General features: G+C 64.6%; 54 protein-coding genes (1 of these 54 only partly in view). 33 read left to right on the top strand and 21 right to left on the bottom strand.

Features of this window, described 5'->3' with window-relative positions; genetic code table 11:
- Positions 1-335, bottom strand: partial view of a ligase-associated DNA damage response exonuclease gene (locus G8O24_RS30170; RefSeq protein WP_188105749.1) — the 5' end (the start) only. It extends 703 nt beyond the left edge of the window; the window shows 335 of its 1,038 coding nt (coding positions 1-335); the start codon lies at positions 333-335; its stop codon lies beyond the left edge, outside the window.
- Between the two features lie 66 nt (positions 336-401).
- On the opposite strand from G8O24_RS30170, the gene G8O24_RS30165 reads away from it, so the two are divergent.
- The 4 genes from G8O24_RS30165 to pdeM all read left to right on the top strand — a co-directional run bounded on the left by G8O24_RS30165 (position 402) and on the right by pdeM (position 6,155).
- Positions 402-1,328: a class I SAM-dependent DNA methyltransferase gene (locus G8O24_RS30165; RefSeq protein WP_188105747.1), complete on the top strand. Its 927-nt coding sequence runs from the start codon at positions 402-404 to the stop codon at positions 1,326-1,328.
- A 130-nt stretch (positions 1,329-1,458) separates the two neighbouring features.
- Positions 1,459-2,688 carry an ABC transporter substrate-binding protein gene (locus G8O24_RS30160; RefSeq protein ID WP_188105745.1) on the top strand — a complete coding sequence of 410 codons (1,230 nt, stop codon included), beginning with the start codon at positions 1,459-1,461 and terminating at the stop codon, positions 2,686-2,688.
- A gap of 179 nt (positions 2,689-2,867) precedes the next feature.
- Positions 2,868-5,441 carry a ligase-associated DNA damage response DEXH box helicase gene (locus tag G8O24_RS30155; protein ID WP_188105744.1) on the top strand — a complete coding sequence of 858 codons (2,574 nt, stop codon included), beginning with the start codon at positions 2,868-2,870 and terminating at the stop codon, positions 5,439-5,441.
- Between the two features lie 42 nt (positions 5,442-5,483).
- Entirely contained in the window at positions 5,484-6,155 is a 672-nt protein-coding gene (pdeM, locus tag G8O24_RS30150) for a ligase-associated DNA damage response endonuclease PdeM (protein ID WP_188105743.1), read from the top strand.
- 137 nt (positions 6,156-6,292) lie between these two features.
- Here pdeM and G8O24_RS30145 read toward each other — a convergent pair whose 3' ends face one another.
- Positions 6,293-7,153, bottom strand: a complete 861-nt coding sequence (locus G8O24_RS30145; protein WP_188105767.1) for a LysR family transcriptional regulator — start codon at positions 7,151-7,153, stop codon at positions 6,293-6,295.
- 110 nt (positions 7,154-7,263) lie between these two features.
- Between G8O24_RS30145 and G8O24_RS30140 the strand changes: the two genes are divergently transcribed.
- Positions 7,264-8,172 (top strand): DMT family transporter, encoded by a 909-nt coding sequence (locus G8O24_RS30140; RefSeq protein WP_188105741.1) that lies wholly within the window; start codon positions 7,264-7,266, stop codon positions 8,170-8,172.
- Positions 8,173-8,186: 14 nt separating this feature from the next.
- Positions 8,187-8,960 carry an MBL fold metallo-hydrolase gene (locus G8O24_RS30135; protein WP_188105739.1) on the top strand — a complete coding sequence of 258 codons (774 nt, stop codon included), beginning with the start codon at positions 8,187-8,189 and terminating at the stop codon, positions 8,958-8,960.
- 130 nt (positions 8,961-9,090) lie between these two features.
- Here G8O24_RS30135 and G8O24_RS30130 read toward each other — a convergent pair whose 3' ends face one another.
- The gene (locus G8O24_RS30130) at positions 9,091-12,618 is read right to left on the bottom strand and encodes a tetratricopeptide repeat protein (protein ID WP_188105737.1); all 3,528 of its coding nucleotides are present in this window, start codon (positions 12,616-12,618) and stop codon (positions 9,091-9,093) included.
- Between the two features lie 248 nt (positions 12,619-12,866).
- Here G8O24_RS30130 and G8O24_RS30125 point away from each other — a divergent pair, with 248 nt between their 5' ends.
- Positions 12,867-13,043 (top strand): DUF2934 domain-containing protein, encoded by a 177-nt coding sequence (locus G8O24_RS30125; RefSeq protein WP_188105735.1) that lies wholly within the window; start codon positions 12,867-12,869, stop codon positions 13,041-13,043.
- Positions 13,044-13,132: 89 nt separating this feature from the next.
- Here the strand turns inward: G8O24_RS30125 and G8O24_RS30120 are convergent, their stop codons facing one another.
- Together G8O24_RS30120 and G8O24_RS30115 are read right to left on the bottom strand one after the other, a co-directional pair.
- On the bottom strand, positions 13,133-16,069 hold the full coding sequence (locus tag G8O24_RS30120; protein WP_188105733.1) for an autotransporter domain-containing protein: 2,937 nt from the start codon (positions 16,067-16,069) through the stop codon (positions 13,133-13,135).
- Between the two features lie 307 nt (positions 16,070-16,376).
- A complete protein-coding gene (locus G8O24_RS30115; protein WP_188105731.1) occupies positions 16,377-16,982 on the bottom strand; it encodes a PadR family transcriptional regulator in 606 nt (201 codons plus the stop codon).
- A 193-nt stretch (positions 16,983-17,175) separates the two neighbouring features.
- Here G8O24_RS30115 and G8O24_RS30110 point away from each other — a divergent pair, with 193 nt between their 5' ends.
- From G8O24_RS30110 to G8O24_RS30095, 4 genes are read left to right on the top strand one after another with little or no spacing between them, the layout of a single operon-like run.
- A complete protein-coding gene (locus G8O24_RS30110; RefSeq protein WP_188105729.1) occupies positions 17,176-17,559 on the top strand; it encodes a nuclear transport factor 2 family protein in 384 nt (127 codons plus the stop codon).
- Positions 17,560-17,578: 19 nt separating this feature from the next.
- Positions 17,579-19,369: an acyl-CoA dehydrogenase C-terminal domain-containing protein gene (locus tag G8O24_RS30105; RefSeq protein WP_188105727.1), complete on the top strand. Its 1,791-nt coding sequence runs from the start codon at positions 17,579-17,581 to the stop codon at positions 19,367-19,369.
- A 41-nt stretch (positions 19,370-19,410) separates the two neighbouring features.
- Positions 19,411-20,619: an acetyl-CoA C-acetyltransferase gene (locus G8O24_RS30100; RefSeq protein WP_188105725.1), complete on the top strand. Its 1,209-nt coding sequence runs from the start codon at positions 19,411-19,413 to the stop codon at positions 20,617-20,619.
- A gap of 20 nt (positions 20,620-20,639) precedes the next feature.
- Positions 20,640-22,853, top strand: coding sequence for an FAD-dependent oxidoreductase (locus G8O24_RS30095; protein WP_188105723.1), 2,214 nt, complete (start codon positions 20,640-20,642; stop codon positions 22,851-22,853).
- An 85-nt stretch (positions 22,854-22,938) separates the two neighbouring features.
- Here the strand turns inward: G8O24_RS30095 and gstA are convergent, their stop codons facing one another.
- Complete coding sequence (gstA, locus tag G8O24_RS30090) at positions 22,939-23,553, bottom strand: glutathione transferase GstA (RefSeq protein ID WP_188105721.1); 615 nt, start codon at positions 23,551-23,553, stop codon at positions 22,939-22,941.
- A gap of 126 nt (positions 23,554-23,679) precedes the next feature.
- Here gstA and G8O24_RS30085 point away from each other — a divergent pair, with 126 nt between their 5' ends.
- A complete protein-coding gene (locus G8O24_RS30085; protein WP_188105718.1) occupies positions 23,680-24,177 on the top strand; it encodes a MarR family winged helix-turn-helix transcriptional regulator in 498 nt (165 codons plus the stop codon).
- Between the two features lie 102 nt (positions 24,178-24,279).
- Entirely contained in the window at positions 24,280-25,650 is a 1,371-nt protein-coding gene (locus G8O24_RS30080; protein ID WP_188105716.1) for a glutamate--cysteine ligase, read from the top strand.
- A gap of 63 nt (positions 25,651-25,713) precedes the next feature.
- Here G8O24_RS30080 and G8O24_RS45240 read toward each other — a convergent pair whose 3' ends face one another.
- Entirely contained in the window at positions 25,714-25,845 is a 132-nt protein-coding gene (locus G8O24_RS45240; RefSeq protein WP_283815602.1) for a hypothetical protein, read from the bottom strand.
- On the opposite strand from G8O24_RS45240, the gene G8O24_RS30075 reads away from it, so the two are divergent.
- Positions 25,802-26,380: a PAN domain-containing protein gene (locus G8O24_RS30075; protein WP_188105714.1), complete on the top strand. Its 579-nt coding sequence runs from the start codon at positions 25,802-25,804 to the stop codon at positions 26,378-26,380. The genes G8O24_RS45240 and G8O24_RS30075 overlap by 44 nt on opposite strands.
- Positions 26,381-26,438: 58 nt before the next feature.
- Here the strand turns inward: G8O24_RS30075 and G8O24_RS30070 are convergent, their stop codons facing one another.
- Genes G8O24_RS30070 through tldD form a run of 3 tightly spaced genes read right to left on the bottom strand, consistent with a single transcriptional unit; the run spans position 26,439 to position 29,218 of the window.
- Positions 26,439-27,005 (bottom strand): nucleotidyltransferase family protein, encoded by a 567-nt coding sequence (locus G8O24_RS30070; RefSeq protein WP_188105712.1) that lies wholly within the window; start codon positions 27,003-27,005, stop codon positions 26,439-26,441.
- A gap of 12 nt (positions 27,006-27,017) precedes the next feature.
- Complete coding sequence (gene lepB / locus G8O24_RS30065; RefSeq protein WP_188105710.1) at positions 27,018-27,794, bottom strand: signal peptidase I; 777 nt, start codon at positions 27,792-27,794, stop codon at positions 27,018-27,020.
- A complete protein-coding gene (gene tldD / locus G8O24_RS30060) occupies positions 27,791-29,218 on the bottom strand; it encodes a metalloprotease TldD (RefSeq protein ID WP_188105708.1) in 1,428 nt (475 codons plus the stop codon). The genes lepB and tldD overlap by 4 nt, the downstream gene beginning before the upstream one ends.
- Before the next feature lie 89 nt (positions 29,219-29,307).
- Between tldD and G8O24_RS30055 the strand changes: the two genes are divergently transcribed.
- Positions 29,308-29,796 carry a GNAT family N-acetyltransferase gene (locus G8O24_RS30055; RefSeq protein ID WP_188105706.1) on the top strand — a complete coding sequence of 163 codons (489 nt, stop codon included), beginning with the start codon at positions 29,308-29,310 and terminating at the stop codon, positions 29,794-29,796.
- A gap of 26 nt (positions 29,797-29,822) precedes the next feature.
- Here the strand turns inward: G8O24_RS30055 and G8O24_RS30050 are convergent, their stop codons facing one another.
- A complete protein-coding gene (locus G8O24_RS30050; RefSeq protein WP_188105705.1) occupies positions 29,823-30,356 on the bottom strand; it encodes an invasion associated locus B family protein in 534 nt (177 codons plus the stop codon).
- A gap of 447 nt (positions 30,357-30,803) precedes the next feature.
- Here G8O24_RS30050 and coxB point away from each other — a divergent pair, with 447 nt between their 5' ends.
- The 9 genes from coxB to G8O24_RS30005 all read left to right on the top strand — a co-directional run bounded on the left by coxB (position 30,804) and on the right by G8O24_RS30005 (position 37,902).
- Complete coding sequence (gene coxB / locus G8O24_RS30045; protein WP_188105703.1) at positions 30,804-31,658, top strand: cytochrome c oxidase subunit II; 855 nt, start codon at positions 30,804-30,806, stop codon at positions 31,656-31,658.
- An 88-nt stretch (positions 31,659-31,746) separates the two neighbouring features.
- Positions 31,747-33,366, top strand: a complete 1,620-nt coding sequence (gene ctaD, locus G8O24_RS30040; protein ID WP_188105701.1) for a cytochrome c oxidase subunit I — start codon at positions 31,747-31,749, stop codon at positions 33,364-33,366.
- Between the two features lie 65 nt (positions 33,367-33,431).
- On the top strand, positions 33,432-34,376 hold the full coding sequence (locus G8O24_RS30035; protein ID WP_188105699.1) for a heme o synthase: 945 nt from the start codon (positions 33,432-33,434) through the stop codon (positions 34,374-34,376).
- Positions 34,377-34,383: 7 nt separating this feature from the next.
- On the top strand, positions 34,384-34,548 hold the full coding sequence (locus tag G8O24_RS30030; RefSeq protein ID WP_130363571.1) for a cytochrome c oxidase system small membrane protein: 165 nt from the start codon (positions 34,384-34,386) through the stop codon (positions 34,546-34,548).
- A 7-nt stretch (positions 34,549-34,555) separates the two neighbouring features.
- On the top strand, positions 34,556-35,206 hold the full coding sequence (locus tag G8O24_RS30025; RefSeq protein WP_188105697.1) for a cytochrome c oxidase assembly protein: 651 nt from the start codon (positions 34,556-34,558) through the stop codon (positions 35,204-35,206).
- A gap of 65 nt (positions 35,207-35,271) precedes the next feature.
- Positions 35,272-36,168: a cytochrome c oxidase subunit 3 gene (locus G8O24_RS30020; protein ID WP_188105695.1), complete on the top strand. Its 897-nt coding sequence runs from the start codon at positions 35,272-35,274 to the stop codon at positions 36,166-36,168.
- Between the two features lie 95 nt (positions 36,169-36,263).
- Positions 36,264-36,665, top strand: coding sequence for a DUF983 domain-containing protein (locus G8O24_RS30015; protein ID WP_188105693.1), 402 nt, complete (start codon positions 36,264-36,266; stop codon positions 36,663-36,665).
- A complete protein-coding gene (locus G8O24_RS30010; protein ID WP_188105691.1) occupies positions 36,662-37,426 on the top strand; it encodes an SURF1 family protein in 765 nt (254 codons plus the stop codon). The genes G8O24_RS30015 and G8O24_RS30010 overlap by 4 nt, the downstream gene beginning before the upstream one ends.
- A gap of 110 nt (positions 37,427-37,536) precedes the next feature.
- On the top strand, positions 37,537-37,902 hold the full coding sequence (locus G8O24_RS30005; RefSeq protein WP_188105689.1) for a nuclear transport factor 2 family protein: 366 nt from the start codon (positions 37,537-37,539) through the stop codon (positions 37,900-37,902).
- Between the two features lie 40 nt (positions 37,903-37,942).
- Here the strand turns inward: G8O24_RS30005 and G8O24_RS30000 are convergent, their stop codons facing one another.
- Positions 37,943-39,277 carry a histidine kinase gene (locus G8O24_RS30000; RefSeq protein WP_188105687.1) on the bottom strand — a complete coding sequence of 445 codons (1,335 nt, stop codon included), beginning with the start codon at positions 39,275-39,277 and terminating at the stop codon, positions 37,943-37,945.
- Positions 39,278-39,364: 87 nt separating this feature from the next.
- Here G8O24_RS30000 and G8O24_RS29995 point away from each other — a divergent pair, with 87 nt between their 5' ends.
- The 5 genes from G8O24_RS29995 (at position 39,365) to G8O24_RS29975 (ending at position 44,669) form a co-directional block, all read left to right on the top strand.
- Positions 39,365-40,009, top strand: coding sequence for a response regulator transcription factor (locus tag G8O24_RS29995; protein WP_188105685.1), 645 nt, complete (start codon positions 39,365-39,367; stop codon positions 40,007-40,009).
- A gap of 525 nt (positions 40,010-40,534) precedes the next feature.
- On the top strand, positions 40,535-41,953 hold the full coding sequence (gene thrC, locus G8O24_RS29990) for a threonine synthase (protein ID WP_188105683.1): 1,419 nt from the start codon (positions 40,535-40,537) through the stop codon (positions 41,951-41,953).
- Positions 41,950-43,239, top strand: a complete 1,290-nt coding sequence (locus G8O24_RS29985) for a M16 family metallopeptidase (protein ID WP_188105681.1) — start codon at positions 41,950-41,952, stop codon at positions 43,237-43,239. The genes thrC and G8O24_RS29985 overlap by 4 nt, the downstream gene beginning before the upstream one ends.
- Positions 43,240-43,293: 54 nt before the next feature.
- The gene (locus G8O24_RS29980) at positions 43,294-43,881 is read left to right on the top strand and encodes a GNAT family N-acetyltransferase (RefSeq protein ID WP_188105679.1); all 588 of its coding nucleotides are present in this window, start codon (positions 43,294-43,296) and stop codon (positions 43,879-43,881) included.
- A 134-nt stretch (positions 43,882-44,015) separates the two neighbouring features.
- Positions 44,016-44,669 (top strand): hypothetical protein, encoded by a 654-nt coding sequence (locus tag G8O24_RS29975; protein ID WP_188105677.1) that lies wholly within the window; start codon positions 44,016-44,018, stop codon positions 44,667-44,669.
- 68 nt (positions 44,670-44,737) lie between these two features.
- Here the strand turns inward: G8O24_RS29975 and G8O24_RS29970 are convergent, their stop codons facing one another.
- The 5 genes from G8O24_RS29970 to G8O24_RS29950 all read right to left on the bottom strand — a co-directional run bounded on the left by G8O24_RS29970 (position 44,738) and on the right by G8O24_RS29950 (position 47,376).
- Positions 44,738-45,223 carry a F0F1 ATP synthase subunit B family protein gene (locus tag G8O24_RS29970; protein ID WP_188105675.1) on the bottom strand — a complete coding sequence of 162 codons (486 nt, stop codon included), beginning with the start codon at positions 45,221-45,223 and terminating at the stop codon, positions 44,738-44,740.
- Positions 45,224-45,228: 5 nt separating this feature from the next.
- On the bottom strand, positions 45,229-45,795 hold the full coding sequence (locus G8O24_RS29965) for a F0F1 ATP synthase subunit B (RefSeq protein ID WP_188105673.1): 567 nt from the start codon (positions 45,793-45,795) through the stop codon (positions 45,229-45,231).
- A gap of 61 nt (positions 45,796-45,856) precedes the next feature.
- Positions 45,857-46,084 (bottom strand): F0F1 ATP synthase subunit C, encoded by a 228-nt coding sequence (locus tag G8O24_RS29960; RefSeq protein ID WP_018643436.1) that lies wholly within the window; start codon positions 46,082-46,084, stop codon positions 45,857-45,859.
- Between the two features lie 53 nt (positions 46,085-46,137).
- Positions 46,138-46,887 carry a F0F1 ATP synthase subunit A gene (locus G8O24_RS29955; RefSeq protein ID WP_188105671.1) on the bottom strand — a complete coding sequence of 250 codons (750 nt, stop codon included), beginning with the start codon at positions 46,885-46,887 and terminating at the stop codon, positions 46,138-46,140.
- Between the two features lie 114 nt (positions 46,888-47,001).
- Positions 47,002-47,376, bottom strand: coding sequence for an AtpZ/AtpI family protein (locus tag G8O24_RS29950; protein ID WP_188105669.1), 375 nt, complete (start codon positions 47,374-47,376; stop codon positions 47,002-47,004).
- Between the two features lie 371 nt (positions 47,377-47,747).
- Here G8O24_RS29950 and G8O24_RS29945 point away from each other — a divergent pair, with 371 nt between their 5' ends.
- Together G8O24_RS29945 and G8O24_RS29940 are read left to right on the top strand one after the other, a co-directional pair.
- Positions 47,748-48,281 (top strand): hypothetical protein, encoded by a 534-nt coding sequence (locus G8O24_RS29945; protein ID WP_188105667.1) that lies wholly within the window; start codon positions 47,748-47,750, stop codon positions 48,279-48,281.
- Between the two features lie 185 nt (positions 48,282-48,466).
- The gene (locus tag G8O24_RS29940) at positions 48,467-48,940 is read left to right on the top strand and encodes a secondary thiamine-phosphate synthase enzyme YjbQ (protein ID WP_188105665.1); all 474 of its coding nucleotides are present in this window, start codon (positions 48,467-48,469) and stop codon (positions 48,938-48,940) included.
- 66 nt (positions 48,941-49,006) lie between these two features.
- Here the strand turns inward: G8O24_RS29940 and G8O24_RS29935 are convergent, their stop codons facing one another.
- Positions 49,007-50,710, bottom strand: a complete 1,704-nt coding sequence (locus G8O24_RS29935; protein WP_188105663.1) for an MFS transporter — start codon at positions 50,708-50,710, stop codon at positions 49,007-49,009.
- Between the two features lie 305 nt (positions 50,711-51,015).
- Here G8O24_RS29935 and G8O24_RS29930 point away from each other — a divergent pair, with 305 nt between their 5' ends.
- Complete coding sequence (locus G8O24_RS29930; RefSeq protein ID WP_188105662.1) at positions 51,016-51,687, top strand: response regulator; 672 nt, start codon at positions 51,016-51,018, stop codon at positions 51,685-51,687.
- Between the two features lie 150 nt (positions 51,688-51,837).
- Here G8O24_RS29930 and G8O24_RS29925 read toward each other — a convergent pair whose 3' ends face one another.
- Genes G8O24_RS29925 through G8O24_RS29915 form a run of 3 tightly spaced genes read right to left on the bottom strand, consistent with a single transcriptional unit; the run spans position 51,838 to position 54,937 of the window.
- On the bottom strand, positions 51,838-52,656 hold the full coding sequence (locus G8O24_RS29925) for an enoyl-CoA hydratase/isomerase family protein (RefSeq protein WP_188105660.1): 819 nt from the start codon (positions 52,654-52,656) through the stop codon (positions 51,838-51,840).
- A 39-nt stretch (positions 52,657-52,695) separates the two neighbouring features.
- Positions 52,696-53,856 (bottom strand): acyl-CoA dehydrogenase family protein, encoded by a 1,161-nt coding sequence (locus G8O24_RS29920; protein WP_188105658.1) that lies wholly within the window; start codon positions 53,854-53,856, stop codon positions 52,696-52,698.
- Positions 53,857-53,872: 16 nt separating this feature from the next.
- On the bottom strand, positions 53,873-54,937 hold the full coding sequence (locus tag G8O24_RS29915; RefSeq protein WP_188105656.1) for an acyl-CoA dehydrogenase family protein: 1,065 nt from the start codon (positions 54,935-54,937) through the stop codon (positions 53,873-53,875).
- 248 nt (positions 54,938-55,185) lie between these two features.
- Here G8O24_RS29915 and G8O24_RS29910 point away from each other — a divergent pair, with 248 nt between their 5' ends.
- Entirely contained in the window at positions 55,186-55,971 is a 786-nt protein-coding gene (locus G8O24_RS29910) for an SDR family NAD(P)-dependent oxidoreductase (RefSeq protein WP_188105654.1), read from the top strand.
- Positions 55,972-56,037 lie beyond the last annotated feature (66 nt).

The raw sequence follows: 56,037 nt of genomic DNA, 5'->3' as shown, positions 1-56,037 counted from the left end.
GCGACGATGCAGGTGTCCATGCAGGTCACCGCGATCTGCGCCGAGCCCAGCACATGGCCGGCCGGATGAAACTTGACCCTGACGTCGCCGAGCCTGATCTCTTCGCCATAGCTGATCGTTTGCGTCGATCCGGCAAAATTCTCGCCATAGCGCAGCCGCATCATGTCCAGCGTTTCCTGCGTCGCCAGCACCGCGCCGTGGCCGGCGCGGGCGTGGTCGGAATGGCCGTGGGTGATGACGGCCCGCTCGACCGGGCGGACGGGATCGATGTGGAAGCCGCCGGGCTTGCAGCACAGGCCGGCAGCAGTTGGCAGCAGGATATCTTGCGGGCGCATGCCCTGTTATATAGGTCGCTTCACCGCAGCTTCGAGTCAGCATCCCGCTCCGCTTCCTGGTTCCCAATGCCTCTCCGCCTGTTCCTGACCTCCGGCGATCTCATGGCCGACCGCCGCTTCGAGTTCGCGCGCGACCTCCAGCTCAAGGGCGATCTGCCCGCCGCCGCCGATCTCCTGGAGCAGGCGATCGAGCTTGCGCCAAACTTCACCTCGGCCTGGTTCACGCTCGGCGAGATCCGCCAGCAGCTCGGCGAGCGCGACAAGGCGATCGCGGCGTTCCGCAAGGCGCGGGCGTCGGATCCTGAGGATCAGCACGGCGCCGGCCTGCACCTGGTGCGGCTGGGCGATGCTGCGATGGCGGAGATGCCGAAGGCCTATGTGCAGGCGCTGTTCGACCAATACGCGCCGCGTTTCGAGCACGCGCTGATCAACGATCTCGGCTATCGCGCCCCCGCGCTGATCTTCAAGGCGGTGCTGGCCGCGCGCGTCGCCGCGAAGAAGCCGGCCTTCTTCAAGCGCACCATCGATCTCGGCTGCGGCACGGGGCTGGCCGCCGCAGCCTTCGCCAGGCAGGTCGATCATTTCATCGGCATCGATCTTTCGCCCGGCATGATCAAGGAGGCGCGCGCCACCGGCCTCTATGCCGAGCTCGAAGTCGCCGACATGATCGAGGGCCTGCGCACCAGGGCTGATGGATGCGCCAACCTGGTCGTCGCCGCGGATGCGTTCGTCTATCTCTCCGATCTCGCGCCTGTTCTCAGTGAGGCGAGGCGCGTGCTGGTCCCGGGCGGCGTGCTCGCCTTTACGGTGGAGACGCATGCGGGCGATGGCATCGTGCTCGGCGAAGGCCTGCGCTATGCCCATTCGGCGGAATATGTTCGCGGCGCGATTGCACAGGCCGGACTGAAGCTGCTCACGCTGGAGCCGTGCTCGCCGCGTAACGAGAACAACGAGCCGGTGCGCGGTCTCGTCGTGGTCGCCGAGAAAAGTTGAGAGAAAACTTGAGTCTAGGCGCTAGATCTCCCGCAATTTGAGCGTCATTGCGTCGCAAGGCGACGACTTCCTGCTTGCGAGCGAAGCTGCGTTGCCAGCACAATGCGCCGCATTAGGGAGAGAGACAACAATGACAAAGAATCCATCGCGGCGCGATGTCAGCGCCGCCGCGCTTGCCGCCATTGCCGCATCAATGTTGCCCGCGCCTTACGTCCGGGCGGCCGAGAAGAAATACGATGCCGGCGCCAGCGACACCGAGATCAAGATCGGCCAGACCGTGCCGCATTCCGGTCCCGGCTCGCTCTACGGCGTGCTGGGCCGCATCGGCGAAGCCTATTTCCAGATGCTGAACGAGAAGGGCGGCATCAACGGCCGCAAGATCAAGTTTCTCACCATGGACGATGCCTACAGCGCGCCGAAATGCGTCGAGGCGACGCGGCGTCTGGTCGAGCAGGAGGAGGTGCTCGCGCTCTACGGCTCGCTCGGCACCGCGCCGCAGACGTCCGTGCACAAATACCTGAACTCAAAGGGCGTGCCGCAGCTGCTGCTCAACACCGGCGCCTCGAAGTGGAACAACCCGAAAGAGTTCAAATGGACGATGGCGGGGCTGCCGCTCTATCCGACCGAGGCGCGCATCCTGGCGCGCCACGTCGTCAGCGTGAAGCCGAACGCCAGAATCGGCATCCTCTACCAGAACGACGATTTCGGCCGCGACTTCCTCGGTCCGTTCAAGAAGGTGCTGGCGGATGCCGGCGGCACCGCGCAGGTGATCATGGAGCAGACCTACGATCTCACCGATCCCACGGTCGATTCCCAGCTCATCAATCTCTCCAAATCGGGCGCGGATGTTTTCTACAACATCACGACCGGCAAGGCGACGTCGCAGTCGATCCGCAAAGTCGCCGAGCTCGGCTGGAAGCCGCTGCAGCTGCTGTCGGCGGGCTCGACCGGCCGCTCCATCCTCAATGCCGCCGGTCTGGAGAACGCCAAAGGCATCGTCGCCATCCGCTACAACAAGGAGGTCGGCCTGCCGAAATGGGAGAAGGACCCGGACGTGATGGCGTTCGAGCAATTGCGCAAGACGTACATCCCGACCATCGACCCCGACAACACCATCGCCTTTGCCGGCTACGGCCAGGCCGTGACCATGGGCGAGATCCTGCGCCGCTGCGGTGACGACCTCACCCGCGCCAACGTGCTGACGCAGGCCTCCAACCTCAAAGGCTTCCACTCGCCCTATTTCCTCGACGGCGTCAGCTACGACTACACGCCCGACGACTACACGCCGATGAAGACGCTCTACATCTCGATCTTCAGCGGCACCGACTGGGACATCTCCGACAAGCCGATGTCGGAATAGGGGCCGGCACGCCTCAACCGAGATGCCGTAGGGTGGGCAAAGGCGCTCTTGCGCCGTGCCCACCTTCTCTCTCCAATCACAGCTGAATGGTGGGCACGCTTCGCTTTGCCCACCCAACGGGAGCTCGTCGTGGCTCCCACCCCTCGACGAACCCGTCCCCACGGCTTACCTGTGATGCCGTGCCGCCCCGCATCCTCAAGATACCGGCTGAGCCGGCCTCGCTGCTGCCCGACCGCTTCCAGGCGTGGTTTGCGGCCCGCGGCTGGTCGCCGCGGGAACATCAGCTCGCGCTGCTGGAGAAGGCGCGCGCGGACGCCAGCGCGCTGCTGATCGCCCCGACCGGCGCCGGCAAGACGCTGGCGGGCTTCCTGCCGACGCTGGTGGAGCTGAGTGCCGCGCCCGCAGCTTCGACGAAGGCCGTCGTCTCCACCGGCCGTTCCGTTCAGCGCGGCGCCGGCCTCCACACGCTCTACATCTCGCCGCTGAAAGCGCTCGCCGTCGACATCGCGCGCAATCTGGAACGGCCGATCGCGGAGATGGCGCTGCCGATCAAGGTCGAGACCCGCACCGGCGACACGCCGGTGTCGCGACGCCAGCGCCAGCGGCGCTATCCGCCGGACATTTTGCTGACGACGCCCGAGCAGCTCGCGCTGTTGCTCTCCTCGGATGACGCGCCGTTCTTGTTTTCCTCGCTCAAGCGCATCGTGCTCGACGAGCTGCACGCGCTGGTGACCTCCAAGCGCGGCGATCTGCTCTCGCTCGGCCTTGCGCGGCTCTGGCGGCTCGCGCCGCAGATGCGCGCGATTGGCCTCTCGGCGACCGTCGCCGAGCCGGACCAGCTCGCGCGCTTCCTGGTGCCGCAGCCGGAAGGCAGGGAGCTGGCTGCCGACATCGTCGTTGCCGGCGGCGCCGCGCCGCCGCTGGTTCAGATGCTCGACACGCGGGAGCGGCTGCCCTGGGCCGGCCACAGCGCGCGCCACGCGCTCCCCGAGATCTACGAGCTGATCAAGGCCAACAAGACCACGCTGGTCTTCGTCAACACCCGCAGCCAGGCCGAGATGCTGTTCCAGAACCTCTGGAGAATGAACGATGACGGCCTTGCCATCGCGCTGCATCACGGCTCGCTTGACGTCGCGCAGCGCCGCAAGGTCGAGGATGCGATGTCGTCAGGCAAACTGCGCGGCGTCGTCTGCACCTCCTCGCTCGATCTCGGCGTCGACTGGGGCGACGTCGATCTCGTCGTCAATATCGGTGCGCCGAAGGGATCCTCGCGCCTGATGCAGCGCATCGGCCGCGCCAACCACCGCCTCGATGAGGCCTCGCGCGCGGTGCTGGTGCCGGCCAATCGCTTCGAGGTGCTGGAATGCCGCGTCGCCATCGACGCCATCGCCGAGAATGCGCAGGACACGCCGCCCTTGCGCCTAGGGGCGCTCGATGTGCTGGCCCAGCACGTGCTCGGCTGTGCCTGCGGCGAGCCGTTCCTGTCGGATGAACTCTATGCCGAGGTCCGCACCGCCGCGCCCTACGCGAAGCTCTCGCGGCAGGATTTCGACGACGTGGTCGATTTCGTCGCCACCGGCGGCTATGCGCTGAAAACCTATGAGCGCTTCGCCCGCATCAAGCAGGACAAGCAGGGCCGCTGGCGCGTCGCCAATCCCAAGGTGCGGCAGAGCTATCGGATAAATGTCGGCACCATCGTCGAGGACGACATGCTGAAAGTGCGGCTGGTGCGTTCGCGCGGCGGCGGTCATGGCGCCACAGGCGTGATCGCGCGCGGCGGCCGGCTGCTCGGCGAGATCGAAGAGGCCTTCATTGAAGGCCTCTCGCCCGGCGACACTTTCGTGTTCTCAGGCGAGGTGGTGCGTTACGAAACGCTGGTCGAGGACCAGGTCTATGTGTCGCGCGCCCATGACAAGGATCCCAAAGTGCCGTCCTATATGGGCGGCAAATTTCCGCTCTCCACTTATCTAGCCGAGCGCGTCCGCCGGTTGCTTGACGACGGCCGCGCGTGGGGCGGCTTGCCGGAACAGGTGCGCGACTGGTTATCTCTGCAGAAGGACGTCAGCCGCGTACCCGCCGTGCGCGAGCTGCTGGTGGAAAGTTTTCCGCGCGCCAACAAGCATTACATCGTCTGCTATCCCTTCGAGGGCCGCCTCGCGCATCAGACTCTCGGCATGCTGTTGACCCGCCGGCTGGAGCGCGCCCGCGCCCGGCCGCTCGGTTTCGTCGCCAATGAATATGCGGTGGCGATCTGGGCGCTGGGCGATCTCTCCTTCATGATCCGCGACGGCAGGATCGACCTCAACGCGCTGTTCGACCCTGATATGCTCGGCGACGACCTCGAGGCCTGGCTCGCCGAATCGGCGCTGATGAAGCGCACCTTCCGCAACTGCGCCATCATCTCCGGCCTGATCACGCGCCGTCACACCGGTGAGGAGAAGAGCCGCCGCCAGGTGCTGTTCTCGACCGATCTCGTCTACGACGTGCTGCGCAAGCACCAGGCCGATCATGTGCTCTTGCGCGCCGCGCGCGCCGATGCCGCCACTGGCCTGCTCGATCTGCGCCGCCTCGGCGACATGCTGATGCGCATCCAGGGCCGCATCACCCACCGGGAACTCGACCGCGTCTCCCCGCTCGCCGTGCCCGTGATGCTGGAAATCGGCCGCGAGTCAGTTTATGGCGAAGCTGCAGACGAGCTGCTGGCCGAGGCCGCGGACGAACTCGTCAAAGAGGCGATGGACAGAAGCGGGTAAGACGTGGCGGCAGGCGCGCTGATTTCGGGGGATGACGAGGACATGCGCGTTTCCAGGGTCACCATCATCGACGTGACCTTCGCGGCCGATCTCTCCGGCGCGCTGTTCTGGGACGAGCAGCGGCTGCTGGTCGTCTCCGATCTGCATCTGGAGAAGGGCTCGAGCTTCGCCACCCGCGGCGTGCTGTTGCCGCCCTACGATACCGTCGCGACACTTGGCCGGCTCGCTGCTGTCATCTCCCGCCATAATCCCAAAACGGTCATCGCGCTCGGCGACAGCTTTCACGATCGTACCGCGCATGAGCGTCTCTCGGATGACGACCGGAACGCCGTCGCCGCGCTGCAGAGCGGCCGCGACTGGATCTGGATCTCCGGCAATCATGATCCGATGCTGCCGCGCGATCTCGGCGGCACCATCGCCGACGAAGTCGTGATCGGTCCGATCACCTTTCGCCACGAGCCATCAGGCGCGCAGGGCGAGATCGCCGGCCATCTCCATCCCAAGGCGCGCGTCTCCACGCGCGGGCGTTCGATGGAACGCCGTTGCTTCGCCAGCGACGGCCTCCGCGCCGTGATGCCCGCCTTCGGCGCCTATGCCGGCGGCCTCAGCATCCGCGATGCGGCGTTCGCAAAAATCTTTCCGAAAAACGGCTTCGTCGCGCATTTGCTGGGCGACCGCCGCGTGCACGCGATCGCCGCGGCGAGGTGTTATTGAAAGGCGCAGGTTTCGTAGGGTGGGTTAGCCGAAGGCGTAACCCACCTCTTCTATTTCCGCGGATACAGACAGCGGTGGGTTACGCGAAGCAGATTCGCTTCGCGCATCTGCTTCGCTAACCCACCCTACACATCCCCTCACGCCGCCTTCGCCTGCACGGTCTCGCAAAACTCCGCCAATCGATCCGCCAGCCGCAATGTCGCGGACGTCGCGTTCGGCGCGGCCATCAGCGCGACCTCGGTGCGGTTGATCGGCGCAAAGCCATCCCTGGCCGTCAGCACGCGATGATCTGCCTGGATCGACATCTCCGAGAGAATGCTGAGGCCCATGCCGGCGGCGACCGCGGCCTGGATGCCGGCAAGGCTCGACGACATATAGGACATGTGCCAGGCGCGGCCGGCGCTTTCCAGCGCGTGAATGGCGCCGGCGCGATAGAGGCAGCCGAGCGGAAAGCCGATCAACGGCACCGAGCGCGCGTTGACGTCGACCGGATGGCTCTTGCTGGTAACCCAGTGCACCTCTTCCGGCCACACTGCAATTGCGTCCTTGCCGCCGGCCTCGCGCTTGTAGAGCGCGAGATCGAGCTCGCCGCGTTCGAGATCGCGCGCCAGATTCTTGCTCTGGTCGGCGCGCACATCTAACCGCAGGTTCGGATGCGAGCGCGAGAACGCGCCGAGCAGTTTGGCCAGCCGGTACGCTGCAAAATCCTCGGGGATGCCGAGCCGGATGGCGCCTTCGCCTTCGTCGCGCAGCACGTCGCGGGCCTCTTCGGCGAGCGAGAGCAGCCGCCGCGCATAGGACAGCAGCCGCTCGCCGGCTTCGGTGGGGCGCACGTCCTTGCCGTCACGATGCAGCAGCACCTGGCCGACATCCTCCTCCAGCCGCTTGATCTGCTGGCTGACGGTCGATTGCGTGCGGTGGACGCGCTCGCCGGCGCGGGTGAAGCCGCCGGCCTCGACCACCGAGACGAAGCTGCGCAGAAGCTCCAGATCGAGCACATCAGCCTCCATTCGAAAATCCACTGATCGGCAGTTAATCATTTAATTTCTAAATGGCAAGGCCAGCGCCTAGATCGAGGGCTCAGAAGAATGCCCCGAAAGAAATTGCCATGTCCCTCGCCCCCTCGATCGCAGTCCCCCGCAGCCGTTTCAACACGCTGCCGCTCGCCATCGGCCTGTTCTGCCTGCTCTGGAGCTACGCCTTCGTCGCGGGCAAGATCGGCGTCACCCATTGCCCGCCGCTGATCCTGCTCGCCGCCCGCTTCTCGCTCGCCGGCATCTTGATCCTGGGCGCCACGGCGATCCGCGGCGATTGGTCGTTGTCGTGGCGCGATGCGCTGATCTTCGCCGTGCTCGGCATCGCCAACAACGCGCTCTATCTCGGGCTCGGCTACACCGGCCTGCAATCGGTCTCCGCCGGCCTCGGCGGCCTGATCGTCTCGGCCAATCCGGTGTTCACGGCCGCGCTCGCAGCGCTGTTGCTCGGCGAGGGCATGACCTGGCGCAAGGCGGCCGGCCTCCTGCTCGGCATCATCGGCGTTACGCTGATCGTCTGGCATCGCCTGTCAGTCGGCACGGACTCGCTGCACGGCATCCTCTTCACGCTGGCCTCGCTCGCTTCCATCGTGTCAGGCACCATCCTGTTCAAGCTGTTCGCCCCCAAGGGCAGCCTGTGGATCGGCAACGGCGTGCAGAATCTCGCCGCCGGCATCGTGCTGACGCCGGTCGCACTGACGTTTGCCGATGTTCACGCCATCGATGTCACGCCGAGCCTGATCGGCGCCTTTGCCTTCCTCGTGCTCGGCGGCTCGATCCTCGCCTACTGGCTCTGGTTTCATCTCCTGAAAGTGTGTGGCGCCACCGCGGCCAGTGCCTATCATTTCCTGATGCCGCCGCTCGGCATGCTGTTCGCCTTCCTCGTGCTCGGCGAGCATGTCGAGGCGCGTGACCTGCTCGGGATCATTCCGGTGGCGCTCGGCATTTACCTGGTGACGCGCCCGGCAAAGCCCGTCGTGTAAGAGGAGTTCCCCTCATGCCCATTTCCATCACGCTGATCGGCGGCCCCACCGCGCTGATCGAGATCGACGGCTTTCGTCTGCTCACCGATCCCACCTTCGATGCGCCCGGCGCTTATCAATTGCCGCATGTGAAGCTGGAGAAGACCATCGGTCCCGCGATGAGGGCCGACGCGATCGGCCCTGTCGATGCCGTGCTGCTCAGCCACGACCAGCATTCGGACAATCTCGATAATTCGGGGCGCGAATTCGTGCTCAAAGCACCGCGCGCGCTGACCACCGAGGCCGGCGCAAAACGCCTCGGCGGCCATGTCGAGGGCCTTGCGCCCTGGGGAACCGCGCATCTGACGGACGATGACGGCAATAGGCTGACCGTCACCGCGACGCCGGCGCGTCACGGCCCGGCCGGCATCGAGCCGCTGTCGGGCGACGTCATCGGCTTCGTGGTCCAGTCGAGCCGCAGGGACACCAGCGCGGTCTATATCAGCGGCGACACCACCTGGTTCGACGGCGTCGCCGAGGTCGCGCGCCGCTTCAAATGCGGCGTGGTGTTGCCCTTCGCAGGGGCCGCGCAAACCCGGGGCCCGTTCCATCTCACCATGGACACCAACGACGCCATCGAGACCGCGCGCGCCTTCCCGGATGCGATGATCGTGCCTGTGCATACCGAAGGCTGGGCGCATTTCCGCCAGAACAGCGAGGACCTGCGCAAGACCTTCGACGTGCTGGGGTTCGGGACAAGGCTGCGATTGCTCGAGCCCGGCGTGCCGACGGTGATCGAGGCGCCGTGAGCCTCCACAATCGTCATTGCGAGGAGCCCTTGCGACGAAGCAATCCAGACTGCTGCCGCCGAGAGGATTCTGGATTGCTTCGCTACGCTCGCAATGACGGGCGGAGATAGCTTGCTCGCCGAATGCGGCCCTAATGCGCCGCCGACGCCTGCCGCTTCATCGCGGCCGGCTTCGGCGCGGGCTTGGTGGCCGCTTGCGGGGCGCTGTCCCAGCCGCCGGCGGGGGCCGGGACGTTGACGGCGTCGTCGGGCTGCGGCTCGGCGCTGAAGGTCTGGATCGCGAGCTTGGCGGCGGCAAGCGATTGCGGGTCGAGGCGCTTGGCGACGTCGTCGCGCTTGCTGGCGGCATCAGCGTCACCCTGCGCGGCGGCGAGGCTGAACCATTTGTAGGATTCGGCGAGGTTCTGCTCCACACCGATGCCGCGGGCATAGAGGATGCCGAGATTGTACTGGCTGTCGGCAACGCCGCGATCGGCGGCTTTGCGGAACCATTGCGAGGCGCTCTTGTAGTTGGCGCCGCGTCCGCCGCCATCGGCGTCGAGCACCGCGAGATTGTGCATCGCCTTGGCATTGCCGCGCTCGGCGGCCTGCGTGTAGTAGCGACGGGCAATGTCGGCGTCCTTCTTCACGCCAAGCCCCTTTTCGTAGAGCGTGCCGAGGCGGAAGGTCGCGGGCACCACGCCGGCCTGCGCCGCGCGGTCGTACCATTTGGCGGCTTCGTCGTAGTTCGCGGCGACGCCCTTGCCTTCGGCAAAGCGCACGCCGATCTCGTAGGCCGCCGTCGCATCGCCCTTCATCGCGGCGGTGCGCAAGGCGGGACCACCGATGCCATCGGGCAGCTTCTCGCTCGGCGGCACCTGGACCGTGCCGAGCCGCGCGCGGCTCGTGCCTGACAGCGCACCCGTGACATCGCTGGTCGCGGCGGACTGGGACGGCGTCGCTGCGGCGGGCGCGGGCGGAATTTCGACCGATGCCGTGCTGCCGGAATTCGCCGCCGGTGCCGGCGCGGCATTGTTCAGGGATTGCTTGCCGATCGGCGTCGGCGAGGTCATCGACGGCGTGACCTGCTCGGGCGCGGCCGGCTTGTTCTCGACCGGCGGCGGCGCCTGCGGCGCGGGCTGGCTCGAACTGTTCTCCATCGCTTGCGGCGCCGGCGGCGCGCTGCTGCCTTCGAGCAGGTTCATCGCCATCTTGAAGGTGCCGAGCACGATCACGACCACGCTCGCGCCGACCAGCAGCGAGCGGATCTTCGAGGTGATGGTCGAGCCGCCTTGCTGGCCTTGAACGTTGCCTTGAGCCTTGGCTTGGCCCTTGTCCCTGGCGCGCGCAGCGATCGCGGCCTTGACGCCGCGGGCGGGCTTCTCCGGCGGCTGTGCGGCGGCAGCTTGGGCAGCGCGGCGCGCGGCCGCGATGAAGCTCGACGACGACACCGGCTCCTTCGGTGCGAGCGGGATGTCGCTGATCGCACTTTCGGACGCGGCAATGCGCTCCGACGGCGTCGTGGGGCGGCCGCTCGGACGCGTGCCGGGCTCGAGCGGGTGATCCGGCGGCAACTCGGGCGCGATCGCGGCGCGGGCGGGCGCGGTATGCGGCTCCAGGATCTCGCTGATGGCGCGCGGCGGCACCGGCGGCGTGGCTTGCGAGGCCATCGGCACCGGCGGCGGCGCTGCGGGCGCGGCAGCATGGAATTCACGCGGTGCGGCGACGAAAGCCGTGTGCGCCGGCGGCTGCGTGGCGGCCGGATTCGGCAATTCGGGCTTCGGATCGTATTTCGGCGGCTGCGACGGCCATGGCTCGCGGGCCATCGGCGGCTCGAACGGAGCTGCCATCGGCATCGGCGCCGGCTGCGGCGCGGGCGCCGGCGGAGCGGCGCGCACCGCGCGCAGATCGCCCTCGATCATGGCGAGGCGATCGACGACATGGCCGAGCGTGTTGTGCACCGCCTCCAGCGAATCCTGGGTGCTGCGGTTGGTCTCGGCCTGGCTGAAGCGGATGTCGGAGAGCTCGCGCTTGACCAGATCGACCATGCCGGAATCGGGCGGCGGCGCCGAATTGCGGCTCTCCGCGAGCGCGGCATAGGTTGCCTGCTGCCGCTCCAGATGGCGCAAGATGTCGTGCAGCCCGTCTTCGACGCGGCTCAGATTGCCGCCGTTGCGGGGATCGGATGCAGCCTCGATCCGCTCCAGCAGGTAAGAGACCCGCTGCTCGAGATGCGCGAAGGTCGAGGCCGAGTCGTTGCCGACCTGCATGCGGTCGAAACGGTCGGACAGCGCGCGGATCGCGGCTTCCAGATGTTCGGTGCTCTCGGCAGGCGCCGGCCGCTCGCGCGTTTCCAGTGCGGCGGTGAGGGCGGCGATGCGCTGCTCCAGCACCGCAAAGCTGTCGCTATGACCGGACGCGCGCGTGACCTGGTCGACCTTGGACGACAGCAGCTGAACGTCCTCGGAAAGGCGTGCCAGCGCCTCGTTGGAGGCGACATTCGAGACGATGCCGCGCAGGGCCGAGATCGCGCTCTCGAGCTGGCGCACCGTCGAGGGATCGTCATTGGCGCGCAGGATCAGGTCGAGCTTGGCGCCGAGATTGCGGATCGCCTCGTCATAGCCGGTGAGCTGCTCGGCCGGCGTCAGTGTGCGCAGCACCTGCTTGATGTCGGAGAGCGCGCGCTCGATGCCCGAGAGAACCTGGCCGTCGGTGCCGTTGGAACGGGTCTCGTCGATGCGACGGTGCAGCGAGCGGATCTCGTTCTCGATCGATTCGATCGCGCGGCGCGGCATCGCCTCGGTGATGGCGTTGCGAATCTCGGCGAGCTCGGCGCGGAAGCCGTTGATCGCCTGCTCGGTATGATCGGGGCGCTGCAGCGATTCGATCTGGCTCGTGATCTTGAGCAGGTGGCGTTCCAGCGACGAGAAATCCGGCCCCGGCTGCGGTGGCGGCGGAGCATAGACCGGCGCGGGCGGCGCCATCGGGGGCACCATGGAGGGTGCGCTGGGTGGCGCGTAAGGAGCGGAAGGCGCGATCGACGGCGCGGCGCGCGGCGGCATCTGACGCGGTGCGAAGCCCTCGAGTTCGCTCTGGCGGGCGGTGATCTCGGCGACCGCAACGTCGAGCGAGGCGGGGCTCAGCGGCGGCGAGTTGCGATAGACCTGCGCGGCCGCGCGCTCGACGGCATCGGCCTGGCGGTGGCGCGCCTCGACCGGAGCGGGGCGCTGCGCCTGTTGCGGTTGAGGCTGCTGCGGTTGGGGCTGCTGGGGCCGCGAGATCTGCGACAGCCGGGCATCGAGCCGCGAGATCGCGTCGTTGAGCTGGCGGGCGACCCCCTGCTCGCGCGACAGGTCTGGTCGCGACGCATCCTGGCGTGGCGCTGCGGGCTTTGAAATCCGTTCGATCTGCTGGGTGATCGCGTCGAGCCGCTGATGGATGTCGGCGACGTCGCGGCTCGCCTGGCTGGCGCCTTGGCTCGGCATCTGCGGAGCGCGCGGATCGTAACGCTGCTCCTGACGCTGGTCGTAAGGCCCGCGAAAGTTCGGCGGGGCAGTCTCGCCGAGCGTGGAGTTCAGCCAATCGTTGAGCGACATGCCGGCGCGACGCGCAGCAGCTTCGGCCCGCTCCCGGACGGATGGATCGATGCCGTCAACACTCCACGATACGCGCGAATTCATGACTCTGTCCGGTTCCGACTCCGGCGCCCCACCCGGCGCCTCCAGTCTCCCCACGCGTGCCGGTTGCAAAGACAATCGGATTTGGCGCGGGTCGTCTGCCTCGAAATCCGACTTTTTCCTGTTACGGTAAATAACGGGTTAAGGAACGGGGGGCCGGTGTCTTAAAGTTGGGCGCCAGCCAGGTGGCTGCTGCCCTGGAACTCTCCGCGTCCTGGCCGCTTGGACCTTCAGCAACAAGGGAGTTCGCCATGGCAGGCTTGACCGAGGAAGATGTTCGCAAACGTGCTTATGAGATCTGGAAAGGCGCCGGTGAGCCGAGCGGGAAGATGGACACCTTCTGGTATGAGGCCGAGAAGCAGCTCCTGGCCGAACGGTCAGCGCAAGGCGAGGTGCCGCCCGGGATGACCGACAACCTGCCGGTCTAGCGCCTGCCATCGCCAGACGCTGCCAGCTTCACGGTGGAAAGAGGAGGCGCTGCAGCGACCATGGTGTGCCCATTTGGGCAGACCGGACGTCACCATGCGTAGCGCACGACGCCTTTGCCGGCGTAACTTTCTGTCAGGTTGGAGAACTCGCCTTCGAATGTTGCCGCGGCCGACCAGCCGTTCAGCCATTTCTTTTCGATCGCGGCCGTCACCAGCACCGAGTCCGATGCCTGCCTGGCGCCGTTCACGACGAAACTTGCACCGGGCAGCGTTTGGAAGGTCGCCGCGAGGGGGCGATTCGGATTGAAGTCATGCGCCCACGCGGCACGGCCGCGCAGTGTCACGAGGCCATCGGCCGCTGCCAAGGACTTATCGGTGCGAAGGCCAAGCTCACTGCGCGCGTCAGTCACGCTTGTCGCGTCGTAGGCCAGCGCGAAGGTGTTGGAGCCGACGACGGCTTGTTCGGCGTAATTCGGCAGGTCGAACGTCGTGAACTGTCCGGCGGCGTAGGGCGTCCATCCAAAGCCCTGCGCGATGAAGCGATAGCCCCCCTCAACGCGTCCGCTCCATGCATTGGCGTTGAACCGGGCACGTAGCTGGTCGACGCCGGCCACCGTCACGGTGCGATCGGTCGTGACGTCCTGCCAGCCATAGGCCAACGCGCCGACAAAATAGGCCGCGCCGACATTGTGCCGAACAAAGGCGCCGGCCTGGAACAGGTCGGAGCGGCCGCTGCCGAGGCCGTTGACGCTGAAGTTGGTGCCGCCGCCCGCCAGCGCAAAGCCGGCGATGGCGCCCGGCGAGAAACGATAGTCGGCGCCGACGGCCGTCCCGTAGATGCTGCTGCGAGTATCATTCGACCCGGTCACCGCGTTGCCGTCCGTCCGCTGCGAACCGCCATAGCCTGCCGCCCACACACTCCACCGCTGCTCGTAGCTCGGACCCGCCGGCGCCTTGGTGTAAATCCCAGCCAATGCGTCATTCGGCTTGCGCTTGGCAGCGTAGGGGAGGTTTTCATCGGCGTAGGCGCTGGGATTACCGCCTACGCCGATCGGATCGTTGCGGCCGGCAGCGAAGGGATCGGTCATGACGCCGATGAACTGGTTCAAAGCGCCGAACGTTGTCTGCAGCACAGGGGTCGCGCCCTCACCCGAGAGCTGGATCAGGCGAGACGGCGTGAGGCCTCCCCACGTCAGCGGAACGCTGCCGTTGGTGTTGAAGGAGTTGCCAATGGCATCGGTGACATTCTGTTGGTTGGCGTTCAGCCTCGAGCCTGGTGATGCAACGAACGCCAGCGTTAGGTTCAGATAGGCATGGGTCGCGTCGTAGCTCAGCGTGGTTTTGAAACCAGATGGAAGGTTCGTATTCACCGTAGCGGGGTCGAACGTACCGGCGAGAGCGCCAGCGGTCAGGATCGTGTACCGCTTGAAGACGGTGGTGCCGCTCGAAAACACGGCATATACCGTTGCGTTTGCGAGCGTTGCTGTGCCAGCCACATCGGCAAAGCTCGCGGTCGATGGATTGATCTGCACCAGATAGAGCGCGCCCGATTGAAACGCGAGGTCGCCGGCGACCATCATGGACGAGCCCGGCAAGCCGTTGCCCGGCGCGAAGAGGCCACCGGAATTGATTAGCGCCGAACCAACGGTGCCAGCGCCAGTCAGTGCGCTGCCGCCATTTACAGTCGTGAGGCTTGAGCTCGCGATCGAGCCTTCCACCTCCAGCGTGCCGCCGTTGATCGTTGTCGCCCCGGTGTAGGTGCTGGCACCCGTCAAGGTCAGCGTCCCGGTGCCCGTCTTCACGAAAGACGTAGCGCCGAGGCCGTCCTGAATCGTGCCGATAAATGTGCTGGTGGTGTTGTCACTTCCTGCCGTCAGCGTTGCGGTCCCGACACCGCTGTTTGTAACTACGCCGCCCCATACCAGCGACCCGAGCGAGTGATCGACGCCGTTGAGGTCGAGTAATGCAAAAGCGTTGATCGGGATATGGGCGATCCACGCTTCGTTCTTTCCGTTGGGATCGATGCCATTCCCGACGATAACCGTTCCATCCGCTGAAACACCTTGTGCTGTCTGTAGACTCCAATTCGCCGGGCCGTAACCTGCTGCGCTGAGAATGGCAGGAATCGATTGTATTCCCGTCGCTTGTGTCCATCGATAAGCCTGAAAATTAAAATTAACATTGCCGCTCGTGCCGACAATGACCGAACCGTCCGCATTGACTGCATTCGCTTGACTGAAGACGGCTCCCGGTAAAGAGCCGATGGCGGACATGCCGGTGGCCGCGGTCCATCGAAAGGCTTGGTCGTACCCCAGAGCATTTCGACTGGAACCAACAACGACGGACCCGTTTGCGCTGACAGACGTTGCGAGGCTGTTGTTGGAACCCGGTAGAAAGCCGAGACCGGTCGCGCCGGTCGCTGCGGTCCATCGAAACGCTTCATTGGTGCTGCTGTAACCGACGACAACAGAACCATCTCCGCTCACACCGTTCGCAACTCCTCCGGTGGCGCCTGGCAAAACGCCAAGATTGACCATGCCCGTAGATGCCGTCCAGCGAATGGCTTGCGTACAACACCCGGCTGCAGCAGCGCCAACAATGACGGAGCCGTCTGCATTCGTTGCAGTGGCAAAATTATTGCTGTGGCCGCCCGGTAAATCACCGAGGTCGACGAATCCAGTCGTTGACGTCCACTTGAATGCCCTCGCGCCGGTGCCGCTATTGAGCAGCTGGCCATATCCCACGAACGTCGTGCCATCCCCACTTACTCCCATTGCCCGGCTCGTATCCCTGCCGGTTGGAATGCCTAGAGCGACCATCCCGGTTGACGCGGTCCAGCCGAACGCTTCAGAGTTGCCGGTACTCTCGAGGCCGATTGGACGTAGATTTCCAGCTACCGTCTTTCCATCAGCGCTCACGCCAGCAGCTTCGCTGTAGTCAAATCCTGGCAGGAATCCCAAACCTTGAAAGTTCTGAGCACGGACGGGTGCGGCCGCGAGCAACAGGCCGACCGCGAAGAAAATCACTTTGAACTCATGTAACAAATGACGCCCCGATCTCTTAGCAAGCAAATGTAGCGAGATTTTCCGGGGACGCATATTGGTTGCTTTTAGTCGGACTAAATTATTGTTGGTTGTACAATGACGTTTGAAAAATGTACGAGGGGGGACCGCCTTCGTTTCGACCCTGTAAACTCAGGGCGCGTCGACACATGCTCCCGACAGTCGCTTCGGCTCACGAACCGACTTCGAAGGCTCCGGCAGAATGTTCGCTCCGCAGCAAAAAGTTGAAAGCAAGCCAAAGTATAAGTCGACGCCAGTAGACGCGAAGCCGTCAGCTCTGCCGTTCGCCGCGCTTGCCGTCCCCCAGCGACACCACCGTGCCGTTTCCCTTGTCCTTGCCTGACATCGCAGACAGCGCCTGCAGCGCTTCCTCGCAGAAATCGGCGACCATGCGCTCGTGGCGGGCGCCGAGCTGGAGCAGCAGCAGGTTGCCGAGGTCGAGCACGCCCGATGCCGTCCCGTCGGGGAATCGCTTTTTCAGGATCCGCTCGTAATTCTCGTGCCGGTCGCGGTGGTGCTCCAGCCGGTCCATCAGATCGGTTCGGATCGGCTCGATGTCGACGCTGTCGAGCGCATGCAGCCGGATCAGCAGATCGTCCTTGATCGAAGGCGGCGTGCTCGGCCGCGCGGCCCAGTGCCGCAGCGCTGTTCTGCCCTCGGGAGTGAGCGTATAGATGAGCTTGTTGGGCTTGCCTGTCTGGACGACCTCGCGGCCCTGGATAAAGCCGCGGTCGCGCAGCTTGGACAGCTCGCGGTAGATCTGCTGGTGGTCGGCCTTCCAGAAGAAGCCGATCGAGGAGTCGAACGTCTTGGCGAGCTCGTAGCCTGTCATCGGACGTTCCGTCAGGCATGCGAGGATTGCGTCGCCCAGTGCCATGATACCCGCCTTTGATTTTGACCAGACTGCTTGACTTTATGCGTATCGGCGCATATGCGTCAATGTGCATATGAGGCGAACTCGGGGTCGGCTGGGATTCCGATCCGAAAATCCAACGAAATCAACCTCCTTGCTACTGTGCATGGGGTTGTTTTCGCGTCATTGCCTAAAGGCCCTAGGGAGGCACCTGAGAATGACCGGCCTCGATTCCTGGTACGCGTACATGACGTCTCACGACCGCGCCGCGCTCTGGGACCTGCTCCATCCTGACGCCGTGTTCGAAAGCCCCGTCGTGCATTCGCCGCAGCGCGGGCGCGACATCACCTTCAAATATCTGTCCAGCGCCGAGAAGGTGCTCGGCGGTCCCGGCTTCACCTATGTCGGCGAGTGGACAAGCGCCGACGGCGCCGTGCTCGAATTCAAGACGAACATCGACGGTATCGAGATCAACGGCGTCGACATCATCAGCTTCGATGCCGAAGGGCGCATCACCCGTTTCAAGGTGATGGTGCGTCCGCTCAAGGCCATCAACATGCTGCACCGCCTGATGGCGGAGCAGCTCGCCGCCCAATCGTAGAGAACTCCGGGAGACCGCCATGCCGATCTACAAAGCCCCCGTCGAAGACGTGAACTTCCTGCTCAACGACGTCTTCCAGATCGACCGCTACGACAATCTCGCCGGCTTCTCCGATGCCTCGAGCGACGTGCGCGATGCGATCCTCGGCGAAGCCGCCAAGCTCGCCGAAGAGGTGCTGCAGCCGCTCAACCGCGTCGGCGATCTCGAAGGCTGCGAGCGCGCCGACGACGGCAGCGTCACCACGCCGAAGGGCTTCAAGGACGCCTTCAGGCAGGTCGCCGAAGGCGGCTGGCTCGGCCTGTCGGCGCCGACCGAGTATGGCGGCCAGGGCCTGCCGGTGACGCTCAGCCAGGCGGTCAACGAATTCCAGATCTCCGCCAACATGGCGTTCTCGATGTACGGCGGCCTCACCATGGGCGCGACCGCCGCGCTGCTGGTCCACGGTACGCCGGAGCAGAAGCAGACCTACGTGCCGAAGATGATCGCCGGCGAGTGGACCGGCACCATGAACCTGACCGAGCCGCATTGCGGCACCGATCTCGGCATGCTCCGCACCAAGGCGGTGCGCCAGGCCGACGGCAGCTTCAAGATCACGGGCACCAAGATCTTCATCTCGGCCGGCGAGCATGACCTTGCGGACAACATCATCCACCTCGTGCTCGCCCGCATCGAGGGCGCTCCATCAGGCATCAAGGGCGTGTCGCTGTTCGTGGTGCCCAAGTTCCTGGTGAATCCGGATGGCTCGGTCGGTGCCCGCAACGGCGTCGTCTGCGGCTCGATCGAGCACAAGATGGGCATCCACGGCAATTCCACCTGCGTCATGAATTACGACAACGCCACCGGCTGGCTGATCGGCGAAGAGAACAAGGGCATGCAGGGCATGTTCGTGATGATGAACGAGGCCCGCCTCGGCGTCGCCGTTCAGGGCCTCGCGCAGTCCGAGGTCGCCTATCAGAACGCGGTCGCCTATGCGCGTGAGCGCATCCAGGGCCGCGCGCTGACCGGCGTGAAGGCGCCGGACAAGCCGGCCGATCCGATCATCGTGCATCCCGACGTGCGCCGCACGCTGCTCTCGATCCGCGCCTTCAACGAGGCCGCGCGTGCCTTCGTGATGTGGACCGCGCTGAAGAGCGACGTCGCCCACCGCTCCGAAGACCCGAAAGATCGCCAGGCCGCCGACGACCACATGGGTTTGATGACGCCGGTGCTGAAGGGCTTCCTCACCGACTACGGCTTCGCCAACGCAGTGCAGGCGCAGCAGATGTATGGCGGCCACGGTTACATCGCCGAGCAGGGCATGGAGCAGTTCGTGCGCGATGCGCGCATCGCCATGATCTATGAAGGCGCCAACGGCATCCAGGCGCTCGACCTCGTCGGCCGCAAGCTGCCGCGCGACGGCGGCCGCGCCATCATGGCTTTCTTCGGCGAGGTCATGGCCTTCGCCAAGGAGAACGGCGGCGACGAGGCGCTGAAGCCCTTCATCACCCCGCTCTCGGCCTCGCTCGGCCATCTCCAGCAGGCCACGACCTGGCTGATGCAGAACGCGATGGCCAAGCCGGACAATGCCGGCGCGGCCGCAACCGATTATTTGCATCTCTTCGGCTTCGTCGCGCTCGGCTACATGTGGGCGAAGATGGCGAAGGTGACGCTAGGGAAGATTGCCGAGAGCGGGGCGACGCCCTATCTGTCGACCAAGCTCGTCACCGGTCGCTTCTTCATGGAGCGGATGTTGCCGGAGACCGCGGCCAATCTCGCGCGCATCCAGTCCGGCTGCGCCACCATCATGGAACTGCCGGCGGAAGCGTTTTAGTTTTCGCGCCATCATCTCGAAGACCAGATCAGGAGGGCGTCATGCCTGAGGCATTCATCTACGATCACGTTCGCACCCCCCGTGGCCGCGGCAAGGCGGACGGCGCGCTGCATGAAGTCACCGCGCTCGCGCTCGCCACCGTGCCGCTGAAGGCGCTGAAGGACCGCAACAGCCTGCCGGAAGATTCCGTCGACGATGTCGTGCTCGGCGTGGTCGATCCGGTCGGCGAGGCCGGCTCCGACATCGCGCGCTTTGCCGCGCTGAAGGCGGGTCTTGGTGAAGCCGTCCCCGGCGTGCAGATCAGCCGCTTCTGCGCCTCCGGCCTCGATGCAGTGAACTTCGCTGCCGCGCAGGTGATGAGCGGCCAGCATGAGCTCGTGGTCGGCGGCGGCGCCGAATCGATGAGCCGCGTCGGTATCGGCGCCTCCGGCGGCGCCTGGCCGATGGACCCGTCGATGGCGGTGCCGGCTTACTTCATGCCGCAGGGCGTTTCGGCCGATCTGATCGCCACCAAGTACGGCTTCTCCCGCGACGACGTCGACGCCTATGCCGTGCAAAGCCAGCAGCGCGCGGCCAAGGCCTGGGACGAGGGCCGCTTCAACAAGTCGGTGGTGCCGGTGAAGGACATCAACGGCCTCACCATCCTCGGCAAGGACGAGCACATGCGTCCATCGACGACGATGCAGTCGCTGGCGCAGCTGCAGCCGTCATTCACGATGATGGCGCAGATGGGCGGCTTCGATGGTGTCGCGATCCAGTCGCATCCGGAGATCGAGCGCGTCAACTACGTGCACCACGCCGGCAATTCGTCGGGCATCGTCGACGGCGCCGGCGCTGTGCTGCTCGGCAGCAAGGAGGCGGGCGCCAAATACGGCCTGAAGCCGCGCGCCAAAATTCGCGCCTTCGCCAACATCGGCTCGGAGCCGGCGATGATGCTGACCGGTCCGGTTGACGTCACCGAGAAGCTGTTCGCGCGTTCCGGCATGAAGAAGTCGGACATCGACCTGTTCGAGCTCAACGAGGCCTTCGCATCGGTCGTGCTGCGCTACATCCAGGCCTTCGACATCGACAACGCCAAGATCAATGTCAATGGCGGCGCCATCGCGCTCGGCCATCCGCTTGGCGCCACCGGCGCGATGATTTTGGGCACCGTGCTCGACGAGCTCGAGCGCACCAACAAGTCCACCGCACTCGTCACGCTGTGCATCGGCGGCGGCATGGGCACCGCGACCATCATCGAGCGCGTCTAAGGGGTAGGGGAGCAACCAACATGGCTTACAAGAACTTCAAGGTTGAGACCGATTCCGACGGCATCGCGCTCGTCACCTGGGACATCCCGGGCCGTTCGATGAACGTGCTCGACGAGACCTCCACCAATGAGCTCGAGGCGATCGTCAAGGCGACCATGGCCGACGCCGCCGTGAAGGGCGTCGTCATCACCTCGGCGAAGGAAGCGTTCTGCGCCGGTGCTGACCTGTCCATGCTCGAAGGCATGAACCAGGCCTACGCGAAGGTCTTCAAGGAGCAGGGCGAGACCGCGGCGAACCAGATGCTGTTCGACCAGAGCCGGCGCTTCTCGCTTGTGCTGCGCTCGATCGAAACGTCAGGCAAGCCGTGGGCTGCGGCAATCAACGGCCTCGCGCTCGGCGGCGGTTTCGAGATCACGCTGTGCTGCCATTATCGTGTCGCCGCCGAGAATCCCAAGACGCGCCTCGGCCTGCCCGAGGTCAAGGTCGGCCTGTTTCCGGGCGCCGGCGGCACGCAGCGCGTACCGCGCTTGGTGCCGCCGCAGGATGCCATGACCATTCTGCTGAAGGGCGATCCCGTTACGATCGAGAAGGCGAAGCAGCTCAACCTCATTCACGCCATCGTCCCCGCCGCCGATCTTATCAAGGCCGCCAAAGACTGGATCAAGGGCGGCGGCAAGGCCGTCGCGCCCTGGGACGAGAAGGGTTTCAAGCTGCCCGGCGGCCCGGTGTTCTCCAAGGCTGGCATGATGATGTTCCCGGCCGGCAACGCGATCTATCGCCGCGAGACCTACGACAATTATCCGGCCGCGCGCGCGATCATGAGCTGCGTCTACGAAGGCCTGCAGTTGCCGATCGATGCGGCACTGCGCGTCGAGTCGCGCTACTTCACGTCGGTGCTGCGCTCCAAGGAAGCGGCTGCGATGATCCGCAGCCTCTTCCTGTCGATGCAGGAGCTCAACAAGGGTGCGCGCCGTCCGAAGGACGTGCCTGCGACGAAGGTGAAGAAGATCGCCGTGATCGGTGCCGGCTTCATGGGCGCCAGCGTCGGTTACGTCTCGGCCCGCGCCGGGCTCGACGTCGTTCTGATCGATCGCGACCAGGAGAGCGCCGACAAGGGCAAGGCGCATGCGCAGAAGGTGATCGAGGACCAGATCAAGAAGGGCCGCGCCAAGCCCGATGATGCCGAGAAGCTGCTCGCGCGCATCACGCCGACCGCGGACTACGCGGCGCTCAAGGACGTCGACCTCGTCATCGAGGCCGTGTTCGAGGACCGCAAGGTCAAGGCGGAGACCTTCGCCAAGGCGCAGCAATATCTCAAGCCCGACGTGATCTTCGCATCGAACACCTCGACGCTGCCGATCACCTCGCTGGCCGAGAGCTTTACGGACCAGGGCAAGTTCGTCGGCATCCACTTCTTCTCGCCGGTCGAGAAGATGATGCTGGTCGAGATCATCAAGGGCAAGAACACCGGCGACCTCGCGCTCGCCACCGCGCTCGACTACGTCCGCCAGATCGGCAAGACCCCGATCGTGGTCAACGACTCCAGAGGCTTCTTCGCCAATCGCTGCGTCGGCCGCTACGTGGCCGAAGGCAACGAAATGTTCCTTGAAGGCGTACCGCCGGCGATGATCGAGAACTGCGCCAAGATGGCCGGCATGCCGGTCGGCCCGCTCTCGCTCTCGGACGAAGTCGCGCTCGACCTCGGCTTGAAGATCATGAAGGCGACCGAAGCCGATCTCGGCCCGAATGCCATCAACCCCGATCAGAAGAAGCTGATGGTCGAGATGGTCGAGACGCAGGGCCGCCTCGGCCGCAAGAACAGCAAGGGCTTTTATGACTATCCCGAGAAGGGCAAGGGCCAGAAGAGCCTGTGGCCGGGCCTCTCGGCCTTGCAGCCGAAGCAGCTCGATCCCGATACGCTCGACGTCGAGGAGCTGAAGCAGCGTTTCCTGGTGGTGCAGGCGGTCGAAGCCGCGCGCACGGTCGAGGATCACGTTATCACCGATCCGCGCGAGGCGGATGTCGGCTCCATCCTCGGCTTCGGCTTCGCGCCGTTCACCGGCGGCACGCTGTCCTACATCGACTTCATGGGACCCAAGAAGTTCGTCGAGCTTTGCCACAAGCTGGAGGCGAAGTACGGCTCGCGCTTCACGCCGCCGAAGCTGCTGGAGGAGATGGCCGCGAAGGGCGAGACCTTCTATGGCCGCTTCGCGCCGAAGAAGACGGCGGCTTGAGGCGTCGGGCGTCTCGCACGGTTGTGACAACAACAAAGGCCGGATCAACGATCCGGCCTTTTCGCTGTTCCGTTCGAGCCTTGCCTCAGGCGGCTTGGGCCAGCCCTTCCTTCTTCAAGGCTTCCTGCACCTTCGGCCGTGCCGCGACGCGGGCCTTGTAGGCGCTGAGGTTGGGCATCTGCGAGAGATCGAACTTCATCCGGTCGGCCCAGGTCAGCATCGTGAAGAGATAGCCGTCGGCGACCGAAAATTGCTTGCCCATGAGGTAGTCCTTGCCGGCGAGCTGGCTGTCGATGTGCTTCAGCTTGCCCATGACGCGATCCCTGAAGAAGGCCTTGGCGTCGTCATTGAGCGCCGGGGCGAATATCGGGCCAAAGCTCTTGTGCACCTCGGAGGTGAGGAAGTTCAGCCATTCGAGCAGCTTGTAGCGCTCGGAACTGTCGCGCGCGGGCGCCAGCGCCTTGGCCGGGGCCTTGTCGGCGATCATCTGGACAATGACCGGGCCTTCGGTCACGATCTCGCCGCTGTCGAGGCCCAGCGCGGGGACCTGACCCTTCGGATTGACCTTCAGATAATCGTCACCGTTCTCGAGCTTCTTGGCCCGGATATCGACCTTGACCAGCTCATAGGGCAGATCGGCCTCAAGGAGGGCGATATGGGGAGACAGCGAGCAGGCGCCGGGCGAATAATACAGTTTCATGGAATTTCCTCCTCTTGACGCTTGGTTGGAGCGAAAGAACGCCTACATGCGCCTGCATGCAATAGTCAAGATTGATGCAGGTGCATCGAGTGGGCTAAGAAGCGGGCGACGAGTTTGAGTGGAACCATGAAGCGCAAACCATCGACCGAGGCTACCAGTGCCTGGATCCGCCTGATGCGGGTGCAGAGCCGTGTGCTCGACTGCGTTGAGCAGGACCTGAAGAAAGCCGGCTTTCCGCCGCTCGCCTGGTACGATGCCCTGCTCGAATTGTCGCGCGCCCCCTCCGGGGAATTGCGGCCGGTGGAGCTCGAGCGGCAGATGCTGATCCCGCAATACTCCACCTCGCGGCTGATCGACCGCCTGGTCGATGAGGGGCTGGCCTGCCGGCGCGAATGCAAGATCGACAAGCGCGGCCAGTTCGTCGAGATCACGGAAGCCGGCCGCGAACTGCAGAAGCGGATGTGGGGCGCCTATTCGGCTGCGATCGAGAAATATGTCGGCTCGAAACTGTCGGATGCCGATGCCGTCAAGCTCAGCGGTCTGCTCGACCGGCTGGGCTGCTCGTGCGGCGAGATGAAGCTGCCGCCCGTCGTCAACGTCAACGAAACTTCGCCGTCGCGATGATCGTGCGGCAAACCAGCACGTCCGCGCACCCCGCAGGGTTCGCGGACCGTCCCCGTCACCCGCGCGCCTTCGATCGAAGCGCCCTTTTGATTAGAGTTTGATATGGCGCGAGACCAGATCGATATGACGCCGCTGCAATCGCGCGACGAGCTCGTCGCGTGGTTCGAGGCCGGCTGCAAGGACCCCACGGAATTCCGCATGGGCACCGAGCATGAGAAGACGCCGTTCACGCTCGATGGCCACCGCCCGGTGCCTTACGAGGGCGCGCGCGGCATCGGCGCGCTGCTCGAAGGCATGAAGCTCCTGCTCGGCTGGGAGCCGATCATGGAGAAGGGCAACATCATCGGCCTTTATGACGTCACCGGCGGTGGCGCGATCTCGCTCGAGCCCGGCGGACAGTTCGAACTGTCAGGCGCGCCGGTCGAGACCGTGCACCAGACCCAGAGCGAGTTGATGGCGCATCTGGCGCAAGTGCGCGAGATCGCAACGCCGCTCGGCATCGGCTTTCTCGGTCTCGGCATGACACCGTCTTGGTCGCGCGCCGACATCCCTGTCATGCCCAAGGGCCGCTACAAGATCATGACCAATTACATGCCGAAGGTCGGCCGATACGGCCTCGACATGATGTACCGAACCTGCACTGTGCAGACCAATCTCGACTTCTCCTCCGAAGCCGACATGGTCAAGAAGCTGCGGGTGTCGCTGGCACTCCAGCCGGTCGCAACGGCCTTGTTCGCCAACTCGCCGTTTACCGAAGGTAAGCCGAACGGATTCCTCTCCTTCCGCTCCGAGATCTGGCGCGACACCGACAATGCGCGGTCAGGCATGATGCCCTGGGCCTTCGAGGACGGCATGGGCTTCGAGCGCTATGTCGATTATGCCCTCGACGTGCCCATGTATTTCGTCAAGCGCGGCGAAGACTACATCGACGTGTCGGGGTCCTCGTTCCGTGCCTTTTTCGACGGGCGCAACAACAATCTGCCCGGCGAGCGTCCGACACTGTCGGACTGGGCCAACCATCTCTCGACGATCTTCCCGGAAGTGCGGCTCAAGCGCTATCTCGAAATGCGCGGCTCCGACGGTGGCCCGTGGGGCCGCCTGCCGGCCTTGTCGGCATTCTGGGCGGGGCTGCTTTATGACGACGTCTCGCTGGATGCCGCCTGGGACCTGGTGAAGCATTGGACCGCGCCGGAGCGCCAGGCCCTGCGCGACGACGTGCCGCGCTTCGGCTTCAAGTCACGGATCAAGGACCGCTATCTGTTCGAGGTCGCCAAGGAGTGCCTCGTTCTGGCACACGCCGGCCTGCGCCGCCGCGGCCGTATCGACATCCTCGGCCGCGACGAGACCCGGCATCTGGAGCCGCTCGATCGCATTATCGATTCCGGTCGGACGCCGGCCGAGGAGATGCTCGAGAAGTTCGACGGCGCCTGGAACGGCTCGGTGGAACCGGCCTATGCGGAATACGCGTTCTAGAGGCCATATCGTTTCCGATTTCATCTGAGCGGGTTCTAGACAAATAGGCCAACGATCGGGACTTCAGCCGTTCATCGCCCGTACAGGTTTGCGGCGATCAAATGACCGGCTGAAAAACCTGAACGTCATCAATAACTCGAAAGCTGTTTCGATGGGGAAGGGCCGCCTGCCCAGGGCCGTCATGACAAAGGTCATGGCCAGCATCGTGGCATGTGTCACGCTGCTTTCGCTCGCTTTCGCGAGCGTCCCTGCGCGGGCCCAGACAGCGTTCGACCGGCCCGGAGGCGATTATTTCAGCACCCCGGTCACGTCGGGTGATCCCGAGGATTGTGCCATGCTCTGCGAGCGCGATCGCAAGTGCCGCGCCTGGAGCTTCAGCTACCCCGATATCGACGGCGCCGCGGCGGTGTGCTGGCTGAAGAATACCGTGCCGCCGCGACAGCCGGCCAATTGCTGCATCTCCGGGGTCCGTGGCGCCGGCGTGATCGAGCCGCGTGTCGAGGGTGTCGAGACGTCGATCGACCGCCCCGGCGGCGATTTGCGCAATTTCGACCTCAAGGATGGCGAAGGCGAGGACGTCTGCAAGGCTGCCTGCACCGCCGACAACAAATGCCGCGCTTTCACCTATGCCCGCCCCGGTTACACCGGGCGCGAGGCGCGCTGCTTCCTGAAAAAGGACATCAAGCCGCCGCGGCGCAAGGCCGGATTCACGTCGGGCGTGGTGCGGTAGAACGCGGCCACACCGTCGTCATTGCGCTCGCGATGACGAGGAGGATGAGGCGGGCATCTCACTCCGTCGCAATCACCGTCAGTTCTGGCCACAGCGACTTCCATCTCGCCGCCTTCACCGCGTAATTCGCGGCGGAAAAATTCGGGCCCGGATTGGGGCGTGCGATGAGGCCCGCGACATCGCCAAATCCATGTGGCGCATAGACCTCGAAACCGTCGTCTGTGCGCCTCACGCCAACTTGCGTGTTCTGCGTGAGGAAGCGGTCGATACCGTCAGTCGAGCAGGACAGCGGCGGATAGGGCAGGCCGTGTTTGGCCGGATACCACAGATGCACCCGCGCCTGGTTGCGGATCTCGATCTTGGCGTCGAGATGATCGAGGCGCGCTTGCAGCTTACGGATCACCGCGTCTTCCGCGTCCCAGGACGTATCAGGGTCAAAGTAGAAAATATCATAGTCGGCGATGCCATGATCGACAGGACGGCCGGTGAGCACGTTCCACACCGACTGCACCAGGCATCCTGAGACCAGCCACGCGTCCGGAACCGCGAAGCTGCGGAGTTCGTCGATGATCAAACTGTTGATGGGATTTCGCAGGGCGAGCGCAACAAACTCGTCTCGGCCCACCCTGCGATCAACTCAATGCACGGCGGTAAAGAACCGCGCGAGGCGGAAGCCGGAGAGCCAGGTCCAGACCGGCTGGCCGCGCATGCCGAGATCCCAGGAGCCCAGCACGGCGTCGGCACGACCGACCAGATTGTCGACCGGCAGCAGCCCGACGCCGCCGGCGCGCAACGGCACGCGGCTGTCGGCCGAATTGTCTCTGTTGTCGCCAAGCACGAAGAGATGGCCTGCGGGCACCGTCACTTCCGTCGTGTTGTCGAGCGGACCGTTGTCGCGCATCTTGAAGATCAGGTGCGAGACGCCGTTCGGCAGCGTCTCGACATAGCGATAGGCAGGCTCGCTGCTGCCATTGTCGTCCTCGGCGGCACCAACGCCATCCGGCTTCAATTCGGCGGGGCGGTCGTTGATGAAGAGCTGCCCCTGTCGCATCTGGATGCGATCGCCGGGCAGTCCCACGACGCGCTTGACCCAAGCCTGCGAGCGATCGCCGGGCCAGCGGAACACCACGACGTCGCCTTGCTTCGGCATCTCCGCGAACACGCGGCCCGTCTCCGGCAGGTTGATCTGGATCGGCAGCGACGAGGTGCCGTAGCCATAGGGGAATTTCGAGGCAAGCAGTGCATCGCCGATCAACAGCGTCGGCTCCATCGAGCCCGACGGCACATAGAACGGTTCGGCAAGCGCGCCCTTGGCGATGAAGACGGCGACGACGATGCCGGCAAGCTGCATCAACTGGCCGACAAAGCCGCTGCTCTTCCGCTTGGGAGCGGCCGTTACTTTCTCAACGCTCATGCGCCAGTTCCACCCACCGTAATACGTTCCATCAGAAGCGACGGCTGGCCGACGCCGACAGGCACGCCCTGGCCGTTCTTGCCGCAGGTGCCGATGCCGGTATCGAGCGCGAGATCGTTGCCGATCATGCGGATGCGATGCAGGTCAGTCGGCCCGTTGCCGATCAGCATGGCGCCCTTCAGCGGCGCGCCCAGCTTGCCGTTCTCGATCTTGTAGGCCTCGGTGCACTGGAACACGTATTTGCCCGAGGTGATGTCGACCTGCCCGCCGCCGAAATTCGCCGCGAACACGCCGTTCTTCACCGACGCGAGAATCTCGGCCGGGTCGCGGTCGCCCGCGAGCATGTAGGTGTTGGTCATGCGCGGCATCGGCACATGGGCATAACCCTGGCGGCGCCCATTGCCGGTCGGCTTCATGTTCATCAGCCGCGCGTTCTGGCGGTCCTGCATGTAGCCGACCAGGATGCCGTCCTCGATCAGCACGGTGCGGTTGGTCGGCGTGCCCTCATCGTCGATCGACAGCGAGCCGCGGCGAGAGGCAATGGTGCCGTCGTCGACCACGGTGACACCCTTGGCCGCGACCTGCTGGCCCATCAGGCCCGCAAACGCCGAGGTCTTCTTGCGGTTGAAATCGCCTTCGAGGCCGTGGCCGACGGCTTCGTGCAGCATCACACCCGGCCAGCCGGCGCCCAGCACGACGTCCATTTCACCGGCGGGGGCCGGTATCGATTCCAGATTGACCAGGGCCTCGCGCAGCGCGCCGTCGGCGGCATCGCGCCAGTTCTTGCTCTCGATGAATTCGGCGTAGCCGGCGCGGCCGCCATAACCCTTGCTGCCGCTCTCCTGGCGGTCACCTTGACCTGCGACGACCGAGATGTTGACCCGCACCAGCGGGCGGATGTCGCGATAGCTCTCGCCGTCGGGACGCAGGATCTCGACCACCTGCCAGGTGGCGCCCAGGCTGACACTGACCTGCCGCACCCGCGGATCCTTGTCGCGCAGATAAGCATCGATCTCGGCCAGCAGCTTGACCTTGGTCTCGAAGCCCGGGGCATCGAGCGGGTTTTCATCGCCATAGAGGCGGACGTTGGTATGCGGAGGCGGAGCGGCAAAGCTGCCGGAATAGCCGCCGCGCACGGCCGCGACCGCATCGGCGGCGCGAATCAGCGCCGGCAGCGACACGTCGGAGGAATGCGCATAGCCGACCGCATCGTCCTTGACGGCGCGCAAGCCAAACCCCTGCGAGGTGTCGTAGGTCGCCTGCTTCAGCCGCCCATTGTCGAACATCAGCGCTTCGGTCTGGCTGTATTCCAGGAACAATTCGCCGTCGTCGGCGCCGGCAAGCCCGCGTGCGACCTCGTTGCGAACCTGGTCGCGATCGAGATTGGCACGGTCGAGCAGGGAGGTCGTGGCAGGGTTGGTCATCTGGCTTCCGTTCTCGGAGGGATGTGAGGCAAGATAATGGTTTCCCGACGGTTCCGCGAGAGGCGGCCGAGACACATTACTGAAACGACATGATTGAAATCACTACGATATCGGAAGAGCATGTCGAAAGCTTCCACCGCACCCTCGATACGGTTGCCAGGGAACGGCGCTATCTCGCCTTTCTTGAGGCACCTCCCTTGGAGGCCACACGCAGCTTCGTCCGTCACATGATCACGCAGGGACAGCCGCAATTTGTGGCTCTCTCCGGCAGCAACGTCGTCGGCTGGTGCGATATCAGCCGGCATTCAGACCCGGTCCATACCCATGCCGGCACCCTCGGTATGGGCCTTTTGCAGCCTTTTCGAGGCCAAGGCATCGGAACGCGGCTGATCCGGCCGACCCTTGCCGCCGCGCAGGCCATCGGCATGGCGCGGGTTGAATTGTCGGTTTACGAGACCAATGCAAGCGCGATTGCGCTCTATGAGAGGGTCGGCTTCACCGTCGAAGGCCTGTCGCGCAACGCTGCCAGGATCGACGGCGTGTATGAGAACGTGGTCCAGATGGCGTTGCTGTTCTAGACGGCGGCGATATCCGATCTCACCGCCTATGGCAGCTTGTCATACCCCTCGCCGAGCCCGTTCAGGCTGAGCGGGAAGCCGATGCCTTCCTCGGGGGTCTCGAAGATGATGAAGGTCGCAGTCTTGGCGCTGCGGAGCTGGCCGAGCAGCTTGTCGTCCATGACGACCTCCGCGACGCAGCCGTTGGGCAGGCAGCGGACGAAGCCGGCGCGGCCGACGTCCTGATTGTCGAGCTTCAGCCCGAGGCCCGAGGGCAAGAGAACGCCCAAGGGGGCGACCACGCGCATCAGGCGGCTCTTCTGGTCAGCGGTCTTGAGCACGATCACGGTAAGGCCGGCGTTCGAGCGGTCCTCGGCCACGACGCTTTGGATCAGGGCGCATTGCTCGGCCTGCGCGCCCGGCGGGGTGTCGCAGCGGATCTGCCAGTCGCCATGGACGGAGCGCACCGCGCCCTGCGCATGGGCGAGGCTCGGAAGTGCCAGGACCACGACCGCAGCCAGCAGGGCTGCCAGCGCCGTGAGGCCGTTAGCCTGCCTTGCCATGCATCTCGAAAGCCCCATCGGGGTCGGTCCCTCTGCTCGCTTGGGTCGCTCGCGCTGCTGGACTGATACGGGAATGACGGCGTCTTGAAGGCAATTCACAAGCAAATTCCGCGCCGCCCTGGCCGCCATCGCCGCCACGAATCAGGTTCCTGCGCAGCCCTATGGCAGTGCCTACAACGGGCAGTTCGGCTGTCAAGCCGCGGCATCCCGGGAAACGGTATTTTTGTCTGATCTTGCTGGGAAATATCTTGCCGGTGATGGCTGACAGACAGGGCTCAAGACTGCATTGCGATAGATCAAGAATTATGGTTTGAGAGGCTTGATTTCGGCGTTTGAGCGATCTGGCCCCAATTCCTCCTAGAGGTATTCTTGCGCGGCGGCTTGTCGGACGGGCGGATCGAATAAGCGTTCCCCAAAAATAGGGGAGTGCACTTGGGGTGATTTCGTAAGGGGAGCGCGAACGGCATGAGGATGTCGATGGGTCGGGTGGGCCGGCATTTGCTGGGAATGGCCACCATCGCCTTGGTGGCGGCTGGCATCACGCTGGCGACGGGCGGCGCGGCATTTGCCGAGGTCGGACAGCCCGAGCCGTGGGAATGGCACCTGCAGGCCTCGGGTTCCCCGGTGATGGACAATATCGTCTGGTTCCATAACTTCCTGTCCGTTCTGATCATCCTGATCACGCTGTTCGTTCTGGCGCTGCTGGTGATCGTGGTCATGAAGTTCAACGCGAAGGCCAATCCGGTGCCGTCGCGGACCACTCACAACACGCTGATCGAGGTGGTGTGGACCCTGGTGCCGGTGCTGATCCTGGTCGGCATCGCGGTGCCGTCGTTTCGCCTCTTGTTCCTCGAGCTCGACGTGCCGAAGGCGGATTTGACCGTCAAGGCGACCGGCAAGCAGTGGTATTGGTCCTACGCCTATCCTGATAACGGCAAGTTCGAGTTCGACTCGCTGATGGCCCAGGACAAGCAGCCCCGTCTGCTCGGCGTCGACAACGAGATGGTCGTTCCGGTCAACAAGGTGATTCGCGTTCAGGTCACCGGCGCCGACGTCATCCACGCGTTCGCGCTGCCGGCCTTCGGCGTCAAGATCGACGCCATCCCGGGCCGTCTGAACGAGACCTGGTTCAAGGCCACCAAGACCGGCATGTTCTACGGCCAGTGCTCGGAGCTCTGCGGCAAGGACCATGCCTTCATGCCGATCGCCATTCGCGTGGTGAACGACCAGGAGTTCGCCTCCTGGGTTGAATCGGCGAAGAAGAAATATGCGAGCGGCGGCACCAGCACTTTCGCCTCCGCGGCCGGCCCGACGCAGTAAGCGCCGGGCGACGGCTTGAGGCATTGAAAGCGGCATAAAGGGCGGGACCTCCATAAGGTCCGAATGGGACGCAAGGCAGGATTTGAAAATGGCAACGAGCGCAGCGGCACACGGCGATCACGCCCACGGACATGACGAGCACGCCCATCCGACCGGATGGCGGCGCTACGTCTATTCGACCAACCACAAGGACATCGGCACGATGTACCTGGTCTTCGCGGTCATCGCGGGCATCATCGGTGCCGCGATGTCGGTCGCGATCCGTGCCGAGTTGATGTATCCGGGCGTGCAGATATTCCACGAAACGCACACCTATAACGTGTTCGTGACTTCGCACGGCCTGATCATGATCTTCTTCATGGTCATGCCCGCGATGATCGGCGGCTTCGGCAATTGGTTCGTCCCGCTGATGATCGGTGCGCCCGACATGGCGTTCCCACGCATGAACAACATCTCGTTCTGGCTGCTGCCGGCCTCCTTCGCCCTGTTGCTGCTGTCGACCTTCGTCGAGGGCGAGCCGGGTGCCAACGGTGTCGGCGCCGGCTGGACCATGTATGTGCCGCTGTCGAGCACCGGTCATCCGGGCCCGGCCGTCGACTTCGCGATCCTGTCGCTGCATCTGGCGGGCGCCTCGTCGATCTTAGGGGCCATCAACTTCATCACCACGATCTTCAACATGCGCGCGCCCGGCATGACCCTGCACAAGATGCCGCTGTTCGTGTGGTCGATCCTGGTGACGGTGTTCCTGCTGTTGTTGTCGCTGCCGGTGCTCGCCGGTGCGATCACCATGCTGCTGACCGACCGCAATTTCGGCACGACGTTCTTCGCGCCCGACGGCGGCGGCGACCCCGTGCTGTTCCAGCACCTGTTCTGGTTCTTCGGTCACCCCGAAGTGTACATCCTGATCCTGCCCGGCTTCGGCATGATCAGCCAGATCGTCTCCACCTTCTCGCGCAAGCCCGTGTTCGGCTATCTCGGCATGGCCTACGCCATGGTCGCGATCGGTGGCATCGGCTTCGTGGTGTGGGCGCACCACATGTACACGGTCGGCATGTCCTCGGCGACGCAGGCTTATTTCGTTGCGGCGACCATGGTCATCGCGGTTCCGACCGGCGTGAAGATCTTCTCGTGGATCGCCACGATGTGGGGCGGCTCGATCGAATTCCGCGCCCCGATGATCTGGGCGGTAGGCTTCATCTTCCTGTTCACGGTCGGTGGCGTCACCGGCGTCGTGCTGGCGAATGCCGGCGTCGACCGCGTGTTGCAGGAGACCTACTACGTCGTCGCGCACTTCCACTACGTGCTGTCGCTCGGCGCCGTGTTCGCGATCTTCGCCGGCTGGTACTACTGGTTCCCGAAGATGTCGGGCTACATGTACAACGAGTCGCTCGCCAAGCTGCACTTCTGGGTCACCTTCATCGGCGTCAACCTGGTGTTCTTCCCGCAGCACTTCCTCGGCCTGTCTGGCATGCCGCGCCGCTATGTCGACTATCCGGATGCCTTCGCCGGCTGGAACCTGATCTCCTCGATCGGCTCCTACATCTCCGGCTTCGGCGTGCTGATCTTCCTTTATTGCGTGATCGACGCGTTCGCGAAAAAGGTGCCGGCTGGCGACAATCCCTGGGGTGCGGGCGCCACCACGCTGGAATGGACGCTGTCCTCGCCGCCGCCCTTCCATCAGTTCGAAGTGCTGCCCCGCGTGCAGTAAGCGACAAAACTCCCGCGGCGTCCGTGACGGGCGCCGCGGCTCTACAACGAAACGAGTAGGTTTAAGTGTCCGTCCTCGATCAGAACGCCATCGACATCAATCCCCGCATCTCCGAAGCGGAGGTTGGTGACTACCTTGCGCTGCTCAAGCCGCGGGTGATGTCGCTCGTGATCTTCACCGCTCTGGTCGGGATGGCAATGGCGCCCGGGCACTTCCACTGGGTTCTGGCGATCACCTCGCTGCTCTGCATCGCCGTCGGCGCCGGCGCTTCCGGCGCGCTCAACATGGCGCTGGAGGGCGATATCGACGCCAAGATGTCGCGCACCGCGAACCGGCCAATCCCGCGCGGCCGCATCACCCGGCCCGAGGCGATGGCGTTCGGCATGACCCTCGCGTTTTTCGCCGTGATGACGCTCGGCATCCTCGTCAACTGGATCGCGGGCGCGCTGCTGGCCTTCACCATCTTCTTCTACGTCGTCATCTACACGATCGGCCTGAAGCGCTGGACCGCGCAGAACATCGTGATCGGTGGCGCCGCCGGCGCGCTGCCGCCGGTGGTGGCCTGGGCTTCGGTGACCGGCACGATCGACGTTGAGCCGCTGCTGCTGTTCGCCATCATCTTCTTCTGGACGCCGCCGCACTTCTGGGCGCTGGCACTGTTCCGCTCCGACGACTACGCCCGCGCCGGCATTCCGATGCTGCCCAATGTCGCCGGCCCCGACGCGACCCGTCTCCAGATCCTGCTCTACACCATCGTGCTGATCGCGGTGGCGGCCGCGCCCTGGGCGCTTGGCTATTTCGACGCTGTCTATGGCGTGGTCTCGCTGATCCTCGGCGCCGGCATGCTGGTGCTCGCGATCAACGTCTACATGCGACGGACGCGAGCTGCGTCGCTGCGCGCGACGCGAAAGCTGTTTGCCTTCTCGATCCTGTATCTGTTCGCGCTGTTCGCGACCCTGCTGGCCGAGGTCGCGTTTCGGGCGCTCGCGCCGATGGCATGGGGCGCATGAGGCAGGAATGGCTGACAAACCCGAGCCGGATGGAATCGTCCTCACCGAGGCGCAGCAGAAGAGCCGTCGTCAGCGCTCCATTGCAATTGCTTTGGCGCTCGGCGTTCTCGTCGTCCTGTTTTTCGCCGTCACCATGGTCAAGGGACCGGCAGTTCTAGTTCGCCCAATGTGAGAGAGAGATGGATCGAGAGCCGACCATAGCGCAGGATCAGAGCCACACGGCCGGCAAGGGCCGGGGCCTGGGCCGCGATGTGCTGGTCGCCTCGATCTGCGGCGGCGTGGTCGCCTTGATGGTCGGCGCGTCCTACGCAGCGGTGCCGTTCTACAACTGGTTCTGCCGCGCCACAGGCTTCAACGGCACGACCCAGGTCGCGACCTCAGCGCCGGCGACCGGTCCGATCGCTCGGAAGATCGCGGTGCGCTTCGATTCCAACGTCGCGCCCGGCCTGCCCTGGAAGTTCGAGCCCGAACAGACCGAGGTCGAGGTCAATATCGGCCAGGTCACGACGATCTATTACACCGTGACCAACCAGGCCGCGCGCACCACCGCAGGCCAGGCCGCCTACAATGTCGCGCCGCTGACAGTCGGGGCGTATTTCCAGAAGATCAACTGCTTCTGCTTCACCGAGCAGACCATGGCGCCCGGCGAAAAGCGCGAGATGCCCGTGGTGTTCTACGTCGACCCGTCGATCGTCAACGATCACGACAATGACGGGCTCAACACCATCACGCTGTCCTACACGTTCTATCCGGTGAAGGATCCGGTGGTGAAGCCGCTGGCATCCGGCGACGACGACAAGCGCAAGGGAAATCTCCAGCCGCCGGGTTGACGGCTTGAGGGCTGGAATAAGGGGATAAGTGCCTGATCGGCACGGGATTGAGGAGACAGACCGCAATGGCTACCGCGCAAGGCAAGCATCACGACTACCATCTGGTCGATCCCTCTCCGTGGCCGGCGGTCGGCTCCGTCTCGGCCTTCATCATGGCGGTCGGCGCGATCTCGTGGATGCATCACATGTTCTCGGCCGCACCGATCGTGTTCGGCGTCGGCACCGTGGGCGTGCTCTACACCATGGCGAGCTGGTGGGGCGACGTGATCAAGGAAGCCCAGTACAAGGGCGACCACACCCGCGTCGTGCAGCTCCATCACCGCTACGGCATGATCCTGTTCATCGCCTCAGAGGTGATGTTCTTCGTGGCCTGGTTCTGGGCCTATTTCAACGCAGCGCTGTTCCCGGCCGACGCCGTCCACGCCACTCGCGACGCGGTGTTCGGCTGCGGTCTCGGCACGGCGGCCGGCGCCTGCGCGGTGCCGGGCACTTGGCCGCCCCATGGCATCGAGACCTTCGATCCCTGGCATCTGCCGCTGCTCAACACGCTGATCCTGCTGACGTCCGGCACCACCGTCACGTGGGCGCACCATGCGCTGCTCGAGAACGACCGCCAGGGTCTGAAATATGGCTTGATCCTCACGGTCCTGCTGGGCGCGACGTTCACCTGCGTGCAGGCCTACGAATACAGCCACGCTGCGTTCTCGTTCGCCGGCAACGTCTACGGCGCGACCTTCTTCATGGCGACCGGCTTCCACGGCTTCCACGTGCTGGTCGGCACAATCTTCCTGCTGGTCTGCCTGTTCCGCGCCTATGCCGGGCACTTCACGCCGACCCAGCATCTCGGCTTCGAGTTCGCCGCCTGGTACTGGCACTTCGTCGACGTGGTCTGGCTGTTCCTGTTCCTGTGCATCTATGTCTGGGGACACGGCGCCGAGACCATGGCTCACGGCGCGCACTGAGCCGCGATGATCGATCGGGAAGGGGCGGCCGCAGGGCCGCCCTTTCTCTTTCCGGTGACCAAGGCCTCCGCCGAACTGTGATAGACTTGCGCATCATGAACGAAACCGCCGGCACTCCCGAAACTCAGCCCACCGTCCTGCAAAGCGCGCTGCGTGGGCTCGCCTGCAAATGTCCGCGCTGCGGCGAGGGCAAGCTCTATGCAGGCTTCCTGACGCTGGCGCCGTCCTGTGACCGCTGCGGCCTCGACTATGCCTTCATCGATTCCGGCGACGGCCCCGCGATCTTCATCATCATGCTCGCCGGTGCGATCGTGGTGGGCTGCGCGCTGGTTGTCGAGGTCAAGTATCAGCCGCCATTCTGGCTGCACGCGGTGCTGTGGCTGCCGTTGATCCTTGCGACCACGCTGCTGCCGCTGCGCGCGATGAAGTCGCTGCTGATCGCACTGCAATTCCACCACAAGGCGGCGCCGGGCCGGCTGGTCGACCGCGCGAAATGAACGAGGCGGCGCGCAAGCCACGCGTGGCCGGCTTCATGCTGTTCACGCTTCTGCTGATGGCGGCCTTCGTCGCGCTCGGGCTCTGGCAATTGCAGCGTCGCACCGCCAAGCATGAACTGATTGCCGCCCTAACCGAACGTCTTGCGGCCGCGCCAGTCGCGCTGCCGCCGCCGGCGCAATGGGCCGCGCTGACGCCCGCGCGTGACGAATTTCGCCGCGTCAGTTTCACCGCGACCTACTCGGCGTCGCCGGATGCGATGGTCTATTCGTCCGGCTCGGCGGTGCGCAAGGATGCCTCCGGTCCCGGCACCTGGGCGTTCCTGCCGGCGAGGCTGCCGGGCGGCGAGATCGTCGTGATCGATGCTGGCTTCGTCGAGAACACGATGCAGGATCGCAGTGTTGAGGACCGCGCCGTGAAAAAGCTCGCCACCGGTGCGCCCGTCGCGCTCACGGGCTATCTGCGCTTTCCGGAAGCGCCGGGATGGCTCACGCCGGCGGAGAACCGCGACAAGCGGTTGTGGTTCGTGCGCGATCATCTGGCGATCGCAAGCGCGCTTCATTGGGGCGCAGTCGCGCCGTTCTATGTCGACCTCGAGCAGCCCGTGCCCGAAAGCGGCATTCCACGTCCAGGGCCGCTCGACGTGCATCTGAAGGACGACCACCTGCAATATGCCATCACGTGGTTCGCGCTTGCCGGTGCGGTGCTGATTGCGTTTGTCGTCTGGCTGAGAGGGCGTCGGCAGGGCGGCGCGGCTCCGTAGGTTCCCGGAAGGAACCCGGAATCGCCCGGACTTTATTATTCAGCGCATATTCACGAGGGTGATCCTAAGCCGCACCGAAAATATTTTTCGCGGCAGACAGGATTCATGGCGTGCGCGATTTCGATCAGATGGGAATAGTCGTCGATTGGGTGGATGCCTGCCGCAAAGGCGACCTCGTGGCGCTCCTCGACCTTTATGCCGACGATGCCGAACTGGAATGCACGTGCAATGGGACGCGTCTCTATCGCGGCCGCAGCGAGCTCGAGAGCTATTGGGGACCGAAGCTCAGCGCGTTCGCGTCGGTGGGATTCGGCCTCGAGGAGATTCATCCGGCGCAGAATGGTGTTGATCTCGAATATTCGATCGCGGGGGCGCTGCGTATTCGCGCCTCGTTTCGCTTCAGCGCGGAAGGCAAGATCCACAGCACGCTGTGCGAACCGGCGCAGCAGGGCTCGCACGATTGCGGCGCGTGCTAAGGCATGATCCGGAAAAGTGCGAAGCGGTTTTCCGGAAAGATCATTGGGTTGAGATCGGGCCTTCGCCACGCGGAAGCCGGCAACGCACATGGGTTCGTGCATCCGCGCGCAGCAGTGACAGTGATCCGCTGAGCGCGCGCGCGCGCTCATGCATGCCGGTCAAGCCGCGGCCGAAGACGTTGCCCTCGGGAAAGCCGGCGCCGTCATCGCAAACATCGATTGTGAGCACATCGCCCGATATTGCCGCCTCCACATGGACATTGTTCGCGTCGGCGTGGCGCAGCACGTTGGTCAGTGCCTCCTGGATCACGCGATAGACGGTCTGGGCCAGCGGCCCGTCGATTCCGTTGAGACCGGGATCGATCGTCGCAGCGAGGCCAATATGCGGCGCCTGTCTGCGAAAGTTCCGGAGCAGCGTCTGCACACTGGCCTCAAGCCCGAGGTCCTCGATGTAGAGCGGCCGCAGCCGGTCGAGAATGCGGCGGTTGGTCTGCTGCAGCGCCTCGACCGATCGCATCACCTCTTGCACGGAGTTGTCGAGATGTTCCGTCTGCGGCGAGGCCTCGCTCAGCGCGATCGTGCCGGCACGGATGCTGAACAGCAGCGGGCCGAGCTCGTCATGCAGCTCGCGGGCAAGGTCGCGCCGCTCATCGTCCTGGAGCGACACCAGCCGATGCAGGAGATCGCGATTGTCCTGGCTCAATTGCGCGAGTGTTGCCGCAAGGGCGTTGGCCTCCTCGCAGCTCTGCTGGATTTCCGGCGGCCCCGCGACCGGGATCGGCGTCGCATAATCGCCGCGCCGGATACGGGTGAGGCCCGCGCCGAGATCCTGCAGGGGCCGTAGCGCGGATCCGGCGAACAGGTAGGCAATCGTTCCGGTCAGGATCATCAGCACGGCAATGAGGCCTGCCAGAGCCAGTAGGCCGATCCATTTCTCGAACAGGTCGGCCGACAGGTCGGGCATGAACACGATGTCGCCGACATGCCTGCCGTCGATGATGACGGGAGACGCCGCGTTCATGTCCGGGACGGCGATCAGATCGACGAACCATCGCGGCACGCCATGCACCTCCCGCAGGCCATCCTTCGCAGAGGGCAGAGAACCTGCCTCCACGGGGCGGAATTGGGTATCGGAGGAGGGATCCAGCGAGCGAACGAACGCGTCGAGCACTTTCCGTGGATCATCCGAGGCGGCGAGAGCGCTGTTGAGCGCGGCAGCGATCGTCTGTGTCGAGCGCCGGCCTGGATCGCTCTCGTCGGCGAGCTGACCTGTCGCGAATGTCTGGAGCAGGACACCGCCCATGGCCAGCGCGGCGAGAAAGCTCAAGCCGAGCGGAAGGAACAGTTGGGTTCTGAACGAGAGCCGCCGCCACATTAGGTCAATTCTAACGCGCAATCTCGGAATTTTCTCTTTCCATTTGTTCCCGGCGGTCTATGAGTCGAAAAAAACAGAGAGCGCGCGATGCAAGATACCGCCAAGCCGGCGACCAAAGTTCTGATCGTGGACGATCATCCCGTGGTCCTATCAGGGTGTCGCACGCTGTTTGCGTCCGACCATTCGATCCGCATCGACGAGGCGAGCGACGCCAGATCCGGACACCGCGCCTATATCAGCAGGCGCCCCGACGTGACGGTCATCGATATCAGCCTGCCCGATGTCTCCGGTTTCGAGTTGATGCGGCGGATCCGCAAGGACGACCCGGACGCCAAGATCATTATGTTCAGCATGAACGATGATCCCGCTTTCGTGGTCCGCGCGGTGGAGCTCGGGGCCCAGGGCTATGTTTCCAAGGGCGACGATCCCCGGATCCTGCTCAAGGCCGTACGCAAGGTGGTCGCGGGCGACAATTTCATCTCGCCGCAGCTTGCGGAGGCCGTCACGTTCTCCGGCGCTGCGATCAAGGCCAATCCGGCCTCGCAGATGACGCCACGGGAGCTCGAGATTCTCCGCCTGCTCGGGCGCGGCAACAAGATCGTCGAGGTCGCCGCGGCGCTCGGCATCTCCTATAAGACGGTGGCCAATACCACCTCGCTGCTCAAGCAGAAGCTCGGCGCCAAGAACCACTCCGACCTGATCCGGATCGCGGTCGAAATCGGCATGAACTGACACCGCCAGAGACTGAACCGGCTGCTCCAGGATGCAGCCGGTTCAGTCGAGGAAACGGCCGCGCCGCTCGTCCGGGCAATGTGTGGACGACGGCTGATCCGATCCGCCGACATAATGGGTCGCCGTGACCTTCGTTCCACGATCGATGCGTTATTTGGGAAAAAGCGGCAAGGAGGCGGCGCTGCGGCCAGTCCGACGATCGCCACGGCCGGGGTAGATCGGGAAAAACTGGAACATTTGGCGCCCAGCGCTGTTTTTGGTCTTGACGATCTCGTGACAGGTGACGATAGGTCGAACCCAGCGATTTTCGGGGAGGCGCCCCGTTACGGATAACCGGGTCTGCACAACAACGACAGACCTTCCAAGAGAAGGGCTGCGGCATCGCCGCAGCCCTTTTTCGTTGGGCATGGTGCGGCCCGGCAAAACACTCTATGGTGCCGGAAGCCTCTGGCTCAGGAACTAGGAACATCATGAAATCAAAGGCTTAGGGTGCGGATTAGGCCGGACCAGCCTTTGGAGGACAGTTTGACTCGTTATATCTCCACCCGGGGCGAGGCCCCTGAGCTTGGCTTCTGCGACGTGATGCTGACCGGGCTTGCCCGCGACGGCGGCCTGTATGTGCCGGTGACCTGGCCGCTGCTATCGACCGAGACCATCGCCGGTTTCTTCGGCCGCCCCTATTGGGAGGTCGCCGTCGATGTCATCCGCCCCTTTGTCGGCGGCGAGATTTCGGACGCCGAACTCGGTCGCATGGCGAACGAAGCTTATGCCACCTTCCGTCATCCGGCCGTGGTGCCGCTGCGCCAGATGTCGCCGCACCAATTCGTGCTGGAGCTGTTTCACGGTCCGACGCTCGCCTTCAAGGACGTGGCAATGCAGCTGATCTCGCGGCTGATGGACCACGTGCTCGCCAAGCGCGGCCAGCGCACCACCATCGTGGTCGCGACGTCAGGCGACACTGGCGGTGCCGCGGTCGAAGCCTTCGCCGGCCTCGAGAATGTCGATCTCATCGTGCTGTTCCCGCACAGGCGCATCTCCGAGGTGCAGCAGCGCATGATGACGACGACGGGGGCGGCCAATGTCCACGCGCTCGCCATCGAGGGCAATTTCGACGACTGCCAGGCGCTGGTGAAGGGGATGTTCAACAACCATCGCTTCCGCGATGCGACCTCGCTGTCCGGTGTCAATTCCATCAACTGGGCCCGGATCGTCGCGCAGGTCGTCTATTATTTTACCTCCGCGGTGGCCGCCGGCGCGCCGGCGCGTGCTGTGGATTTCATCGTGCCGACCGGCAATTTCGGCGACATTTTTGCGGGCTACGTCGCCAAGCGCATGGGTCTTCCAGTCCGCACGCTCCGCATTGCCGCCAACGTCAACGACATCCTCGCGCGTACGCTCAAGACCGGCATCTACGAGGTGCGCGAGGTGCACGCGACCGCCTCGCCCTCGATGGACATCCAGATCTCCTCGAATTTCGAGCGGCTGCTGTTCGAAGCGAGCAAGCGCGATGCGCCCGCCGTGCGCCGGTTGATGGAGCAGCTCAAGCAGTCGGGCCGCTTCGTGCTGCCGGATGCGACGCTCGCCGCCATCCGCGAAGAGTTCGATGCTGGCCGCGCCGACGAGACCGAGACCGCGGCTGCGATCCGCGCCGCTTGGCGCGAGGCCGGCGAGCTCGTCGATCCCCACACCGCCGTGGCGCTGGCGGTCGCCGACCGCGACACCACCGACACGACCGTGCCCAATATCGTGCTCTCGACTGCGCATCCCGCCAAATTCCCTGATGCCGTCGAGGCCGCCTGCGGCCAGCGGCCGCAACTGCCGGCCTGGCTCGACGGTCTCATGACCAAATCCGAACACATGAAGGTGATGAAGAACGATCAGAGCGAGGTGGAGCGGTTCGTGCTGTCGGTCAGCCGGGCCGCAAAACAGGGAGTTGCCGGATGAGCGTCGAGATCTCCAAGCTTGCCTCCGGCCTGACCGTCGTCACCGACAACATGCCCCACCTGGAGACCGCGGCGCTCGGCGTCTGGGCCGGCGTCGGCGGCCGCGACGAGAAGCCGAACGAGCATGGCATCTCGCATCTCTTGGAACATATGGCGTTCAAGGGCACCACCGGACGTTCCTCGCGCGAGATCGTGGAGGAGATCGAGGCCGTGGGCGGCGACCTCAATGCCGGCACCTCGACCGAGACGACCTCCTATTACGCCCGGGTGATGAAGGCCGATGTGCCGCTGGCGCTCGACGTGCTGTCCGACATCCTGGCCAATCCCGCTTTCGAGCCCGACGAGCTCGAGCGCGAGAAGAACGTCATCGTGCAGGAGATCGGCGCGGCCCAGGACACCCCCGACGACGTCGTGTTCGAGCATCTCAACGAGCTCTGCTATCCCGACCAGCCGATGGGCCGCTCGCTGCTAGGCACCGCCAAGACGCTTAAAAGCTTCAATCGCGACTCCCTGCGCAACTACCTCTCGACGCATTACCGCGGCCCTGACATGGTCGTCGCGGCGGCCGGTGCCGTCGATCACGACCAGGTCGTCGCCGAGGCCGAGAAGCGCTTTGCAAGCTTCGAGGCAACGGCAGGGCCGAAGCCGCAGGCGGCCCAGTTCGGCAAGGGCGGCACCAAGGTCGTGCATCGCGAGCTCGAACAGGCGCATCTGACGTTGGCGCTGGAAGGCGTGCCCCAGACCGATCTGTCGCTGTTCTCGCTCCAGGTCTTCACCAACATCCTCGGCGGCGGAATGTCGTCGCGGCTGTTCCAGGAGGTGCGCGAGAAGCGCGGCCTCTGCTACTCCATCTACTCCTTCCACGCCCCCTATACCGACACCGGTTTCTTCGGCCTCTACACCGGCACCGATCCGGCCGATGCGCCTGAAATGATGGAGGTCGTGGTCGACATCATGAATGATTCGGTCGAGACCCTGACCGAGGCCGAGATTGCGCGGGCCAAGGCCCAGATGAAGGCGGGCCTCTTGATGGCGCTGGAGAGCTGCTCCTCGCGCGCCGAGCAGCTCGCCCGGCACGTGCTGGCCTATGGCCGGCCGCAGACGGTGCAGGAGCTGGTGGCCCGGATCGATGCTGTCAGCATCGAATCGACCCGGGACGCGGCGCGTGCACTGCTTTCGCGCAGCCGCCCTGCAGTTGTCGCATTAGGCAGCGGCAGGGGTCTGGACACGGCGGTGTCTTTTGCGGAAGGATTGACCCGGGCGCGCGTCAAAGCTCGGCTCCACTAAAGGCGCGGCTGCACTAGGCGCCGCGCTGGCGGGGCCCGCCCGGGAAGCATCACCATGGCCCTCTTTCGACTGCCATCCAGTGGACCTGCTGCTCTCGCCCCCCGCGGCAACGGCCTGTTGCTGCGCGCGCCGCAGATGTCGGATTTCCTGCAATGGGCGCATCTGCGCGAGGCCAGCCGCGATTATCTGACGCCGTGGGAACCGATCTGGCCGTCGGACGATCTGACCCGGTCCGGCTTCCGCCGTCGTCTGCGCCGCTATTCCGAGGACATCGCCGCGGACCGCTCCTATCCCTTTCTGATCTTCCGCGAGCTCGACGGCGCCATGGTCGGCGGCATCACGCTCGCCAATGTCCGGCGCGGCATCGTTCAGGCCGGCACCATCGGCTATTGGGTCGGCCAGCCCCACGCCCATCGCGGCTACATGACGGCGGCACTGCGGGTGCTGCTGCCGACGCTGTTCGGCGAGCTCAACCTGCATCGGGTCGAGGCAGCCTGTATCCCCACCAATGCGCCTTCAATCCGGGTGCTGGAGAAGTGCGGCTTCTCCCGCGAGGGACTGGCGCGCCGTTATCTCTGCATCAACGGGATCTGGCAGGACCATCTGCTGTTCGGCCTGCTGCATGAGGATTTCCGCGGCTGAGCCGGTCTCCGTCCGCGCAGACAGCAGTCTTTTTTCGGGCCTCGTTTTCTCGCCTTGGGATCGCCGATTTTGGCGATATAACCCGCACGATCTGGCCGATCGGTCGGAATTGTCGTCATGGAGTACTGCCGTTCATGAATGAGCTTCGATCATTGCGGAATGCGCTGCGGCGGGGCCCGGTGATCGCGCTGGCGCTGTCGATCTCGTTGGCGAGTGTCTCGCCGGTGGCCGCGCAGTCGCTGACCGACCGGTTCAAGAGCCTGTTCGGCGGCAAATCCGACGAGCCTGCCCAGGCCAAGCCGCCGTCCGCGCCAGGCGGGCCGCCGGCCGATGACGACATCGATTGCCCGCAGGTCACGGTGCGCGCGGGCGCATCCACCTACGGCGTCGGGGCGACCGGCAAGCCGGCGGTCGGCAACGACGTGCGCTTCCAGGCCTCGATCAGCAAGATGGCGCGAGAATGCGTCCGCAACGGCGGCGAGATCACGGCGCGGATCGGCATCCAGGGCCGCGTCATCGCCGGCCCTGCCGGCGCGCCTTCCACGGTCGAGGTCCCGTTGCGCGTCGCCGTCGTGCAGGGCGGCGTCGGCGAGAAGGTGATCGCCTCGAAGGCCTATCGCACCACGGTCGAGATGTCCGAGAACGGCAGCGTGCCGTTCACCTTCGTCGCCGAGGACCTGTCCTATCCGGTGCCGTCGGCTGCCGTCGCCGATACCTACATCTTCTATGTCGGCTTCGACCCGCAGGCGCTCTCGCCCGAGCCGAAGCCGCGCGGGAAGAAGAAGTAAACACAATCGCAGAACAAAAAAGCCGGCGCTATCAGCGCCGGCTTTTTTGACGGGTGAGGCCGAGCCGCTCAGTTCAGCTTCTGCCGAACCTCGGTGATGCCCTTGGCGAGCAGATCGTCGGCGACCTGGCCCTTGACCGACTGCGACAGGATCGTCGAGGCGGCCTGGACGGCGGCTTCGGCGGCTGCGGCGCGCACATCGGCCAGCGCCTGGGCCTCGGCCAATGCGATCTTGCTCTCCGCGGTCTTGGTGCGGCGGGCGACGAAGTCTTCCATCTTCGCCTTAGCTTCGGTCGCGATGCGCTCGGCTTCGGCCTTGGCGTTGGCGATGATGTCGGCGGCCTCGCGTTCGGCCGAAGCGCTGCGCGCCTTGTAGTCGGCGAGCACCTTGGCGGCTTCCTGCTTGAGACGCGTCGCGTCGTCGAGTTCGGCCTTGATGCGGTCGGCGCGATGGTCGAGCGCAGTCAGCGCCGACTTGAAGATCCCGAGATAGCCGAACACGACCATCAGGATCACGAAGGCGACGGCGACCCAGGTTTCAGGATCGAAGAACATATCGACTAACCCTTCAAGGACGCATCAACGGCGGCATTGACCGACGCCGCATCCGGAACGACACCGGTGAGCTGCTGCACGATGGTGCCTGCCGCATCGGACGCGATGCCGCGGACGTTGCTCATGGCGGTCGCGCGGGTCGAGGCGATGGTCTTTTCCGCCTCGGCGAGCTTGGCCGACAGCTGCTCTTCCAGCGCTTTGCGCTCGGCTTCCGCCTGCGCGTTCGCCTTGTCGCGGGACTCGTTGCCGATCGCCTGTGCCCGCGAACGCGCCGAAGCGAGCTCGCCTTCATAGGCCTTCAGCGCCGCCTCGGACTGGTCCTTCAGCTTCTGCGCCTCGGCAAGGTCACCCTCGATCTTGCTCTGACGCGCCTCGATCGCACCGCCGACCTTCGGCAAAGCGAGCTTGGACACGATCACGTAAAGCAGGACGAAGAAGATCGCGAGCGACACCAGCTGCGACGCAAAGGTGCTGCTCTCGAACGGCGGAAAGCCGCCGCTGTGATGACCGCCATCGGCTTCGGTGTGGGCGTCGGTCGCTGGACCTTTCGCCCCGCCATGACTCTCGGCCATGGAGTACTCCTGTTGCTGTCACGCGCCGCTTCGGATGAAGCGGCGCGAAAGAAGTCGTTCTTCAGAAAACGAACAGCAGAAGCAGCGCGATCAGCAGCGAGAAGATGCCGAGCGCTTCGGTCACGGCGAAGCCGAAGATCAGGTTGCCGAACTGGCCCTGAGCGGCCGACGGGTTACGGACGGCTGCGGCGAGGTAGTTGCCGAAGATCACGCCCACGCCGACGCCCGCACCGCCCATGCCGATGCACGCGATGCCCGCGCCGATAAGTTTTGCTGCTGCCGGATCCATTTTAGACTCCTTGGAAGAAAGATTGGGTTTTGGGTGGAAATTCCCCGGACCGCTCAGTGTCCCGGATGAATGGCGTCGTTGAGGTAGATGCAGGTCAGGATCGCAAACACATAGGCCTGCAGGAATGCGACCAGGATCTCGAGCGCGTACAGCGCGATCGTGAGCGCCAGCGGCAGCACGCCGCCGACCCAGCCGATGGCGCCGAGCGAGAAGCCCAGCATGGCGACGAAGCCGGCGAATACCTTCAGCGCGATGTGGCCGGCCAGCATGTTGGCGAACAGACGAATGCTGTGCGAGACCGGGCGCAGGAAGAACGACAGGACCTCGATGAACATGACCAGCGGCAGCACGTAGCCGGGGACGCCGTGGGGAACGAAAATCTTGAAGAACTTCACGCCGTTCTTGGCGACGCCGTAGATCAGCACGGTGAAGAACACCAGAAGCGCCAGCCCCGCGGTGACGATCAGATGGCTCGAGATCGTGAAGGTGTAGGGAATGATGCCGACCAGGTTCGAGACGCAGATGAACATGAACAGCGAGAAGATCAGCGGGAAGAACTTCATACCTTCCGCGCCGGCCGTCGAGCGGATGGTTGAGGCGACGAACTCGTAGGAGATCTCGGCGACCGACTGCAGGCGGCCCGGAACAAGCTGCGTACCGCTGGCCAGCATCAGGATCGAGATGATGGCGACGGCCACCAGCATGTAGAGCGATGAATTGGTGAAAGCGATCGTTTGATGGCCGATATGGCCGATCGTGAAGAGAGGCTCGATGTTGAACTGGTGGATCGGATCGATTTTCATCGGCGCGGCATCTCTTGGTCTGCCGGGCGATGCCGGCGGGTCTCGGTCTGCCGGCCGGGCCGGCGCGCACCGGCAAAGCCGGCGCGATCACTTCCTCTCCTCTTGTCGGATCGGCTACGAACCGCCGCGCCTGTTCCGACCCGCGCCTGCTGATCTCACCACATTCACCACCCCGGCGACGAAGCCCAGCAGCAGGAACACGATGAATCCGAAGGGCGACGTCGACAGCAAACGGTCGAAACCCCAGCCAATCCCCGCCCCGACAGCGACACCGGCGACCAACTCGGAGGATAACCGAAAACCAAGCGCCATCGCCGAGGCTCTGGCCGCTCCGTCTCCACCGTCACCTGCGGGTTGCTCGGTCTTGACGTGGCGGCCGCGAAATTCGGACAACCGCTGATCAAGATTTCCGAGCCGTTCGGAAAGCGCAGCTTCCTCGGGCGATCTATCGCGATTTCCATTCTCGCCGTGTCCCGTGTCTTGAGCCATGCCACGAAGACCCGAAACGCTGCGGTTGAATGGAAATTACGCCCGCCACCCTCAAAAGCCGCGCGGACCATACTGACCGCACATAATCAAGTCAAGCCAAGTCACGATCGCGTCGTGTTCGGTTATGTAGCTGATTTAATTGCATATATTGCCTTGCGCGCCAGCGCTGCACACAGCGTGACGCCGCACCGCAGCAGCTCGTTGCGTGATCCGCCAATATGCTCGACATTTTTGCCGCAACTTTCGGGAGCGAATCCACGGCGGCCCTCGTTGATGTCGCGGTTGCGGTTTTGGCGGCGGATTCGCGCGGGTGGACGATGCGCCGTCATCCGCCGGGGTGTACAATTTCCGGGGATGTGGCGGAGAGCACGATGAAGCCGGCGAAATCATCCACAACTTCATGGTGTGCTGCGGCGATTGTTGTTGTCACCATGGTCAGCGGCGGCCTCGTGGCCGCGCAATCGGCGCCCGATGGCGACAATGGCCGCTATAGCATGACGCCGATCCCCGACGGCGTACTGCGGCTCGACACCCGCACCGGTGCGGTTTCGACCTGCACCAGGAACGACGCCGGCTGGGCCTGCTACGCCGTGCCCGATGAGCGATCCGCGCTCGATGCCGAGATCGGCCGGCTCCAGGCCGAGGTCGAGAGGCTCAAGGGACAGTTCGCGGCCGGGCCGACCGTATCGGGCAAGATCGACGAGGCGCTGCCGAAATCCGATCCCCTGAAGAAGCCCGAACCGCAAGCAAGAGAGCCAAAGGTCGCCGAGGGCGAGCGCAAGCTCGAGATTCCCCTGCCGAGCGACCAGGACCTCGACCGCGCGATGTCGTTCCTGGAAAAGGCCTGGCGCCGGCTGATCGACATGGCCAACCGCGTGCAGAAGGACGTGTCGGGGAAGATTTGACGCGCGACGCGGTGCCGTAGGGTGGGTTAGCCGTGCGGCTGCGCGAAGCGCAATCCGCAAGGCGTAGCCCACCACTTCTCTCTCTACGTGGAAACAAAGAGGTGGGTTACGCCCAGCGAACCTCGCTTCCTGCGGTCGCAAGGCTAACCCACCCTACGGCAGCCTACCGAGTTGAGAGACCGTTCATGACATCATCCAAATCCATCTCACGCTCGGCACCATCCTCGGTGCAAACCACCACCATCATCTCATCGCTGCTCACCGTGCAGACGAAGGGCCGCGGCTTCACCGATCTCACCGGCGAGGTGGCAAAATTCGTGAGCGAGGCGCATGCCCGCGACGGCGCGCTGACGCTGTTCATCCGCCATACCTCGGCGTCGCTGACGATCCAGGAAAACGCCGATCCTTCCGTGCTGGTCGATCTCACCACGGCGCTGGCCCGGCTGGCGCCGGAGAATGTGCCGTGGACGCACGACACCGAAGGGCCGGACGACATGCCGGCGCACGTCAAGACGATGCTGACGCAGACGTCGCTGCAGCTGCCGGTGCTGGGCGGCAAGCTCGCGCTCGGCACCTGGCAGGCGATCTATCTGATCGAGCACCGCGCCCGTCCGCACCGGCGCGAGATCGTGCTGCAATTCATCGGCAGCAATCGATAGCCTCAAAAGCAAACCGGCCGCGGATCGCTCCGCGGCCGGTTCGTGTTAGCGGCGTGTCGAGGCGACTTACATCTTGGTGATGTCGACGTCCTTCGTTTCAGGCACGAAGAGGAAGCCGATCACGGCCGTGATCAGCGCGAACACGACCGGATACCACAGGCCGGAATAGATATCGCCGGTCGATGCGGTGATCGCGAAAGCGGTCGCGGGCAAGAGGCCGCCGAACCAGCCGTTGCCGATGTGGTAGGGCAGCGACATCGAGGTGTAGCGGATGCGGGTCGGAAACAGTTCGACCAGCATCGCCGCGATCGGGCCGTACACCATGGTGACGTAGACCACGAGGATGAACAGCAGACCGATGAGGGCCGCCACCTGCGGACGGAAGATGTCGAACGGGTTCGACATCTTGACGATGCCCGCATCACTCGCCTTCGGATAGCCCGCCGCCAGCACTGCCGCGGTGATCGCCGGGTTCGACGTCTTGGCGTCGGTGTAAGGCACTTCCTTGTCGTTGACGAGGATCTTCACCGCGCCCGCCGGTCCCGGAACCGTCGAGTACTTCACCGACGACTGGGCCAGGAAGGCGCGTGCCGTGTCGCAAGGCGCCGTGAAGACGCGGGTGCCGACCGGGTTGAACAGATCGCCGCAGCCTGCGGGATCCGCCACCACCTGCACCTTGACCGTCTCATAGGCCTTTTCCAGCGCCGGGTTGGCGTTGGACGAGATCATCTTGAAGATCGGGAACAGGGTCAGTGCACCGATCAGGCAGCCCGCCAGGATGATCGGCTTGCGGCCGATCCGGTCGGACAGCGCGCCGAACACCAGGAAGAAGCCGGTACCGAGCAGCAGCGACCAGGCGATCAGCAGGTTGGCGGTGTAACCGTCGACCTTCAGGATCGATTGCAGGAAGAACAGGGCGTAGAACTGGCCCGTGTACCAGATCACCGCCTGACCCATCGTGAGGCCGATCAGGGCGAGGATCACGATCTTGGCGTTGCTCCAGTTTGCGAAGGCTTCCGTCAGCGGCGCCTTGGAGGTCTTGCCTTCCTCCTTCATGCGCTGGAAGACCGGCGATTCGTTGAGGCGCATACGGATCCAGACCGAGATGCCGAGCAGGAAGACCGACACCAGGAACGGAATGCGCCAGCCGCCCCAATAGGCGCCCGGAGCTCCGGCAAAGCCCGGCTCACCGGTCGCGGTGCGGGTGAACAGGATCACCAGCAGCGACAGGAACAAGCCGAGCGTCGCCGTGGTCTGAATGAACGAGGTGTAATAACCGCGTTTGCCGGGCGGTGCGTGCTCGGCGACATAGGTCGCCGCACCACCATATTCACCACCGAGCGCGAGGCCCTGCAGTAGGCGCAGGCCGATCAGGATGATCGGGGCCGCGATGCCGATCTGCGCGGCACCCGGCAGCAGGCCGACGATGAAGGTCGACATACCCATGATCAGGATGGTGACGAGGAAGGTGTATTTGCGGCCGACGATGTCGCCAATGCGTCCGAACACGATCGCGCCGAACGGACGGACGAGGAAGCCCGCCGCAAAGGCCAGCAGCGCGAAGATGTCGCGCGTGGCCTGGTCGAACATCGGCTTACCGTCGGCGCCGGCGATGGTGAAGAATTGCGTGCCGACGATGCCGGCCAGCGATCCGTAGAGATAGAAGTCGTACCACTCGAAGACGGTACCTAGCGACGAGGCGAGGATGACGAACCGCTCATCCTTCGTCATGCCGGTCGACCGAGCCGACGTTGCAGCCATTGTGGACATCGTGAATGCGCTCCCCGAATATCATTTCCTCACGTCCCGGCTGTCCGGACATACCGGATCACCCTGGGTCTTGGCGCCAAGGTAACATCGGCGTGAAACGCGTCCCAATACGACTTTCGGCCTTTCGCACTGACGCGCAACTGACGGTGCGGATCTATAGTGCAGGCCCTCGTGCGTGGCTCTCGGATTAACCCCTTTCCGGCAAAGGAATAATGTGCCCTTGCATGCCACGGCCAGCCGGGGAAGAATTGACCATCGCGCCCGACAGGATTACTGGCGCTGAAGTGAACGTCACCAAGAGATCGATGAGCGCTCCCTCCACCCATCTCGTCATTGCCGATGACCATCCGCTGTTCCGTGATGCGCTGCGGCAGGCCGTGGCGGGCGTCCTCTCGACGGCGAAGATCGACGAAGCCGGCTCTTTCGAGGACCTGACGAAACTCCTGGAACAGACTTCCGACGTCGACCTGGTCCTGCTCGATCTGTCGATGCCCGGCATCTCCGGCTTCTCCGGCCTGATCTATCTGCGCGCGCAATATCCGGCCATCCCGGTGGTGATCGTCTCGGCCTCCGACGACAGCGCGACGATCCGCCGTTCGCTCGATTTCGGCGCCTCCGGTTTCATTCCGAAGCGGTTCGGCGTCGAGACGCTGCGCGATGCCATCCTCAAGGTGATGGAGGGCGACGTCTGGGTTCCCGCTGACACCGACCTGTCCGCGGCCTCCGATCCCGACACGACGCGCCTGCGCGACCGCCTGGTGACGCTGACGCCGCAGCAGGTCCGGGTCTTGATGATGCTGTCGGAGGGACTGCTCAACAAGCAGATCGCCTATGAGCTCGGCGTCTCCGAGGCGACCATCAAGGCGCATGTCTCGGCGATCCTGCAAAAGCTCGGCGTCGAAAGCCGCACCCAGGCGGTGATCGCGGCGGCGAAGATCGCCGGCGGCCAGTGGAAGCAGGGCACGCCGACGGGGTAGTCTGGTGCACCCGGAGGTGCAGGGGGCGACGATCGTCGATGCGCTGGTGGCGCGGCGGAAATAGCAACCACAAGCAGCGTCGTCATTCCGGCCTTCGCCGGGACGACATTGGAGACTTTGGAGACGCCGGAGCGATCCGGCGAAGCGCGCTCACCGCCCCTTAAAATTCGCCACGCGCCGTTCTTCCGTGGCCTTCACGCCTTCCTTGAAATCTTCCGTCGCGCGCAGGCGGGTCTGCTCGGCGAGCTCGTGATTGGTCGCGGCCATGACGCGGTCGGCGAGGCCGGCGCGCATCGTGGCACGCGTGGAGAGCAGGCCGAGCGGGGAACACTCGGCGATCTCGCCCGCGAGCTTCATCGCGGCTGATTTCACCTGGTCCTGCGGCACCAGCTCGTTGGCGAGACCCCATTTATAGGCCTCTTCGCCGGTGACGCGGCGGCTGGTGTAGAACATCAGCTCGGCGTTGTTCTTGCCGATCAGCTCGGGCAGCGTCGTCGTCAGGCCGAAGCCGGGATGGAAGCCGAGCTTGGTGAAATTCGCCGAGAAGCGCGCTTCCGGGCAGGTGACGCGGAAATCTGCCGATACGGCGAGTCCGAGGCCGCCACCGATGGCTGCACCCTGAACGGCCGCGACGATAGGCTTCTTGGCGCGGAAGATCCGCACGGCCTGGATGTAGAGGTGGTTGATCGGTCCGAGGCTGTCGGCGGGATCGCCCTTGGCCTTTTTCTCGGCCTCTTGCGCTTCCTGAGCCTGCCGCGCGGGATCGCCAAAATTGGCGCCGGCGCAGAACGCCTTGCCCTGCGCCGAGAGCACCGAGGCGCGGATCTCGATGTCGCTGTCGAACTCGTCGAGCGCATCCGCGATCTGGTTGATCAGCGAGATGTCGAAGAAATTGAGCGGCGGCCTCCTTATCTCGATGGTGCCGACGTGTCCGACCTTCTCGACGCCGATATCTTTGTAGGTGGTCATGATGTCCTCGAAGCGTTAGCGCAGACCAAGTCCGCGCGACTAGCGCAAACCAAGTCCGCGGGCGATGATGCCGCGCAGCACCTCGGTGGTGCCGCCCTGGATGGTGAGTTTCGGTGCGGTCTTGATCGCGAAGTCGAGCTGCCGCTCCAGCGTCTCGCGATTGGTCGCGGTCTCCTCGACGAAAGCGGCGAGGTCGCGCACGCGGTGCGGAAGCTGCTGCTCCCAGACCGTGCCGATGTCCTTGACGATGGAGGCTTCGACCACCGGCTCCTTGCCGGCCTGCAGCATGCCCGCCACCGAGACCGACATGCGGCGCATGGTGTGCAGCTGTGCAACGAGACGGCCGATGCCCTCGGCGCTGCGCGTATCCGGGTCGGGGCCGACCGCGCGGACCAGCTCGGTGAGCACGTAGTAGGTTTCCAGGAAGCGTTCAGGCCCGGAACGCTCATAGGCGAGCTCCGATGTCGCCTGCTTCCAGGCGCCGTCGACTTCCCCGAGCACGTGATCATCGGGAATGAAGTGGTCGGTGAACACGACCTCGTTGAACTCGTATTGCCCGGTGATCTGGCCGATCGGGTTCACCTTGATGCCCGGCTGCTTCATCTTGACCAGAAACTGCGTCAGGCCGTGACGTCGGTTTTCCTTGGTCGGCGGCGAGGTCCGGAAGATCGCGATCATGTAGTCGGCGATATGCGCCGACGAGGTCCAGATCTTGGTGCCGTTGATGAGATAGCCGCCCTCGGTCTTGGTCGCGCGCGTCTTGGCGGCAAACAGGTCCGAGCCGGAATTGGGCTCGCTCATGCCGATGGCAAAGCACACCTCGCCTTTGCAGATGCGCGGCAGGATGTCCATTTTGATGTGCTCGGGTGCATATTTCAGCAGCACCGGGCCGCTCTGACGGTCGGCGACGAAGAAGCGCCGCGTCGGCGCGTTGGCGACGCGCATCTCCTCGGTCACAACATAGCGCTCAAGGAAGGAGCGCTCCTGGCCGCCATACTTCTTCGGCCAGGTCATGCCGATCCAGCCGCGTTCGCCGACGCGGCGGCAGAATTCCGGCACGTCGGTGTCCTCGCGGTTGGGTTTGCTCGTATCGAAGGTCCCGCGGGCGGCTTCCTCGGCGAGGAAGGCGCGCACTTCCTTGCGCAGCTGCTCGCACTTCTCGGGCAGGCGGATCGGATCGAAACGGAGGGCAGCGGTCATGTGTCTCTTTCCCCGATCAGCGCGATGCCACGAGCGGCCACAATTCGTCGGCGCCGCGACGTGCCACGAGCTTGCCGAGCTCGACGGCCCAATAGCTCTCCGAGCCGAAATCGTCGCGCCAGGCCAGCGCCCGCAGCGAATAGCGATGCAGGATGTGCTCGATGGTGAAGCCGATCGCGCCATGCACCTGATGCGCGATGCCGCCGCCTTTTTCCGCGGCTTCCGCGCAGCGGATCTTGGCCGAGGCGGCTTCGAGATAGACTTCGTCGTCGAAGGACTTTGCGTTTGCGATGGCATCGGCGGCAGATGTCGCGGCCGCGAGCGCTGCGGCGGATTCGCCGGCGAGACGCGCGAGATTGTGCTGCACCGCCTGGAATTTCGAGATCTTCTTCTCGAACGCAACGCGCTCGTTGGAATAGCGCACGGAGATGTCGAGCATCGATTCCAGCGCGCCCGCAATCTGCAGGCTGCGCGCAACGCCTCCCATCAGCATCAGCGTGGTCTGGTCGACGCTCTTCGGCGCCGCTTTGACGGCGACCGGCTGCACCTTGTCGAGCGTCACGGTATCGTTGTGGTCGTAACCGACATTGAGGCCGGGCTCGATTCGCGTCTTGCTCGGATCGACGAGGGCGATCGAGACGCCGTCCCCGCCATGCGCCAGCACCGCAAAATGCTTCGCGGCTTTGGCAAAAGGCACGCCGCGGGCGCGGCCAGACAACGTGCCGTCGGCATTGATCGTGATGCGATCCCTTGGAGAGGCCGGCACCACCGTCATCTCACCTGCGGGCGAAGCGAGCTTGGCTTGCGCCAGCAGCCAGCCCGCGAGCATGGTCTCGGCCAGGGGAACCGCGACGGCGAAACGGCCTGCAGCGTTCAGCAAGGCAAATCCGTCGGCCAGGCTCGCGCCGGAGCCGCCGAGATCGTCAGGCACCCAGGACAGGGGCAGCCCGGCTTCGCTCAGCGCCTGCCACAGCGGCGCCTGCCACGAACCCTTCTTGTCGTTGTTGATGGTTTGCGGATCGGCGAGGTCGGCGAAGATCTTCTCCGCGGTCTCGACGACGATATTGTCACTCTCCGCCACAGCGTTCCCCGTGTTTTGCCATTGGCGCATCCTGCCCCAGAGGCGCGGCGCGCAGGTTCTTCTTGCGCCCGATGATCTGAAAAAGCCATGGCCCTGACAAGCGTTGATCGCAGGTCAACCTGCGGCCCCGGCATGGGCGACAGGCTAATTCCGCTTAGCGGAGTTTGCTCGATTTGCAGGGCGCGGCAAACTCGCTAAACAAGGCGAGCTCGCGGAGCCGGCAATCAATCAAGGGGAAGGACATCCGGATGGCCAAGGACAGTTTGTGCGCAATCGTGACGGGGTCCGCATCCGGACTTGGTGCGGCGACCGCGGAAATTCTCGCCGCGAACGGGGCGCGGCTCGTCATCAACTATTCGTCGAGCCAGAAGGAAGCCGAGGCCACCGCGGAGCTCTGCCGCAAGGCCGGTGCCGCGGACGTCGTGATCGCACAGGGCGACGTCTCGAAGGATGATGATTGCCGCAGAATCGTTGCCGCCGCGAGCGGCTGGGGCCGGCTCGACATCCTCGTCAACAATGCCGGCACCACCAAGCACGTCGCCCATGCCGATCTCGACGGCTTGTCGGCGGAGGATTTTCAGCGGCTCTACGGGGTCAACACTATCGGTCCGTTCCAGATGGTGCGCGCGGCGCGCAGCCTGCTCGAGGCCGGATCGAAGGCGTCCGGGCGGCCGTCCGCCGTGGTGAACGTGTCCTCGGTTGCCGGCATCAGCGGCGTCGGCTCGTCGATCGCCTATGCTGCGAGCAAAGGCGCGCTCAACACCATGACCTTGTCGCTGTCGCGCGCGCTGGCGCCGCTGATCCGCGTCAACACGGTGTGCCCCGGCTATATCGACACGCCCTGGTTCACCAAGGGCCGCGGCGAGGAGCAGGCCAAGCAGGTGCGCGACAGCGTGATCGCGAAGGTGCCGCTGAAGGTCGCATCGTCAGCGCAGGACATCGCGCAGCTCGTCTGCTTCCTGGCGATGCCGGCCTCCAGCAACATGACCGGCGAGGTCGTGCGCATGGATGCGGGGATGCATTTGATTACGTGATTGCGTTCAGCTAGCACGTCAACAAAGCTGTCGTCCCGGCGAAAGCCGGGACCCATACGCCGCAGC

Source organism: Bradyrhizobium campsiandrae (genome assembly GCF_014529705.1).
Lineage (GTDB): Bacteria > Pseudomonadota > Alphaproteobacteria > Rhizobiales > Xanthobacteraceae > Bradyrhizobium > Bradyrhizobium campsiandrae.
The sequence above is the reverse complement of the archived record's forward strand: the minus strand, read 5'-3'. Positions and strand labels throughout refer to the sequence as shown.

What these genes read in the sequence shown, in the direction of transcription:
- lepB (WP_188105710.1), bottom strand. Translation starts at nt 27,794, where the DNA reads ATGAGCGTTGAGAAAGTAACGGCCGCTCCCAAGCGGAAGAGCAGCGGC.
- G8O24_RS29980 (WP_188105679.1), top strand. Translation starts at nt 43,294, where the DNA reads ATGGCCCTCTTTCGACTGCCATCCAGTGGACCTGCTGCTCTCGCCCCC.
- G8O24_RS30110 (WP_188105729.1), top strand. Translation starts at nt 17,176, where the DNA reads ATGACCGGCCTCGATTCCTGGTACGCGTACATGACGTCTCACGACCGC.
- G8O24_RS29970 (WP_188105675.1), bottom strand. Translation starts at nt 45,223, where the DNA reads ATGTTCTTCGATCCTGAAACCTGGGTCGCCGTCGCCTTCGTGATCCTG.
- G8O24_RS30165 (WP_188105747.1), top strand. Translation starts at nt 402, where the DNA reads ATGCCTCTCCGCCTGTTCCTGACCTCCGGCGATCTCATGGCCGACCGC.
- G8O24_RS30080 (WP_188105716.1), top strand. Translation starts at nt 24,280, where the DNA reads ATGGCGCGAGACCAGATCGATATGACGCCGCTGCAATCGCGCGACGAG.
- G8O24_RS29950 (WP_188105669.1), bottom strand. Translation starts at nt 47,376, where the DNA reads ATGGCTCAAGACACGGGACACGGCGAGAATGGAAATCGCGATAGATCG.
- G8O24_RS30130 (WP_188105737.1), bottom strand. Translation starts at nt 12,618, where the DNA reads ATGAATTCGCGCGTATCGTGGAGTGTTGACGGCATCGATCCATCCGTC.
- G8O24_RS30135 (WP_188105739.1), top strand. Translation starts at nt 8,187, where the DNA reads ATGCCCATTTCCATCACGCTGATCGGCGGCCCCACCGCGCTGATCGAG.
- G8O24_RS29955 (WP_188105671.1), bottom strand. Translation starts at nt 46,887, where the DNA reads ATGAAAATCGATCCGATCCACCAGTTCAACATCGAGCCTCTCTTCACG.
- G8O24_RS30100 (WP_188105725.1), top strand. Translation starts at nt 19,411, where the DNA reads ATGCCTGAGGCATTCATCTACGATCACGTTCGCACCCCCCGTGGCCGC.
- G8O24_RS30095 (WP_188105723.1), top strand. Translation starts at nt 20,640, where the DNA reads ATGGCTTACAAGAACTTCAAGGTTGAGACCGATTCCGACGGCATCGCG.
- G8O24_RS30050 (WP_188105705.1), bottom strand. Translation starts at nt 30,356, where the DNA reads ATGGGGCTTTCGAGATGCATGGCAAGGCAGGCTAACGGCCTCACGGCG.
- G8O24_RS30105 (WP_188105727.1), top strand. Translation starts at nt 17,579, where the DNA reads ATGCCGATCTACAAAGCCCCCGTCGAAGACGTGAACTTCCTGCTCAAC.
- G8O24_RS30140 (WP_188105741.1), top strand. Translation starts at nt 7,264, where the DNA reads ATGTCCCTCGCCCCCTCGATCGCAGTCCCCCGCAGCCGTTTCAACACG.
- G8O24_RS29985 (WP_188105681.1), top strand. Translation starts at nt 41,950, where the DNA reads ATGAGCGTCGAGATCTCCAAGCTTGCCTCCGGCCTGACCGTCGTCACC.
- pdeM (WP_188105743.1), top strand. Translation starts at nt 5,484, where the DNA reads ATGCGCGTTTCCAGGGTCACCATCATCGACGTGACCTTCGCGGCCGAT.
- G8O24_RS30085 (WP_188105718.1), top strand. Translation starts at nt 23,680, where the DNA reads ATGAAGCGCAAACCATCGACCGAGGCTACCAGTGCCTGGATCCGCCTG.
- G8O24_RS29910 (WP_188105654.1), top strand. Translation starts at nt 55,186, where the DNA reads ATGGCCAAGGACAGTTTGTGCGCAATCGTGACGGGGTCCGCATCCGGA.
- G8O24_RS30015 (WP_188105693.1), top strand. Translation starts at nt 36,264, where the DNA reads ATGAACGAAACCGCCGGCACTCCCGAAACTCAGCCCACCGTCCTGCAA.
- G8O24_RS29940 (WP_188105665.1), top strand. Translation starts at nt 48,467, where the DNA reads ATGACATCATCCAAATCCATCTCACGCTCGGCACCATCCTCGGTGCAA.
- tldD (WP_188105708.1), bottom strand. Translation starts at nt 29,218, where the DNA reads ATGACCAACCCTGCCACGACCTCCCTGCTCGACCGTGCCAATCTCGAT.
- G8O24_RS30075 (WP_188105714.1), top strand. Translation starts at nt 25,802, where the DNA reads ATGGGGAAGGGCCGCCTGCCCAGGGCCGTCATGACAAAGGTCATGGCC.
- G8O24_RS30030 (WP_130363571.1), top strand. Translation starts at nt 34,384, where the DNA reads ATGGCTGACAAACCCGAGCCGGATGGAATCGTCCTCACCGAGGCGCAG.
- gstA (WP_188105721.1), bottom strand. Translation starts at nt 23,553, where the DNA reads ATGAAACTGTATTATTCGCCCGGCGCCTGCTCGCTGTCTCCCCATATC.
- G8O24_RS29930 (WP_188105662.1), top strand. Translation starts at nt 51,016, where the DNA reads ATGAGCGCTCCCTCCACCCATCTCGTCATTGCCGATGACCATCCGCTG.
- G8O24_RS30020 (WP_188105695.1), top strand. Translation starts at nt 35,272, where the DNA reads ATGGCTACCGCGCAAGGCAAGCATCACGACTACCATCTGGTCGATCCC.
- G8O24_RS30055 (WP_188105706.1), top strand. Translation starts at nt 29,308, where the DNA reads ATGATTGAAATCACTACGATATCGGAAGAGCATGTCGAAAGCTTCCAC.
- G8O24_RS29935 (WP_188105663.1), bottom strand. Translation starts at nt 50,710, where the DNA reads ATGTCCACAATGGCTGCAACGTCGGCTCGGTCGACCGGCATGACGAAG.
- G8O24_RS30125 (WP_188105735.1), top strand. Translation starts at nt 12,867, where the DNA reads ATGGCAGGCTTGACCGAGGAAGATGTTCGCAAACGTGCTTATGAGATC.
- G8O24_RS29960 (WP_018643436.1), bottom strand. Translation starts at nt 46,084, where the DNA reads ATGGATCCGGCAGCAGCAAAACTTATCGGCGCGGGCATCGCGTGCATC.
- G8O24_RS29920 (WP_188105658.1), bottom strand. Translation starts at nt 53,856, where the DNA reads ATGACCGCTGCCCTCCGTTTCGATCCGATCCGCCTGCCCGAGAAGTGC.
- G8O24_RS30115 (WP_188105731.1), bottom strand. Translation starts at nt 16,982, where the DNA reads ATGGCACTGGGCGACGCAATCCTCGCATGCCTGACGGAACGTCCGATG.
- G8O24_RS30160 (WP_188105745.1), top strand. Translation starts at nt 1,459, where the DNA reads ATGACAAAGAATCCATCGCGGCGCGATGTCAGCGCCGCCGCGCTTGCC.
- G8O24_RS29965 (WP_188105673.1), bottom strand. Translation starts at nt 45,795, where the DNA reads ATGGCCGAGAGTCATGGCGGGGCGAAAGGTCCAGCGACCGACGCCCAC.
- coxB (WP_188105703.1), top strand. Translation starts at nt 30,804, where the DNA reads ATGAGGATGTCGATGGGTCGGGTGGGCCGGCATTTGCTGGGAATGGCC.
- G8O24_RS45240 (WP_283815602.1), bottom strand. Translation starts at nt 25,845, where the DNA reads ATGACCTTTGTCATGACGGCCCTGGGCAGGCGGCCCTTCCCCATCGAA.
- G8O24_RS29975 (WP_188105677.1), top strand. Translation starts at nt 44,016, where the DNA reads ATGAATGAGCTTCGATCATTGCGGAATGCGCTGCGGCGGGGCCCGGTG.
- G8O24_RS30025 (WP_188105697.1), top strand. Translation starts at nt 34,556, where the DNA reads ATGGATCGAGAGCCGACCATAGCGCAGGATCAGAGCCACACGGCCGGC.
- G8O24_RS29945 (WP_188105667.1), top strand. Translation starts at nt 47,748, where the DNA reads ATGAAGCCGGCGAAATCATCCACAACTTCATGGTGTGCTGCGGCGATT.
- ctaD (WP_188105701.1), top strand. Translation starts at nt 31,747, where the DNA reads ATGGCAACGAGCGCAGCGGCACACGGCGATCACGCCCACGGACATGAC.
- G8O24_RS29925 (WP_188105660.1), bottom strand. Translation starts at nt 52,656, where the DNA reads ATGACCACCTACAAAGATATCGGCGTCGAGAAGGTCGGACACGTCGGC.
- G8O24_RS29995 (WP_188105685.1), top strand. Translation starts at nt 39,365, where the DNA reads ATGCAAGATACCGCCAAGCCGGCGACCAAAGTTCTGATCGTGGACGAT.
- G8O24_RS30010 (WP_188105691.1), top strand. Translation starts at nt 36,662, where the DNA reads ATGAACGAGGCGGCGCGCAAGCCACGCGTGGCCGGCTTCATGCTGTTC.
- G8O24_RS30000 (WP_188105687.1), bottom strand. Translation starts at nt 39,277, where the DNA reads ATGTGGCGGCGGCTCTCGTTCAGAACCCAACTGTTCCTTCCGCTCGGC.